This window comes from Nostoc sp. FACHB-190 (assembly GCF_014696905.1).
Taxonomy (GTDB): domain Bacteria; phylum Cyanobacteriota; class Cyanobacteriia; order Cyanobacteriales; family Nostocaceae; genus Nostoc_B.
The window spans coordinates 173,014-230,684 of sequence record NZ_JACJQW010000008.1; the positions used below are offsets into that span (position 1 = coordinate 173,014).

Here is a 57,671-nt window from a genome sequence, read left to right on the forward strand (position 1 = left end):
TTCAAATAAAAATAGCCGTAGTTAGGTCGGGGTAAAGTATTAGTTGCTGTTTTGAAATTATAAGTTGTAGGTAGGGGAATATAAGGCTGTGGTACTAAGTCTTTAATTGCACCAAAACCTGTGGAAATCACAAGAGTTTTTTCGTCTACCCAATTATAAGCCAGTAAGCTTTGAGAAGATGCCCCGCCAACATCCCAACTCGTGATAGTTTGTCCTTGGATATCTTGAGTATTAACTACAACTTCTCCGTTTGAAAAAGATTTGATCAATTCATCTAATTTCTTGAGAGTGGTTTCAGCCGCATCTCGATTATTTGTTTCTAAGGCGATACCGATACCTAAATTCAAGTTAGGAATTGAGCCTAATAAACCTCCCTTAGAAGGAAACAAAAAGAAAGCATAATCACCGTCCATCCAATTGAGGATGTCTTTTTCTAAATCGAGTTTGGTATTATTCAGGACAAAACTACGGAATTGGTCGAGATACTCTTTGAGTTTTGGTTCTGTACTTAAAGCTTTTGCTATTAGTAACCATTTTTGATTGAGATTGCGACCAGTGGCAGCAGAGTAAGTAGCACCTGGTAATCTTGAGACTATCGCATCTGGTTGTTCAGTTTGAAATTCATCTTTTTCTGATTTTGGAGTTTGGCGATAGGCTGTAGCTTGAAAACGTAATCCTTCTGGTTCTACTGTTACAAAACCATTGACACTTCCATATTCCTTTAATTCATCAAGGTTAATGGATTCACTACCAAAAATTGGAAAAGGCAGACTTGGATCTTTGGCAATGTCGTTAATTAAAGGCACAAAAGTTGCCAAATTTTCATGAATGGTAAACAAAGATTTAGCATACTGGGGATGCTTAATTGTTTCCTGAAATTGGGGATTTTGAGCAAGATTATTCTCTCCTTGAGAAGTATCAATAATTTGCTCAATGGCTTTAGCCGTAAATCCAGTTACAACGTATCCTGGTAAAGCAGCGATCGCTAGTCCTTTGGGTCTTCTTTTTAACCAATCTGGATTACCCAAAATCGGTGGAATCGCCGCTAAGTTTGATTTTGTCAAAGAATTAGTCGGTTTTTGGGGTATTTTTATCGGCTTTGCCGATAATTTGGGAATTTTTTTTAAATTTGGTTCTGGTGATGCTGCTGGTTCTGGTGCTTTTGGTAATTCTGGTAATGGGGCTGTTGATTCCGTCTCTGGATTTGGTTCTGGTGCTTTTGGTGACTCTGGTAATGGGGGTATTGATTCCGTCTCTGGATTTGATTCTGGTAATTTTGGCGGTTCGGCTGGTTCTGGAACCTGGAGTTCTATAATAGTTACACCTTTATACTCACTTACCTTGACTCGTTTTGGGTCACTATTTTTCAGTAAGTCTAATAAAGGCTGGATGCGGGACTCATCTTTCAGAGGAGCCAACATAATAAAGTTATTCTCTAGAGTTGCGGTTGTACCTTCAACCTTGGGTAGAAACGCAGCCGCTACTTGTTCGCCCAACAAAGACTCAATTTCTCGCACATAGTCGAGTTTAAAAGAAGGTGGCAAATATTGAGCCAAGGCGGAATATGCTCTGTCAAATAAATAAAAACGATTTAGGTCTGCCCAAGCATCTACCTTCGTGTTAATTAAACTGACTAATGGTGTGTCTGCGGGTAAGATATTAGCGATCGCTGGGACATTCAGGGTAGTAGATGCCTCAGCCTCGCTTTTCTCAGCCACAGGAGAAGCCACTGCTAAAACTGATAATAGCGATACTGTAATAATCGGTGATACCATTGCGAATTTTAGATTTTCTATTTTAGAATTGCAACCTAGCAACTAAATGTATAAGGCATAAAATGCGATTGTGCAGGTTTCTTTTTTATATTTTTATTACTTGTAAATAAATAGATTTGGCCAAAATTTAAAATTAAGTATTAAAAAATAATCTGTTTTAACAATTAGTGGTGAAGAGTTATCAGCTATTGAGGCTGCAAGGGTTCAGGGGATAGGCTTCATCTATAAGTTCCGACAAGTATAGTGAGCTTCCCAAACTGCTCAACTGCCGCATCAGGTGAAAGACAAGCGCACAGAAGAGGAATTGCCACAAGCAGGAAGACTCCTCCCTAATTTTCCCTGTACTCTGCGCCTTTTCTGATTGTTGATCTACCGAGATGGATGTACGAGCTTGCCCATAGCCGATTACAATGAAAACGCGATCGCACTTTCTCAAGGAGTATGCAGCAGTGCAGCCGGATTTACTGGGCTTAGAAATTAGTAAGGGAGAATTGAGGCGTTTGACTGGGTTTGACCCAGAAGATGTTTTCCGGCCTTCGGTCATGAAAGATAAAGAAAAGCGATTTGGCTTTTTAATCAACGAATTGCTGGTGGCTTTAGCACTCACACCAATTATTGTGGGTTTTATTTATGCGTTTATTATTTTGCCAACTATTGGTTCTTCCATCACATTAGGCATTATTTTATTAATTTTAGTACCGTTGGCTGTACTTGTTGGGCGATCGCTCTGGCGCAAGTTCACTTGTCCGCAAGCACTCACCATACTTTTAGATGAAGTCGATCAATATCACGCTGTAATTAACGCCATAGATATTCACGACCAATTAGCCACTTCAAATAACGCCCTCAACGACAGAGAACAAGTAATTTCAGCCTTACAATTAATTCGGGAAGATTTAGTCCGCGCCTTAAAAACCGAGCGAGTTTTACGGGACAATAAAAAACTCCTGGCGAATAATCAAGAATTATTTGTGAATAATTTAGCCAATCTGCAAGCTTTACAAGTCAGTACTCAAGCTGGCGAATATGCTCAACTACTCAATCAATCATTGCAGATTGCTCTTGATGTACAAGCCGAAATTAGAAAGTTGCAAAAGCCTTAATTCAAGATTGCATTGCCGCAATTTTGCTCAGATTTCTACTGGAGGATGCCAGCCTGCGGAAACCCAAGCTTGTCTGACAACAACAGCATAGGGATTATTCAATTGCAGAGCTAAAACAGTCGCGCGACCACAGGTAGTTAAACCTACAATCTGACTACCATCGTCTGTCCAAGTAAAATGATCTGACCACTTTTGTTGACGAGGGTTGAATAGTTTGACTTTAGAGTTAGTTATGGGATCTTTGGCATAGGCAGGACTTACGCAAAATCATGAAAAAACGAACCGCAAAGGGCGCAAAGGACACGAAGTTAAGAGGATTTGATAGGGTTCTTGCGTAAGTCCTAATAGGTTTGAATACCTTTGTAGGAATTACATAACCGACAGGCAAGCCAGAGATTTTCTTCATCATCAGTACCACCTGCTGCTTTGGGTACAATGTGTTCAATTTCGAGAATGCCTAGAACATACTTTTGAAGACTGCGGCAGTAACCGCACTGATTGTTGGCTTGTGTTCTGATTCTTACACGGACTGCTTCTGGAATTTGGCTCACTGACTTAAAGGCTCAATTAATCCACGTTTGACAGCTTCATGTAGAGCAGTTGCTTTCCGTAAGAGTCCTTCTTGATAAATTTGCATCAAGTTTTGTAACTCTGGACGCTCATTATCGGTAATAGTCCCTGCTTGTTGACGCTCAAGTAATTCACTCAATCTGCTATCCTGTTCGGGTTCCATTTGCAATTCGGTCAAAGCCAGAACTTGTTCATTGGCAAGAACTGAGACAGGTTCTAAATTATTAACTTCTGCTCTCACAGATGGAATGGACAGTTGAATTGTATCTGCCAAAATACTAGCAACATCCCGATTTGCCAATTTCGCAAAACGTTCAGCATGTTGGTAAATCTCATCTGGTAAGGTGATAGTGATTTGAGTACTCATAACGCAAATAAGAATATTCCTCTGGATTTTTCCCTGCGATCGCTGTTTTTCTAATTAAGTTACAAGAAGTAAGTAAGCATTTCAATAATAAAAGTAAATTATAAGCTTTTACTTGTTAGGACGTACCACACTAATCAATTTACCTAATAAAGGTTCGTTAGCTAATATTGCTGTATGAATTCGTGCAGCTAAACTACTGCGTTCTGAATCGTCTGTGCAAATAATAATACCAGCATGACTGGTAAATGAACGATGCAAGCGTTTGAAGTCCCGACGGTTGAGGGTTAAAACAACTCGCTCGTTATTGCTGGCAAATGTTAGAACTTCATCATCGGGAATTTTAAAATTAGCTTTGCCAGCTTCTTGAACAGTTAGCACATCATGTTTTAAATCACGCAAGTACTCAACAACTTCTAAGGGAAATTGTTCATCTGCATACAAACAAGCCATTAATCTTCTTCATTCTCCTGAATGGCTGTTTCAATTTCCTCTGGGTAGACTGTGGCATAAACCCAAGCATTAGTTAAGTCAGTTGCCGATAAAGTTGGATAATCTCTCAACAATTGAGCTTCACTAATCCCTAATCTTCTAGCATTGATTAATACCCACACAGGAATACGTGTATCAGAAATACAAGCATCTCCACCACATACGCCAGGAGTTTTTTCAATACCTCGCCAAGAGTTACCTAAACTTTGAGCAAGCATTTGAATTGCTTGTGCTTTCTCGTTTGGTGTCAAGGCAAGTAATTCTGGCTCTAGTTTTTGCAGCGTCATATCATTATTGCCAAGTCAGCAGGAAGAAAGACTACATCTAATATTTTAACTAGAACAGGAATACACCATTTTTGCGAGATAATAAAAAATCGCTGGCAAATCATTGAGTGAATCTGCCAACCTAAACACTCACTATTCAAGCTGGTATATATATTTAACTGCTAAATTATTGCAGATTATTCTCTCAAGTCTGAAATATCCCACACAACAGTTGTGCTGCTGACTCTCATGAGTAACAAACCCAAAATAATTGTTTTAGATGATGATCCTACTGGTTCGCAAACAGTCCACAGTTGCTTGCTGCTGATGCGCTGGGATGTGGATACTTTACGCATCGGTTTGCGTGATGAATCACCGATTTTTTTTGTGCTGACTAACACCCGCGCCTTACCTCCAGAGTCAGCCGCAGCTGTAACTAGAGAAGTTTGTCAAAATTTAAAACAAGCAATAGCGGCTGAAGGAGTTAACGATTTTTTGGTTGTTAGCCGTTCCGATTCTACTTTACGCGGTCATTATCCCATTGAGACGGATGCGATCGCCGATGAACTCGGTTCTTTTGATGCTCATTTTCTCGTACCAGCATTTTTTGTTGGCGAAGCCTCTCGAAGAGAAGGTGGACGCATCACCTGTGACAGTATCCATTACTTAATTATTGATGGTGTCCCAACTCCAGTACATGAAACTGAGTTTGCCCGCGATTCTGTATTTGGTTATCATCACAGTTACTTACCCAAATATGTTGAAGAAAAGACTCAAGGGCGCATCAGCGCGGAGTCTGTCACCCGCTTTTTACTGGCTGATATTCGTGCTGGTAGCTTAGAACGCTTGCTGCAACTCACTGGTAATCAGTGCGCTGTCGTTGATGGTGAAACTCAAGCTGACCTGGATATGTTCGCCAAAGATTTATTAGCCGCCGCCAGCCAAGGTAAACGCTTTTTATTTCGTAGCGCCGCCAGTATTTTAACAGCTTTGGCTGCCTTACCTCCCCAACCGATTGCGTCCGAAAACATGGCTAAATACGTGCGCCAAGGTAAACCGGGTGCAGTCATTGTCGGTTCCCATGTCAAAAAAACAACTCAACAGTTAGAAGCTTTATTGCAAACAGCAGGAACAGTGGGAATTGAAGTTGAGGTACAAAGATTACTCGATCATCAAGAAAATTCTGCTACTACTTTGCTGACTGAGACATTAGCAAATATTCAGACTGTACATAACGCTGGCAAAACACCTGTTGTTTATACTAGTCGTCAAGAACTCACCTTTAATGATGTTAAAACGCGGCTAGATTTTGGGATTCAAGTTTCTAGTTTATTGATGGATATTGTGCGGGGCTTACCTGCTGATATTGGCTTTTTAATTAGCAAAGGTGGAATTACCTCTAATGATGTTTTGAGTACTGGCTTGGCTTTAACAACCGCCAGATTACTCGGACAAATTCTCGCTGGTTGTTCAATGGTAACTACACCTGCTAACCATCCCCAATTTCCCAATTTACCAGTTGTACTATTTCCTGGTAATGTTGGCGATGCTAATGCCTTGGCAACAGTTTATCAACGGTTAACTAAAGAATTATGAAGTGTGAAGTCTGAAGTCTGAAATTTCATCCTGGTCTATGAGTTTGTTCTGCAAACGTTATTTGTCATTGGATATTGATAAAATCACCTTTTTTCTAGTGAACTCTTGACTGAAAACGGCTTACGACTTATTCCTTGATGAGTGAATTAATTTTATACTTCATACTTCATACTTCAGTTGATTTTTGACTCTTGACTAATGACAATCTGCAAAAAACAGTGCAATATGTATGCCTAATAGCTGTCCGTATGTCTAGTTAAGAATAATAAATCAGGGTTGATACAAAATGTTTGTTCTGAAATACTTCAGAAACATGAGTTCAGTGAAAAACTCAAAAGTTCTGAGCCGCAGCTGTTGGTGCATCCTCCGGGAGATCACAGAAGCGTTGACAGTACTCAGTCCTCATAACTTTCTTGGGTGAGAATGTTGTTCCGTCGAGTAACTAATTTAAGATAAGTAATTACCCGGAGTTTCCGTTGTGTTTATGGCTGGTGCTGCATGACTTCTGATTTTGCTATCCCCAATCCAGAGTCAAATTCTGCGCTTCCTGATGCAGAATCCATCACTCATCTATCTGAAATAGATGTAAATTCCACGGTTTCTCAGATTGAACCGAATTCTACCGTTTTTGAGCCAGATCCCCATTCTGTGATTCCAGATACGGAATTATCATCTGTTCTCCTTTATTTAAAATCAAATTCTCCGCCTTTAGTGTTAAATCCAGAATCTGTCCCCGAAGAATCAGAGTCAAATGCTCCACTTTTGGATGTAGAGTTAAATCCTGCACCAGAAGAATTGGAATTAAATTTGGCTAAGGACTTAGAAGCGAATGCTGAAGTCCCCTATACAGATGCGAGTTCTACTCTTTGGGATGTGACAGAAACCGAAGTAGACAATCGACTCAAAAATCATATCCAAGTCCAGTTCAAACATGAAGACGGCAAACTGTTAGTGATTTTACCGACCGAATCCCAGTTACCTGCTTCGGAACTGGCTTGGTCTGATATTTGGCAACAGTTAAAGGTGCGATTAAATGCAGGCGATCGCTTAAGGATACCAAATACACCAGTGCATTTGATCGCCCATGACCGCTTGTTAGATAGCAGACAACTACAAGATTTAGCCGACAGCTTTAGTGAAGTCCAACTCCAACTCAAGTATGTCGCCACGAGTCGTAGACAAACTGCGATCGCTGCTGTCACATCAGGGTATTCTGTAGAACAACTACAGCCCCAAACTTCCCTCAGTTCCGAACCCCAAGCCACACCCACCACCCACGCCGACGCACTCTATCTCGAAATGACCGTGCGTTCAGGAGTGGAAATTCGCCATCCCGGCACAGTAATTTTGCTAGGAGATGTCAATCCAGGTGGTATCGTAGTTGCAGAAGGAGATATTTTAGTCTGGGGGCGTTTACGTGGAATTGCTCATGCTGGTGCTGGGGGGAACCGTGAGTGCCTAATTATGGCTTTGCAAATGGAACCAACTCAATTGCGAATCGCCGATGCTGTAGCTAGAGCGCCAGAGAAGCTACCAGCACAATTTTCTCCCGAAGTGGCACATATCACGCCGCAAGGAATTCGCATCGCTAGGGCTACGGATTTTTCTAGAAATCAATTAGCTAGGATAAATCCAGTACCATAAATATCTATTATAATTCCTGAACCCTCATCGCTCGCAACTCTGAACATGACTCGCATTATTGTGATTACCTCCGGCAAAGGAGGGGTGGGTAAAACTACAGTGTCAGCAAACCTCGGTATGGCCCTGGCTAAAATGGGTCGTCAAATTGCCTTGGTTGATGCAGATTTTGGTTTAAGAAATTTGGACTTGCTGTTAGGGCTAGAAAACCGCATTGTCTACACAGCCGTAGAAGTTCTCTCTAGAGAATGTCGGTTAGAACAAGCTTTAGTCAAAGACAAACGCCAAACTAACCTCGTACTTCTACCAGCAGCCCAAAATCGTTCCAAAGATGCAGTTACCCCCGAACAAATGAAGTTATTGGTGAATGCACTAGCCCAAAAATATCAGTATGTCATTATTGATAGTCCGGCGGGAATTGAAAACGGATTTAAAAATGCGATCGCCCCAGCCAAAGAAGCCCTAATTGTAACTACACCGGAAATCTCCGCAGTTCGAGATGCTGACCGGGTAGTTGGGTTACTAGAAGCACAAGGTGTTAAGCGTGTACACTTAATAATAAACCGCATCAGACCAGCAATGGTACGGGCAAATGATATGATGTCTGTCCAAGATGTTCAGGAACTGCTTGCAATTCCCTTGATTGGCGTGATCCCTGACGATGAGCGTGTAATTGTCTCTACCAATCGCGGCGAACCCTTGGTATTAGGGGATACTCCCTCTTTAGCTGCTATAGCTGTAGAAAATATTGCTCGGAGATTGGAAGGAGAAACAGTCGAATTCTTGGATCTCGACGCACCCCCAGATAACATCTTCGCCCGATTGCGTAAGTTGTTATGGACAAAGATTGTTTAATGTTTCAGTCTCCTGATATCTATTAGCAATGATCATTGAACTTATCGAACGACTTTTTTCTCGACCTCCTGAAAACAGTCGCAATCAAGTTAAACGTCGCCTACAAGTAGTCATAGCCCACGACCGCGCTGATCTAGATGCTCAGACGTTAGAAAAAATGCGTCAAGAAATTCTAGATATTGTCTGTCGTTATGTGGAAATTGAAACTGATGGCTTGGAATTTACGCTCGAAAGTAACCAAAGAACCACAGCTTTGATTGCCAATTTACCAATTCGGCGGGTGAAAGACTCTATGCCTCTTTTGGAAAGTGGTGATAAATCACAATAGTTACTCAGAAAGTGCTGAGTAAAAACATACAAACCCTCTAGACCCTAGTCTCCAGCCTCTTTTTTATACTTGGCGGTCAAACTTTTACACGGCAACTGCTATGTAAAAATTCCTGAGAAAATGCCTCTCAACCCATAATATATACAGGCTAGGCTCCCAACGATATAAACAAACCAAGTGAGAAAAAAGCCAATAGCTCGCCCTGGAGAGGGGCCGTAAGTTTTGATTAAACCCCATGCGTGGGCAATCCGAGCTACAGTTATGCTGCATCCCAACAGCCATAACAACCATGTTTGTACTTGCATTAGTTCTAAAGCCAGTACAAACAGTAACGCATGAGGTACATACTCTGCAAAATTTCCATGAGCGCGAACCTTGCGTTGCAACAACCCATCATCTTGACTGTGAGTGGGGAAGAGTTTTTGAGTGCTTTGTTCAACCAAAGTAGCCCAAGCACCAGGATTAACGGAAGGATCAGGTTGTTGTGCAATGTCTTTTTGAGATTCGCCATGCCAAACTCTAGTTTTTGTGCGTTCAAAAGCCACAATATAAGACAGAAAAAAAGCAATCAGACCATTCAGCCCAATAAAAAGAGTAGAGATAGGAATAGAAGTCTCGATCATTTTTCGGAAGTTATAGATTCTGTGTCCAGAATTAGAGATATTTAATCAAACTGTTGTATTTTGGGCAAACTAAACTAGCCAAATACATCAGATATGTAATGAAATCACTGTTATTTCCGCAACTAATCTCTTTGAGTTTGCTAGTTTTTACTACTTTAATTACGAATTGTCAAGTCTCTCAAGCATCTCAAGTCTCTACTCTCCAAGCATCAGGTGTGAAAGAAAGTAAAATTATTGGAGGTGCAATTGATTGCGACAATGATGGGCGACAAAATGACTCACGCATTGATGATGATGGTGATGGTATCCCTGATAGATGTGAGATTGATACTTCTGCAACCGCAAAACAGGCAATTAATCAAGACACTCCAAAACAACTGTTTGAGAAGCTAATGCAGTCCCTCACAGAGATGACTGAAGGTTGCGATGAAACGACAAAAGTAAAAGCAGGTGTGGTTTATAGAATTTGTACTATCAATAATGAACCTGTGACAGCTTCAGAAGCACTTTTAGAAGTCGGAGACGGGGTAGGCTTCTGGTTTAGAAATAACAAAGTTATAGCCATCAGGTATTTCCACTCTGGAGAAACTTTGTTTTTCGATGATGAACAATTAATTGCTAAGTTTTCTGACGACGAAGAACTACAAAGCGAATTTTCTGATGAAGAACGTCGGGAAGCTGAGAATTTAGCCCAGTCTGGCTACCAAAATATTTTTCAAGTTTTTACTGAGTAATTTCCCTAATTTCTCATACCATTTTGGATTTTAGATTTTGCGAAAAGTTGCGTGGGCGGGTTCCCCGACTTGAGCAAACTTTTCAAGACAGATTTTGGATTGGGTAAGGGTTGATCGGTAAGCTTTTGAGCCATCAATCTGTCGCAATCATTTTTTAATTTGGTATCAGTAAAATCCGATTTTGAAATTTTTCTAGGAGGCGTTGCTGATTTTAGAGACACAAAAACATCTGAAAGTTTAACTTGTGGATGTTTTTCATCTCACTTTCAGCAACGCTGACTATTTTGTCAAGTATTAGACAGTAATAGACGCGATCGCTCGCGCCACTATTTAGCCTTATACTGCTTCTGTATTCTTTTCTCCAGTCCGAATCCGCACTACTTGTTCAACAGGAGAGATGAAGATTTTACCATCACCAATTTCGCCAGTGCGGGCAGCAGAAATAATTTTGTCTACCACCATATCAACTTGGTTATCTTCAACCACAATTTCTACTTTCAGTTTTTGCAGAAACTCAACAGTGTATTCTGAACCACGATAGCGTTCGGTTTGTCCTTTTTGCCGTCCAAAACCTCGCACTTCGGAAACTGTCATCCCCACGATACCCGCATTAACCAAAGCAATCTTCACTTCGTCAAGCTTAAATGGGCGAATAATTGCTTCTACTTTTTTCATGTATTTGACTCCTTAATCTTAAATAGGTTCGTTTATCTATCTAAGCAGATCAATCGTCTGACATTCTTACCAATAACCCGATTACCAAAACATAATGTAATAATTGCAACTTTTTTTAAAGTGTCTGGTTTTTGTCTATGCAGTTTTAGCAATTCAGATTGAAGTCCAAAATAGGGAGATATACAAGGAGCGAGGTGAAACTTGCTTGATTTACCTTAAAGATAGAAAAATTCTATATTTAAGTAGATTTGTTAACAATTCATGGCCAAATTAGTTACTTTGATGGGCAAATAAGGGTCTTACAATTAAATACCCAGCACCAAAAGCTGTCAGCATAACTAACACAATAGTAATCACTAATCCCCAACCATTAATTTCCCTCTTTTCCGGTTCCCTAGAAGGATAATAACTGACAGGCTGTTCCTCAATAAAGATGGTTTCCGGCTGGGGAGAACCTATTTCGACCACAGGTAAAGGAAAAGGACGGCGTTTGGACTTTGGCGGGGCGGCTGGACGCGGACGCGCTGACTGTGAACGTGGGCGTGCTTCTTTTTTTGGCTGTTTGGGGAAATTTTTCACTTCACCACTAGCACGACTGGGCGAGTTACTATCCTTACTTTCGGGGACACGGAAATCAACTAGTTTTTGCAATTGGGAAACAGACTGCAAGACTTTGGCAATTTCTTGGCGGAGAAATTTATTTTCTTGCACCAGTTGTTGATTTTTCGCGTTGAGTGCATCTAACTGGGCTTGGGTTGCTTCTAACTCTGCTGCCAATTCCCGATATACGTACAATGGCACAGAGGAGGGATGATTTGGAGAAGCGGGCCGTTTTGCAGAGTGGCTATGAACAGCTGCTGTGGTTGTTCGCATCGGTGAATTGGTATCAAAAGTTAAGGTAATGGAATTTTACAGAAATGCTAGGGGAAATGGCTAGATATGAAACTATGCCCAAGAATAATAGATAAATGCCGAGATAGCAAAGATTTTTTTCGGTCGAGTCAATACCTAAAAATCGCCATAACAAGCAACTAACAACTTACAATATTCCACTAAATACAGGTCAATTTCGTAACAAAGGAAAAAAGTGTCCTACAGGCCCTTGACCTTTGCCTATACTGAGTGAGTAAGCAAGAGCAGTTGTAACATAGTCTTTTGCTTGTTTGACAGATGTTAACAAATCCTTGCCCATTGCCAAATTAGCAGCGATCGCAGCTGATAGAGTACAACCAGTACCGTGGGTATTTTGCGTGTCTATTTGCTGTGTTGTCAAGAGTTCCAAACAGTTACCATCAAACCAGATATCCACCCCACGGGCATTGCCCTGCATCCCGCCACCTTTCACTAAAACACTTTGCGCTTTGAAGTTACGGTGAATAGTTTGGGCAGCCGCCCTCATATCATCTAGAGTATTGATCGGGAAACCACTTAAAATCTGCGCCTCATAGCGGTTAGGGGTAATAATTACCGCCTGGGGAATTAACTGCTGACATAAAGTTTTAATTGCATCATCATCAATTAACTGCGCCCCTGTGCGAGATACCATCACCGGGTCAACCACTAAATTATTAATTTCTAAAGCCTCTACTTGCTTGGCCACAGCCGCAATAATTTCTTGATTTAGCAACATTCCCGTTTTCGCAGCTATAACGCCAATATCCTCTGCTATCGCTTGCATTTGGGCAACAACAGCCTCCGGTGGCATTGCATCCACTCGCCTCACCCCCAAGGTATTTTGCGCCGTCACGCAGGTTACAGCACTAGTACCGTGGACACAGTGAAAGGCAAAGGTGCGTAAATCAGCTTGTATCCCTGCACCACCGCCACTATCAGAACCAGCAATAGTTAAAGCTACAGGTATTTTTGATGTCTTTTCGGCATTCATAAGGTTAGGGAGTGGGGAGTAGGGAGTGGTGAGTAGGGAGTTGGGGTGTGAGGGGGGCGAGGTGGACAAGGGAGACAAGGTAGAAGGAATGACTAATGACCAATGACTAATAACCATTGACAACTTCTAGAGTCACTTCATTTCATACTTCACACTTCAGACTTCATACTTCACTTAACCTTCAATAAAGGATTTGGTTGTGGGTTTTGGGGTCTGGTTTGCGGCACAACTGTAAGATACGGTTGCAGTTTTTCAGAGTCAACCCAGCCAGAGTAATATTTTACGCTGGTAGACTTGGGAGAAATATCAAGTAACTCTAAATCACCGCGCATTGCATTCCAATTCCTTGCTAATTCTGGGTTTGGGTTGAGTTGTCCAGAACCGATACCTTGAGGGCCGCCGCCAACTAAATTGAGGGAAACTTCATCTAAGCTACGAATAAAGCGTTGTCCATTCCAGTGCCATTCAAAACCAGGCCATTCAATAGGTGTTTTTCCTGCGGGTAAGGAACGCCCAAACTCATACTTACTTGCACCTTCATTGAGTTTTGCTGTGAAGCCTTGAGGATATGTCACCTCGTAACGTCCTTTGTTCGTTTGGAAATTTACAGGACTCCACCACAAAACTTCTACAGTCTGATTAGCTGATAAAGAAGCAGCAGACTTTTGATTAGTTGAGGCACTGTAAATTGGTAATGTTTCTGGCACTTTAGCCATTGCAGTAAAGCGCCAACAAGACCAACTCTCTGGGTTATCAGCAGCTTGCCATTTCACTTGGCAAACACCGTTAGCACTACTCACCCACAGACTGTTATTTTCTACTCTGATTTTGTCAGGAATTGCCCCAACTAAAGGACTGTTATGTGTGGTGTATGTACTTAAAGAACCATCAGGACGATAAGCAACTAATCCCTTGGCGGGAATGTAGAGATTTCCTTCACCACTCACATTAGTACCCATCCAAAAAGTTGGACTATTAACATCACCAGTAATGGCTAAATCTGTGATTTGTGTAAATGCCAGGGCTTCTGGTTGAATTAAGCTAAATTTATCAGTTTTTGGGTCATAACTAACAATGGTGGCAATACCGTTGTTACCTTCACCTTGCTCAAAGGCAATTGACCACCAAATCTGATCGCCATAAATTAAACTAGATGTAATTCTAGGCACACCTAACAAATTTCCTTCAGCCGAAAATCCGGCTTTTACTGCTGCATTTTGCAAATCTTTAAGGGTGTATAAAGTTTGCCGTTGAGGAGTTTTATTATTAGGTGTAATTAATTCAAAAACAATTTTATCTTTGGTTGGATCTTTGACTTCTGGGCGGGAGAGATTATTATCAGAATTTAAAGAATAATTTGGCTCTTGAATCACCCGATACTGATAAGTTTTACCCTGCAAGTTAATATTTTTGAACTTGGGATTTACTATCTCTTGGGCAAAAGCAGTATAGTTTGTAGGTGGTTGTAAGTCTTTGGGTAAAGTTCCTTTTTGGACTGTCCAAGTATTATTAGCTCGACAGAAAACAAAATCTTGCTTTAAAGTTTGAAATCTAATCGTGTCATCATTCGCTATGATATTGCGAATATGCCAATCAAACCTGTCATAAAAGCCTTCGTTTGGCTTTTGTCCTGGTAAAGCCACAACCTCAGCTTGGGGACAGTTTTCTACTTTTGCTTTCACGGTATTTGTAGCTTGAGAGATGCCGTCAATACTAGAACTACAAGCACCAAGAAGTAATAAGACACCCAAAACAGCAATATTTTTTTGCATAACCAATTCTCATCTCTTGACCAAGATGAATGATTTTTTATTTCTGTTTTTAACTACAATTTCTCTAGACAAGATTTCCCAAAATTTTGCAAAAAAATTAATTCATTTGGTTAAGATATTTGCTGGAAAAATGCTCAGGAAATTAGATCCCCGACTTATATAATAAATCGGGGATCTGATTTTGCTTTGCTTCTCAATATACCTTGCAATTTCCTAGAACTGATGACGGCGGGAAGATTAACTTTGTTCCCCGCGTAAATTTTGTAATGCTCCCTGCAAATATTTAGCCCATTGGATAGCCAAGGGAATTTCTGTAAATGGGACAAGTACAGATTTAGCGGGTTCAGCAATCACAAATTCTATTTTAATGTCTCGACCTTTGGCGGGTGGTGCTTCTATATTAACGATTGTATCGTTGACCAAAAGATTGATTTTTTTGACATCAAGTAAAGAAAAAGTTTCTACATTGATTGGGCCTTTGGTTGTGGGTTTACCCCATGTAAGATTGTTGTCTTTTTGACCTAATACGGCATAAATATCATATTTGGCTCGTTCAAATTGTGCTGCCCAAGTTCGGTAAGCTTCGACCTTTTGATATTCTTTAGATCCTTGCCAAGCTAACCAAAAAAACGCTATCAACAAAGGCAACCATAAAAGACCACGTTCCATCGTTTAACAAATCCTGAGTCGTAAGTGAAGGTTTAACTAACTAAAGTGACAATTACACCAATCAGGGATGTAAATAAGTTATGTTAGTGAGCAAACTGGCAAAAGCGTTAACGAGTTAATATGAGAAGGCTATTATTATTGTGCCTGTTTATTATTGGGCTGGGTGCTGCTGTTTTTGGATTTTTAAATTTTCAGGGACTAGCTGCAAAAGGTGATTTTGAAACGATTGTGCTTGATTTTCGGGAAGATATTGCTAAAGATGAAATAGACCGAGACTTGCAAGCGATCGCTCAACAATACAACGTCACACCCCAATTAGATAATAAATTTTCTGCACAAGACAATGTGTATATTATCAAAGGCGATCGCCAAAGGCTGCAACAACTGAAAAAATCTCAGTTTGCCAAAGCCACAGAATTTATTGAACCAAATTACATCTATAGAATTCCCCCAGAACCTCAAACCACCGTTCTTGGAGAACTCACCCCGCCCCAAAATAAAGAAGTCAAACCTTCCTTAATCGGCCCCAACGACCCATATTACAGCAAGCAGTGGAACCTCCACAAAATCGGCATTGAAGGCGCGTGGACGGAAACCAAAGGTAGCGGCATCACCGTTGCAGTCATTGATACTGGTGTTACGCAAGTACGCGACTTAAAAGAGACCAAATTTGTCAAAGGCTACGATTTTGTCAATGACCGAGAACAAGCCACCGATGACTATGGTCATGGTACACACGTTGCAGGTACAGTCGCCCAAGCTACCAATAATCAATATGGTGTCGCGGGTGTTGCTTACGAAGCCACTCTTATGCCACTCAAAGTTTTAAATGAAAATGGTGGTGGTACAGTTGCTGATATTGCCGAAGCCATTAAATTTGCCGCCGATAAAGGTGCAGATGTCATTAATATGAGCTTGGGTGGTGGCGGTGAAAGCCAGTTAATGAAAGATGCTATTGATTATGCCTACAGAAAAGGTGTAGTCATCATTGCGGCGGCTGGTAATGAAAGTGCCAATGGTGCAAGCTATCCCGCCCGTTACCCCCATGTGATTGGTGTTTCCGCCTTCGGCCCAGAAGGTGAAAAAGCAGACTACTCTAACTATGGTGCTGGCGTAGATATTTCCGCCCCTGGTGGTAGTGACACTGGCAAGATTTTGCAAGAAACCATCAACGAAAATGGCGAAAGTGAATTTTTGGGACTCAAAGGTACAAGTATGGCTGCGCCTCACGTTGCAGGTGTAGCGGCTTTAATCAAAGCCAAAGGTATCGAAAACCCCGATGACATTTTAAAAGTTCTCAAACAGTCAGCCAGAGTTATTCAAGATGATGGGTTGAACTATTACGGTGCTGGACAACTCAACGCCGAAGCCGCAGTTAAACTAGCAGCCCAAGGACAACTCAGTTTCCCCGATTTCTTCCGGTGGTTGCGCGATAACGGTTATATTAACCCCGGCTTTTGGATAGATGGCGGTGCAGTGGCACTGTTGCCAAAGATTTTAATGGTAGTCGGTTCCTATTTACTGGCTTGGTTTTTACGGGTTTATTTCCCCTTTACCTGGAGTTGGGCTTTATTTAGTGGCTTAACTTTTGGCAGTTCTGGGTTATTTTTCCTCAAAGGTATCTATATATTTGATTTACCCCAGTGGCCTTTCCGCCTGTTAGGCAGTTCTCTACCTGAGTTGGGTAACACACTACAAGGTACAGATGCTTTTAATCCTGTATTTGCCAGTGTCTTAATTCCGCTTGTTTTAGTTGTATTCCTGCTAGGACATCCTAGTTGGAAATGGTTTGCCGTTGGTTCTACTTTAGGTGTGGCTGCTTGCTTGACAGTCAGTGCCATTTATGACCCAGCCGTTTGGGGTTTGGGTAGCGGTAACTTAGCAAGAACATTCCTCATTGTTAATGCTTTACTCTGTTACGGACTAGCCCGTTTGGCAGTTAACAACGAAAGACAAGTGGCATAAAATATCAGGGAATAGTGAGTGGGGAGTAGTGAGTAGTGAAAAATCCCCACTCCCTACTCCCTACTCCCTACTCCCTACTCCCTACTCCCCCATCTTATGAGCATCACAATTACAGGCACTATTGAACGTCGAGATATTGGTATGGGCGCTTGGGCGCTAGTCTCAGGTGACGGCGTGACTTATGAAATTCTCAAAGGCGCTGATAAAAGCTTGCTCAAAACTGGTCAGCAAGCTAAAGTCACAGGACAGGTGCGTGAAGATATCATGACAGCAGCAATGATTGGCCCAGTCTTAGAAGTAAAATCTTTTGAAATCCTTAATTCTCACTAGCAGTAGGATTTAAAACTGCTTGCAGACGAGTTCTAAACTCCCCTTTGGGGTGTCCGCCTTTGACTTCACCAATAATCTGAAATTCTCCCTCTGGCGCATCACAAATAATATAAGTAGGCCAGCCCATTTCTGATTTATCGGGATACTGGGTGAGCAAAATTTTCCGATATTTGCGATAAGTGGCTGTATCTTGCATTTTCACATCAATAAACTGCAAACCCAATTCTTCGGCTACTTTTTGGTCATAAAAAGCCATTTTATGGCAAATGCCGCAGTCTTCAGACGAAAATTTAATTAAAGATAAACTCATATAATTTTGCGCCTCCCTGAAAATAGGCAATACATCGTATCATACTTATTCAAAGTAAGCATCTTACTAAAGGATGAGCGCCCAGGATAGCGCAATTAATGAAAATTAAAGTCCGAAATTGAGAGTTTTATCCAAAAAAAATAATTTTCAGGAAATACTCATAGTGTGGAAAAGCTGTTGACTAGGCGACGGAATTTAGCCAAAACCTAAGCTATGACTTTGTTCCAGATGGAGCAATGAACTCAAAAAAATTAATTTTTTAGCAATCTGTAATCTGGTTTTGACAAATCAGTAGAAATCTGACTATAAACTATGATAGGATGTACAAACTTACGATTCTCATCCAGGGTAGCTTCTGCAAAGCAACTGAGCGATCGCAAAAATATTTCCACAATCCATCTCCTACTTGTGAATAGTAGAAGGTAAATAAGTGAGTTTTATCTTAATAAACACTAAAAGTGTTTGATAAACTCTATCGGTGGCATGATAACTGCGAAGATTCAGATGGAAGTTAAGTCAATAAATGCTGACACTGATAGTCAAAAAACACTATTTGCACTAGTATATTGTCTGAAACTTACGCTAGAATATACGCCTAAGCAACTACCAACAAAAGACAATAATTGTCTCAACAATCGCCAAGTAAGTGTTAGTTAATCCAGGGAGTTAGATATCAGGGTACATCTACCAATTAATTGTTCCAAGGTCTAGCAAAGTCTTCCGGAACAATTACCATAAAGGTTTTTGGGTGCTTCAAAAGTAAAAATATAGTTGTATCTACCAAGCAGGAAAGTTAGTTATCTTAGTACAACTACCAATAATCTGTTTCCAGGATTTAGAAGTATGTTCCGGATAAAAATTCCAAAAATCAGTATGCTGCTAAAACAGCATAAAAAAATCTACCAGTTATGGCCAGTGCATAGGGGAGTTAGTTATTAGGGCGCGTCGATTGATAATATATTTATTCGAGAATTTATCAATATCTTCCGAATAAATATGCAATAATCATGGTTGCTATTTACCAAATATCAAAAAATCTCCCAGTAATGTCAGATAACTAGGAGATTTATTTATCAGGGTGCATTTATAAAAATTATTTAGTTCGAGATTTAATTAACATCTTCCGCAGAAAGCATATATAATTACTTTACTTCTGCTGAGATGTTGCTAGTAAAAAAATCCTCCTAGCCAGTGTCAGCCAGCTAGGGAAGTAAGTTATCAGGTGCATCTACCAATTAATTGTTCTGTTTTTAAATCGCATCTCCCGGAACAATTTTCGATAACAAGCATCATCTACCAAAAAAAATCCCCCAGCCAGTGTCAGCCAACTAGGGGAGAAGTTATCAGGGTGCATCTACCAATTAATTGTTCTGTTCTCAAACTGCATCTCCCGGAACAATTTTGCACAACAAGCATCATCTACCAAAAAAAATCCCCCAGCCAGTGTTAGCCAGCTAGGGAGAAAGTTATCAGGGTGCATCTACCAATTAATTGTTCTGTTTTCAAATCGCATCTCCCGGAACAATTTTGCACAACAAGCATCATTTACCAAAAAAAAATCCCCCAGTCAGTGTCAGCCAACTAGGGGAGAAGTTATCAGGGTGCATCTACCAATTAATTGTTCTGTTCTCAAACTGCATCTCCCGGAATAATTTTGCACAACAAGCATCATCTACCAAAAAAAAATCCCCCAGTCAGTGTCAGCCAACTAGGGAGAAAGTTATCAGGGTGCATCTACCAATTAATTGTTCTGTTCTCAAGCTGCATCTCCCGGAATAATTTTTCACAACAAGCATCATCTACCAAAAAAAATCCCCCAGCCAGTGTCAGCCAAATAGGGGAGAGTTTGAAAGCTTGAATGCAAGGGATAGTAAGACTTTTCCTCCTGCCTTCTGCTATATTCGGTTAAATATACTAAAATCTGAGGGCGCAAGTCTTTGCGTCTTTATTCATCTTGCACTCTTATGCTTGATAGCTATGAAAGTCAGATGGGCAATGCGGAAAATACAATAGAAATAAATTCCTTAAAATGAACCAGGTAGACTATCTCCGCATTAGTTTAATCGATCGCTGTAATTTTCGCTGTCAATACTGTATGCCGGAGGGTGCAGAACTAGAATATGCCCTCAAGCAACAACTACTCTCTGACGCGGAACTACTGACTTTGATTCAAGAGGTGTTTATCCCTGTCGGTTTTACGCAATTTCGTTTAACTGGGGGCGAACCTCTACTGCGTCCTGGTGTAGTAGATTTAGTTAAAGCGATCGCATCATTCAGGGAAACTAAAGACTTATCCATGACAACTAATGGGTTTTTACTTGCACCCATCGCCAAAAATCTTTATGAAGCTGGCTTACGCCGAATAAATATTAGTTTAGATTCCCTTGATCCTGATATCTTTGATCAAATTATCGGCAATCATGGACGTTCTCGCTGGCAACAAGTCTGGGATGGTATTCAAGCCGCCTACAAAGTGGGGTTCAACCCTCTGAAGCTGAATGTAGTGGTGATCCCCGGTGTTAATGACCACGAAATTCTCGATTTAGCTGCCCTCACCATTGACAAACAGTGGCACGTCCGATTTATTGAATTTATGCCGATTGGTAATTGGCAATTATTTGGCGATCGCGGTTGGGTATCTTCTGCGGATTTACGCCAACGCATTCGCAAACAATGGGGATTGACAGAATCACAAGTCCGTGGTAGCGGGCCTGCGGATGTTTTTCAAATTCCGGGAGCGAAAGGCACGCTAGGATTTATTAGTCAGATGTCAGAATGTTTTTGCGATCGTTGTAACCGGATGCGACTCAGCGCCGATGGTTGGTTACGTCCCTGCTTATTAAATGAAACTGGTCAATTAGATTTAAAAACTGCCCTGCGTTCTGGTGTCAGCATCCACGAGTTACGAGAACAGGTGAGACACTTATTAGCCATCAAGCCAGAAATTAACTTTAAAGGCCGCGACTCTGGTACTACAGGCACATACAGCCGTACTATGTCGCAAATTGGCGGATAAAACTTTGTTGAGTAATGAGTTCTGAGATTTGAGGCTGTTTAATTACTCAGCACTCAGCACTCAGCACTCAGCACTTCCTTATGCTTGTCGTGAATAGTATTCCACAACCAGCAGTTCGTTAACTTGTAAAGCCACCCACTCGCGTTCGATGACACCGTTAACTTTGCCAACTAACTTGTTCTTATCAAATTCCAAGTGGCTGGGAAGGTTAGCCAAACCGGGATATTGCAAGTTAGTTTCTACCAACTTCCGTGATTGTGCTGTATCACGAACCGCAATTACTTCACCAGGACGGCACTGATAGCTGGGAATATTAACTACACGACCATTGATTGTGACATGACCGTGATTTACCAGCTGACGCGCTGCTGGAATTGTGGGAGCCATACCCAAGCGGAAAACGGTATTATCTAAGCGCATTTCTAGCAGTTGCAATAACACCTGTCCGGTAGAACCAGTAACACGTCTGGCTTTACGGACATAGCGTAGCAGTTGCTTTTCTGTTAGACCGTAGTTACAACGGAGTTTTTGCTTTTCTTCGAGACGGACAGCATATTCAGAACGCTTTTTGCGGTTCTGTCCATGTTGACCGGGCGGATAGGCGCGTCTTGCGCTTTTACGAGTTAATCCTGGTAATTCGCCTAAGCGACGTACAATTCTGAGGCGTGGCCCTCTGTATCGGGACATGAGTTTCCTTAATTTAATCCTGTTTAAACTTTACCCAGACATACTATTATAAATATCTGTAAATGAAAAATGCCAAAAATCCGAAATTTAATCATCAAAAATTTATAAATATCCGAATTTATAGCGGTCGAAGCATAATCTCAGCTTATGTTTGCGGCTGAAGCTCTAAAAAATACTAAGAACTCAGCACTCAGCAATTTGCCATGACAACAGAATTGAGAATGTCAAGCAGAGTTGGCTTACATTTGAGTTAGCATAACTGAGGGTTTTGGAACAATGGCAATGGAAACACAAAAAGCGAGTAAAGCGAGAAAGCCTCAAGATCAGTCTATTTCTGGGATACTCAACACCAAAAGTATGCGCTGGACTACACCTGTTTTGGCTATAGCAGGACTGTTGATCTCTAGTCTTCCCAGCCCAGCACTGATCATATTTTCCGATGACCATGAAAGTTACCGTGCATGTGCGGCGCAACTTTTAAAAGCAGGTGTCACCCAAGCAGCCGCAGCCCAAGGTTGTGCGACAGCCATACGTCCCAGAGATTTATCTGCTTGTGTAGCAACCATTAAACAAAGAACAAAAATTAGCCCAACTGATGCGCTGGCTTACTGTTCCAGGGCGCGTCGTCCTAAAGAATTAGCCAGTTGTGTGGTTGGTGTCAGTCTCAATACCAAAGAAGAAATTAACTCAGCCGTTTTAAATTATTGTGGTCGTAGTTTATTACCTATCACTTTTGCTGACTGTGTGGTTGGTTTGCGTCGGGAAATTCCTTTAACACCAATGCAGGCGTTAGATACTTGTATTGACGCTAGTGAAACTGCTAATGGGCTAACTCTTTCTCCTACAACACCCTGAGAGGTGATTCATAGGGTAAAAATAAAAATTATCGTATTGGCGTGGCAAGGCTAAAGTAGTGCATTAGATTGGAAAAATTAACCGCAAATGTGGACGCGCAAACGGCTTGCCGTAGGCTACGCGGATGAAATAAGTTTTTTAATGCAACATTTAAGGCTAGACACGCCAGTAGGATATTAGGACTTACGCATCAAAACGAAAAACCAAGGGTTGTGGCGAGGGTGTAGGGGTTCAGGGGTATACTGATTCAAAATCCTTACACCCCAAACCCTTTCACCTTTACACCCAATCTCCACAGATAATCTTTGTGCGTAAGTCCTGGATATTATGCAGAGGTAATTGATATTAATTTTTAAACTAAATAAATTGAATTTACACAACAGATAACACAGTGCGATCGCTCTCAGTAAGACTTTTGTTAAGATGTCTTTGTCTTAGTTTAAATATTTTTGCTGACTATGACTACGCAAACTGTATCTCCATCACCAGTTTATCAAGGGCAATTTGGGGAATTTACGATTGATCAAAGCGATCGCACTGGTGTAATTATCTATCGTACTGCGTTAATGGTAGCGGCACTCAGCTTTGCTGTGGGGACTGTTTTGGCATTGTTTTACAATAATCCGACTACCATCCAAGCAATTACCCCTTTATATACCTGTTTTAGTTTAGCTCTCGGTGTGAGTTTGTTGACCATTCATATTTACATGGTTTTGCTGCACCGAGTTTTACAAGTTTTTTGGTTAATTGGGAGTATTTCTGCATTTATTTTTGCTCATTTTGACAGTCAACCTTTTGCATTGACTGTCTACACAAACCCATTGACTATTTTAGGTATAGGTTTTACCTTCGCAGCCTTAACAGGCATTTATTTTAAAGAAGCTTTCTGTTTTAATCGTCTGGAAACAAAGGTGTTAACTTTCACAGTTCCCTTGCTGTTATTAGGACATTTAGTCGGGATTTTACCAATTCAAGTAGAACAAATTTTGTTAGGAATTTGGGCAACTTTATTTTTAGTTTTTGCTTTGCGAAAAACTGTACAAGCAATTCCCGCCGATATTGGGGATAAATCTGTATTTGCTTATTTAAAAGCCCAAGGTTCAGCTAAGGTTTAATGTGGTTAATCAAACGTCAAGAAATTTGGACTCTTACAGCGCAGGGATGGGCGTTATTTCTGATTGTTTTGGCGGGTAATCTATTTTTTGTAATTCAGAATATACACTCATTTCTCGCCGTAAATTCTCCCATTAAATCAGCAGATACACTCGTTATTGATGGCTGGATATGTGATTATGCTTTAGAACAAGCAGCCGGAGAATTTAAAAGTGGTTCTTATCGCCAAATTATTACCATTGGCTCAAAAGTAGAACAAGGATTTTATCTGGCGGAATATCAGAATTTTGCCGAAATTGCAGCTTTGACATTAGCTAAATTGGGTGTTCCGCAAGATAAATTGATTATTGTACCTACGCCTAGTGTGACTAAAAATAGAACTAATGCTTCGGCGGTGGCATTATGGCAGTATATATCAGAGAAAAATTTACCAATTGAGTCAATTAATTTGTTGACAATTGATGCTCATGGGCGGAGAAGTTGGTTGATATTTAGTAATATATTTGCTCCCAAAATTCCAGTCGGAATTATCTCGGCTAAAACAAAAAACTATGATCCGCAAAAATGGTGGAGTTCTAGTGAAGGTGTGCGGGTAGTGATTAGTGAAGCGATCGCATACATTTATGCTAAGTTGATAAGCTGGAAGTTGTAAGAAGGGACAAGGGAGACACGGGGGACACGGGAGACACTGAAGCAATCTTTCTACTTCTATCTTGTCTACCCCCTCTACCTTGTCTCCCCCCTCTCAGCACGTACACTTCGACTTCTCCTGACGGAGACGCTGCGCGAACGCTCAGTGTACGTGACTCAGCACTTTAAAACTTTACTTTATATAATTCAAATAATTCGCCTGATTGCTGTGCAACTAGTTTACCCCCGGCGGCTTTGATGATTTTTTCCCACTCGGCTAGAGGTTCTAAAAATACTTCTGCACCTAAATAAGTTTCTAACACCGCCCAGTCTTCCGCTAGAGGTTGTTGGGGGTTGAGAATATCAAAGACAAAATGTCCCCCAGATTTTAAAACTCGTTGAACTTCTCCTAAAACAATATTCCAGTATTCCAGGGGATAATAGCAACTAAAGCCGGTGGCGATCGCTAAATCAAATTGATTTAAGGCATAATTTAAACGATGCGCTCCACCCAACTCTACACCTTTGAATAGTTTGGAGTTTAGCTGAGAACCGCGAGAATTAAGCGTATCTCGTGCGATGTTACTAATTTCTTGGCCATAGAAAAATGCCTGCCAATCACGCCAAGGATAAATCAAAAAACTGACACCACAACCAATATCTAAACAATGTTGATTTTTCTGCGGTTGAGCAATTTCCCAAAACGGAGAAACAGCCCTCCCTGCTAAAATACCTGCTTGCCATTCTTGGTATATTGGCAAAGCTTGTACTTCTGCTGGTAATTCAAAAGTTTGGTTTTGATATTGGCGGTTGAAGCGATAAGCTACTTGATTAGTTCTTTCTTGCCATTTATCTGAGTGGGGACTGCTGTTGAATGGAAAACTGGGAGACGGTTTTTTAGACATAAGGCTTCACGGCTGTTGAGTGTGAGTTCCAGTAGTCTGCCAAGATAACTTTGCGTGGTGGCAAGCTTCGGAGCAGGGAGCAGGGAGCAGAGGGGAAAGATTCTCTCCCTTGCACCCTGCCCCCTGCACCCCTGCTAAGTCTACACGGCAATGTTCGGTTGGTGAACTACTAGGTTGGGGTTGGTAAAGATTTATGCGATCGCCCAAGACACAACCTAAAGTCCATATTGTACAATCGCAACAAATATCATCTGGAGAACAGCTTGCCTAAATCAATCCACTCCACTCAACCACCACTAAAATTTATTCCCCAAAATTTTAACCCGCTAATACTCCAGATGATGCGGTGGTGCTTGCCATTTATCTTGCGGTTTCGGACTCGACCTTGGTTAACGGCTGGTGTGGTTAAAATCGAAGCGGAGAATGCAGAGATATTAGCCGAACTTTATCAACAATTCCAAGCCGGCAAAATCCGCTTTTTGATAGCATTTCGTCACCCAGAAGTCGAAGATCCCTTATGTATGTTGTATCTGCTGTCACGCTTGGTTCCCAAAGCAGCACGTCAGCATCATATTAACTTACAAGAACCGATTCATAGTCACTTTATTTATGAACGAGGAATGACTTTATGGGCGGGAAACTGGCTGGGTTGGTTATTTTCTCGTGTGGGTGGTGTTCCTGTGCGGCGGGGGAAACGAGTTGACAGGCTGGCTATTCAAACAGCACGAGATTTATTTGCGAATGGGAAAATACCGATCGCTGTTGCACCTGAAGGTGGTACAAATGGTCATAGTGGCATCGTTAGTCCGTTAGAACCGGGTGTAGCGCAATTAGGCTTTTGGTGTGTGGAAGACTTGCAAAAAAGCGATCGCCCTGAAACAGTATTTATAGTACCAGTTGCTATTCAATATCGTTACGTCCAGCCACCTTGGGCAAAAATAAATTGGTTATTAAGTAAATTAGAAGCAGATAGCGGTTTAACAGTCCAGTCAATTTCGCCGTCGCAAATTGACAACCCAGGCGAAATTTATCATCAACGCATTTGTCGTCTGGGTGAACATCTCATCACCGAAATGGAAGAATTTTATCGCCGCTTTTATCATCAAGACTTACCCCAAATTCCAAATCAACCATTTATTACTCGACTGCATCGTTTATTAGATACTGGTTTAAAAATTGCCGAACAATATTTTGATGTTCCCGCCCAGGGAAACTTTATTGATAGGTGTCGGCGTTTAGAAGAAGCTGGTTGGAATTATATTTATCGAGACGACATTCCTGATATTAATAGCCTACCACCCTTGAAACGCGGGCTGGCTGATTGGATTGCCGAAGAAGCGGACTTACGAATGCAGCACATGAGAATAGTCGAAAGTTTTGTCGCCATTACCGAAAACTATCTCAAAGAACAACCGACTAGCGATCGCTTCGCTGAGACTGCATTATTAATGTATGATATGCTGACGCGGATTCAAAACTCCACATTACCCGGAAGACCGCGTTTAGGTTTGCGCCAAGTAAAAATTACCGTCGGTGAACCAATTTCTGTTACCGAACGCTGGGAAAAGTCCCAAAACAACCGTCAAGCAGCCAGACAAGCAGCCAGTAATTTAACCAAAGACTTGCAAACAGCATTAGAAAATTTGATTAACTAGTACAACAAGGAAAAAGGAAAAAGGCAAAAGTTAAAAGTAAGAACTGAATTTCCTCAAATGCGCGAATGAGTAGGTGTAAAAAATTAGGGTTTCACCAAAATGGCTGTATTCCTTTCAGCATCAGGTTTTGCCGAAAAAATAAATTAAAATCATCCGCGCACCTTATACAGTATAGGTTTCAGAGATTCAGTGTCAATCAATTGACATTATTGGGTGTTATAATCAACCCATCCGCGAAACTGAACCTTGAAAACTTCATAGCACAAGACTTTCTGCCTCCCGCTATTGCAATTCAAACTAATCCCTATTAGGGATTGAAACAATGAAGCTCGAAAACTTGATTGGACAGAAGCGATTGCAATTCAAACTAATCCCTATTAGGGATTGAAACACTTTGATAACCTTTTTACTTACTAATGTAGGACATTGCAATTCAAACTAATCCCTATTAGGGATTGAAACATATCTTCTAAGATTATAACACAATGATACCACTAATATTGCAATTCAAACTAATCCCTATTAGGGATTGAAACAGAAACAAATGAGATATTTAAACTTACATTAAGTGAGATTGCAATTCAAACTAATCCCTATTAGGGATTGAAACTTGAACTCTGACTGATTTGCATCATTGCTTTTACATTGCAATTCAAACTAATCCCTATTAGGGATTGAAACGGGATGATGGCATATACTATCGTGGCATTTTCGACATTGCAATTCAAACTAATCCCTATTAGGGATTGAAACGTACCTTGGGTGTCATTTCCTAATGCGGCTGTTAAATTGCAATTCAAACTAATCCCTATTAGGGATTGAAACTCCTTGACGATACCAAGTATGGGGTCTTTGATGTCAAATTGCAATTCAAACTAATCCCTATTAGGGATTGAAACTTCAATTTGAGCTTTTGCTTTGAGGTTTTTCAAGTGAAATTGCAATTCAAACTAATCCCTATTAGGGATTGAAACATGAATGCCTGACGCATATCAGGAATCATGTTGGATTGCAATTCAAACTAATCCCTATTAGGGATTGAAACTTTATTCACAGTTATAGCAATTTGAAAGAAGAATGCGACAGATATAAATCAGAAAAGTCTTACTGGAGCTAAATTTATTAATTGCAAATTGCAAATTGCGAATTGGTATTACTTCTATACATTGCATTGTTGATGTACAGATAATAAAGTGCATTCCCAAACTAAACGCGGTTGGGCGTAAACTAAAAGTGCCTTGCGTGCCTGTTCTAGCTGATTAATAACTCCTGGTTGATGCCACTTTTGCCAATAAGAATGTTGTAGGTAATCAATTAACCATAGTTGTGATTCTGTATCTAAATCTTTGTCAATTGTTTTAGCTAGTTCTAAAGCATGGCGGGCAGATTTTGGGGCGGCGGTGAGGTGTGAGAGTAATTCAGAGGGGATAACTTGTAATTGTTCATAACAGGCGATCGCATTTCCCGGACTGCCAGCCGCTATACTCAACACAGCCGGATGTTGCAAAATTTCTTGATGATTTGTTTGCTGCAATACTTGACTTAACGCTGCACTGTCCAAGCAATAAAAAGGAATCTTTTGACAGCGCGAAACCAACGTTGGCAAAACCGACTCAGGCGTAGGTGTAATTAAAATAATCGTTGCTTGTCCTGGTTCTTCTAAAGTTTTTAATAACGCATTCGCGGCTGGTTCCGCCATTGTTTGCGCTTCTTCTAACACCACCACATTTCTTGGTGCTTCTAAAGCCGGACGACTGAGAAACTGTGTAATTTCCCGAATTTGTTCTAATCGAATTAAAGGCGGTGCTTTGCGCTTAAGTTTTTTTTCTGCTGCTTCGGCGGCTGTTAATCTTTGCCCTTGATATTGATATGTTGGCTGTACCCACAACAAATCAGGATGATTCCCTTGACGCACCCGATTCTGCACCGATGCAACCAAATGTGTGTTAACAGTACTAGAAAATAATAACTCGACAAAACACCGAGCTGCTAAACTTCTGCCTACACCCTCTGTTCCCGCAAACAAATAAGCTGGTGCAACTCGATTTTGTCTCACAGCCTCAGTCAATAATTCTATGGCTTGCTGTTGTCCAACAAGTTGTGCAAATGGATTGTTAGTCATGAGTTTTAAGCCCCTCTTCCCGTCAGCTACGGTGTACACACCAGTCGAAAATACCCAGTATGAAACGCATCTCGCCTAGAACTAAAGTTCCAGGCTTATAGCCAAAGTCCACTTAAGTGGACTGTCAGATATTTTTATTCGAGTCCTCTTGAGAGGACTTGCGCTATGAGACTCGGAATTTATTCCGAGGCGGGACAGATGCACCACACTAAAGTTCCAGGCTTATAGCCAAAGTCCACTTAAGTGGACTGGCAGAAATTTGAGTCTTCTTCAGAGGACTTGCGCTATGAGACTCGGAATTTATTCCAAGGCGGGACAGATGCACCGAACGAAAGTTGTGTGTACACCATAGCTCTGCATCAAAGAGAGGTTAATCAAACTCACTTTCAATGACGGTAAAATTCCCCATTAATTCACTCCGCACTTGCAGGCGAATGTCTTTCTAAAGCTAGTTGTACTAATCTATCTACCAATTCGGGAAAAGCTACGCCGCTATGAGACCAAAGTTGAGGATACATACTAGTAGCAGTAAAACCCGGTAAGGTATTAATTTCGTTGATTAAGATTTCCCCGGTTGCTTCTACATAGAAAAAATCTACCCTGGCTAACCCTGCTGCATCAACCGCCGCAAAAGCTTGTAAAGCCATATCTTGAATTTTACGGCTGATATCATCTGGCAGTCGTGCGGGAATGACTAAATCGGCTCTACCTTCGGTGTATTTAGTTTCGTAATCGTAAAAGTCGCTATCAAAGGTAATTTCACCAATAACTGAGGCTTGGGGTTGGTCGTTGCCTAATACAGCACATTCTACTTCTCTGGCGACTACTCCAGCTTCTACAATGATGCGGCGATCGTAACTGGCGGCTTGGTCGAGTGCAGTTTCTAATTCTGAGCGCGATCGCACTTTGGCAATACCTACCGATGAACCCAAGTTAGCAGGTTTGACAAAACAAGGATAGCCCAATGTGGCTTCTATTTCATCGCAAAGTTTCGGGAAAATACAAGGATTTGACCAAATTTGCGCTCTGGTTAAGGCTTTATATTTAACTTGCGGTAATCCGGCTTGCTCAAATGCCATTTTCATCGCAATCTTATCCATCCCCAGTGCTGAACCTAGCACCCCAGAACCCACAAAGGGAACTTGCATCAATGTCAATAAACCTTGAATTGTGCCGTCTTCCCCGTTGGGGCCGTGAAGAATGGGAAACCACACATCCACTTCTGCAACTTGGGAAGGAGATTGCCAACGTTCCAGGGTTTGAGTTTGAGAATTGGTGAGTTGGCTTTGTTCTGAGTTTGGGGAATTTGCCGATTCTAGTAAAGGCTTACCAGAACCTAATACTTGTTGTGGCGCATCCCCAGCTAACCAACGTCCATCTTTTTGAATGTAGAAAGGCAAGATTTCGTACTTATTAGCATTTTGTTCTGCACTTAAAGCTTTAGCGATCGCTCTTGCTGAACTAATCGACACTTCATGTTCGCCAGAACGTCCGCCAAATAACAATCCCACCCTGAGCTTAGTCATTTTCTGTACCTCTACACTCCTATCGCAGATAGCGTATCATACCCTGTCGAAGTTGCTTCCCTATTTCCTGTTACCCGTCCCCTTTAAAAATATTCTGCAATTAAAGATGAGCTAAAATCACTCCATATTTAGGTATGTTTGTCTTACAACCATAAACTGGTCAGACTTTTATAAATACTGTTAAGATTTTTGAATGTTACAAAAGCGACATACCTTGGAAAAAAAACTCGGTTGGTCTTTGGATGAGCGAGATCCACAGTTCATCAAATCAATGATGCCTTTATTAGGCTTTCTCTACCGTTACTATTTTCGGGTGCAAACAAGCGGTTGGCATCACATCTCACCACAGCAAAAAGTCCTGTTTGTCGGTTCTCATAACGGCGGACTCTCAGCCCCCGATATGTTGATGATGATGTACGACTGGTTTGAGCGTTTTGGTGTGGAACAACCAATATATGGTTTAATGCACCCCAGAGTTTGGGAGGTGACACCACCAATGGCGCAACTGGCTGCCAAAATGGGAGCTATAATAGCTCATCCTAAAATGGCATACTCAGCTTTGCGTTCTGGTGCAAGTGTGTTGGTTTATCCCGGTGGCGCAGAGGATGTGTTTCGACCCCATTATTTAAGAAATAAAATTTATTTTGCAGGCAGACAAGGATTTATTAAACTGGCGCTACGGGAAAATGTACCGATTGTACCAGTGATTTCGGTGGGAGCGCATGACACCTTGATTGTCTTGGCAGATATATATAAAATTCTCAACCAATTTCATGAATGGGGAATGCCTTGGTTATTGAATATTGATCCGGTGGTGTTTCCCATTTACTTGGGTTGGCCTTGGGGATTAGCAATTGGCCCACTACCAAATATTCCATTCCCCGTATCGATTCATACACAAGTTTGTCCGCCGATTATCTTTGAACGCTATGGTCGGGAAGCCGCAAGCGATCGCAATTACGTTGATGAATGCTACGAATTGGTTGTGAGTAAAATGCAGTATCAATTAGATCAGCTTGTCTTGCTCACCGAAAAATCTTGATTGCCTGTAGCACAAATAAATTTCTAACTAAAATTAATGCCCCATTTCTTGAGCAGTATTGGGATCAATTTCTGAATGCTCCCAATTACAAGAGGTAGTAATGGTGCAGAAACAGTTAGCAAGAACTGACGAAAAGTCTGAACATCAAAAGGCCAAACTGGAAATTTGTCAGTTAAGGCGTAAAAAGCTCGTAGGTTTCTAATTTTTTCCGTACCCTGTTTCAGAGTTTCGGCATTACCCGTCAGACTAGAATGAATCTGGGCATAATCAGCTTGAAACTGCCGCGCAATTTCATGCAGTAGTTCTTCTTTTGCTTTATTCATACCCCTGTGAGCAGCTACTAAAGGGCCGAAGAAACAGACAATAGATAATAAAATATCTAGTGGAATAATTAAGTGAACAAACCATAAATTTTGTCCAGTGCCTCGCGTGAGAAACTGGTATTCAATAAAGCCAACCATCAGACCTAAAACGGCAGCTAAATACGCAGTTTTAATTGCATAATCACTCAGAGAACGAAGCCCACCACAACGGTCAGGATGTAGAGGATTAACGTTAAATTGCTTTCTAGCTAATGCTCTTTTTAAAATACTATGTAGTATCCAGATATTCGTAATCAGGTTAATCACTAAAATACTACCTAAGTAAACCAAGCATAAGGTAGAGATACTAACAATTATAATTGGTAGAGGATGTGAGCTTGTCCAACTATTTTGTAATTTGAAGCGTGTACCAAAAACAAAAAGACTAAAAATAATACCACTAATAAGAGCTAAAAAGATACGCCATTTAGATTTATAAGCATTGAATGAAATTTGATTGATAGCTTGAATTTCTGATTCGTCAATTTCTAAAACATCAGATTCTTCTAATTCTTGAATTACAAAATCTATAGCCTGAAAACTCCATAAATAATATCCCAGAACAACTGGATTAATTAATAATAACCATATCCAAGGCAATATATCTTGCAGTAGTCCTACTTGCCCCTTTGGCAACCACAATGTATTACTGATCCAAGCAGTAATTAAATAAATGCTACTACCAATCAAAATACCTAATAGCCCAAATGCCAAGGGAGAAAGTTGAAATTTTTCTAGTAATAAATATGCAATTGGCTCAAAACGATAAAGATTGCGTTTTTGCAATGATTTGATAATTGTCATTTTTGGTTAAAAATTTTAGACGTAGTTAAGCAGAGAGTGTAGTATAAAAATATTTTTTATAGTTTATATATACTGACTTACTGCTTATATGTCTATCTTTATTCGTTATTTGTACGTAAATCTTAATTATCGTTTCATAACTTGCAACCACGCAAAAATTTGCGCGGCTGTGAGTGTGGAATTCACACCTGCTAGTATAGACAGAATGCGATCGCCTCGACAAACTTCCAACTCTTTCCCTGGTGCAAAAACCAGCACAGAATAATCATCGGGATCAAGCATCCAGCCAAGCTGACAACCATGCTTGAGACAGTGCAGAATATTGTCAATCACACGGGTGACTTTCTGCTCAGGCGAAAGAATTTCAATTGTCCAATCAGGCGCTTGTGTAAAATTATCCTCTGGTTCTCCTAGTTCATTCACAGGAATGCGATTCCACGCAATGACAGCAATATCTGGTACAACAGAGCGTCCCGCAAAAGTACATCGCAGTTCTGGTAGTGCAGTGTAATCATCACTATGACTATCAACTTCAATTAACAACCGTTTTTGTAAGATAGAGTGTCGCGTTTTTGGCATTGGCTTTTGTATGACAACTCCATCCACGTACTCCCACGCCGGAGAATCATCAATTTCAGGTAGTTTGAGGAATTCTGCGAGCGTCATAACTTTGGAGGGTGAAGCAGTCATTACTTAATCAGGTGTGGAGTTTGTTTTTAGTATATTATTTCCATCAATTGCGGCGTTTAGTATGACGTTCGTAATCTTCAAAACGCAATTTAGCGATCGCACCCCGCGAAATAGTTCTTGCTACAATACCTTCGGCTCTACCCTTTATAACAGCTCTTCTCGACTGCCTAAAACAAAGTTACCATCAGGTAGCAAAATTATCCGCGAGTTTGTGCCATCGACTTTTTCTGTCAAAATTACTTCACCATCAAAAATGACGGTTTCTTCCAACAATGCGCCTTTGTCTCCCAGTGTGTGATAAGTCGGAATGCTGGGATATTTAGTCATAGAGTTGAGTTTATCGAGGTCACAACTCCGTAATGAAAAATCGTCACTCATATAATGCTTGTATTATACAAAATACAATTGTAATACGTCTGTTGGGCGATCGCACTTCATCTCAACAATAGGATAAGCGATAATTTCTCGGAGTTTGCCCCGTCCATTTTTTAAAAGCACGGTTAAAGGCACTCGGTTCGGAAAAACCTAGTAAAAATGCCACATCCTGAATTGGTGTAGCGGGATTTTTTAAATGTCGTAGGGCTAATTCTTTGCGAGTATTATCTAAAAGTTCTTGATAAGATGTGCCTTCAGTTTGTAATTCTCGCTGCAACTGACGAACACTAACAGCTAAACTCCGTGCTACAGTTTCTAGAGTCGGGAGATTGGCTTTGAGTTGTTGTAAAATCTCCTGTACAACTCTTCGCGTGTAATTATCTTCTTGGTTCATCGCATCGAGCATTGTTTGGGCGTGTTGTTCAAACATCGAAAGTAAGTTAGAGTTAGCTGATAATACTGCCCAATTCAAGCAATTAGCATCAAAGATAATGCGATTTGTTGGCATAGAAAAGTGTAAGCCTGTTTGAAATATGCGTTCATATTCCGCAGTCTCAGCAGGATGTGGATATTGAAACCAAACTGTATGCAGGTAAAGTTGTTTTCCTGTTAAGAATTTTGTGGCAGTTAACAGTGATGTAAAAGTACTTTCAATGGCATATTGCGGCTGTTCTAACAAGTAATTTTTTAAATCTTGTACAATGTCGCAGTCACAAAATACCAAACCATCAGCAACCGTAAAATGAATATATGCTCCCTGGCTGAATAGACGTGTGTAGCGAGAAAATTTTTCTAAAGCTTCTCCAAAGGTCTGACAGTTGACGAGTACATAACCCAGAATCCCAAAAGTTGCCAAATTAAAGGCTTCACCTAGATGTAAAGCAAAGTTTTCATCACCAGTACGCTTGATAACCTCTCGCCATAAAGCACTGTGCAAGCTTCCTGTAATTTGCTGGTCTGGCATTTTCAGCAAAATCGGGTCAATTCCTACATCTTTACACAAGCTATCTGCATCAATTCCATATTTCGCGGCGGCAAACTGCACAATACCTCGCGTCAGGTAAACAGAAAAAGTTGCTTCCTTCATGGGTGTAGGAGGTTACAGGGAACAGGTGGCAGGTGACAGAGTTGAAAGTTTTGTAGTGTCGTGCTGTTGGTACAGATAACAAAAATGGCGCGATTGGTCAATTTCTTGGCGGGACTTGTCAATTCAGAATTGGGGAGAAAATTTATTGTTGAAGTGTAGTCAAACCTCACCACACAAGGAGTTCTACACATGAATACATCAATCTTAACTACACAACAACAGCCAGAAGTAATTGTAAATCCTGTGACTGGCGATCGCATGACTATCTTAGAAGCGGGTGCAGGGTATAGCAAAATTCGCTTTGATTTACCGCCAAAAGCTAAAGGTAGTCCACTGCACTACCACACCAAAATGAGCGAAACTTTTACTGTTCTCCAGGGTTGTCTAGAAATGGAGTTTGGACACAAGGGAAATCGCCGGACGCTGTATGCTGGAGAAAGTCTGCACGTTCCCGCAGGTGTGCATCACAGTTTCCATAACCCTTCTGATGATTGGGTAGCCTTTACCAGTGAAAATAAACCTGCGGCTGGATTTGAGCAGTTTATCCGGTCAATGTATGGTTTAGCAATTGATGGCAAAGTGAACCACGAAGGAATGCCGACTAATTTACTGTACTTTGCCTTATTGCTGAAAAAAGCTGATATAGTTCTCGTCGGTATTCCGCGAGTGGTGCAAACACTTTTGGTTGGTGTGTTGGTACGCCTTGGTGATTTGATCAGCGTCGAGCGATCGCTTGTGAAATACTGGCATAAATGAAGCGTGGATTAATGGTAGAGGAATTACTGATACAAATCACTTCCTCTCGCCGAGCGACTTGTACTGAGCGTAGTCGAGGTAATACCAATTTGAAAAATGATTGCGACAAATGGGTTACTGAAAAGCTCACCAGTAAGCAATTTCCCAATCCAAAATCCAAAATCTAAAATCCAAAATGGTATAAGTTGAGGCGCTGCTTGCATACATATATAATATTTGACGTGAAATGGTATCCAATGTAGAGCTTCTGTCAGTTCAAGCTAACTTTTTGCTTGTTGATGTTGTAGTAAAGCCTGATTAATATGATGCAGTAAATCTTCCATTGAGATGGAACGAGGTAAGATTTCTGTAGCGATCGCTCTGAGAGATTGATCTACATGATCTCGGTTGCTATGTTTGTTCTGCTTGATTTCTGCGGGAAAATTCCCTGGCTCACGCTGAGAACGTTGATCAAGTACTAAAATCGGTGGTAAATTTACCGTCACAAATTTTAATGCTTTCAATGCTTTTAAGACATCCTGGTGAATTGGCGCTTCTCCCAAGCAAATGAGCAATAAGTCAACGCTATTGTGGCGAATTTGTTGGTTAACTTCTGCCCAACAGCGCCCAATAGCTGCTTTTAAACCTGCTGTTTGCAGATACTGAATCAAAGCTTGAAACCATTCTGAGCCTCTTTCGCTCGTCACATGATTAGTAGCAGCATTTTTCAAGGTGCGATCGTGTCTCACCTGTTTCCGCCTGATCTGGGGTAAATCATGGAGTGTGGTCAAATCCACGACTAAAATACTTGGTGGACAGCAAATACCAGAGGCAATTTGTAATACTGACAACAACGGATCAAGTTTGTCTAAGCGACTGTGATTGTTTTTGCCAAAGGGTGTTAAGCAGGGAAATACAGACAGTCCAGGTATCTGGGAAGCTGCCAAGCTAGTAGCCACATCACAAGTCACCAACGGCAGAGCGATTAAACGCGGGTGCTGTGTTAATTGTTGTAAATAACTTTGGGCTAAGGAACCTTCTATATCTAATAAGATGACATCAAATTGCCACACCCTAGCCAAGAGTTCTGCTTGATCTAAGTTATCCACTTCTATGACCCGATGCTCACGCAATGAGGGGTGGGGGTTAATCGATGTTAATTCGGGATCAACCAATCTCAAAATTCGTAATGGTTGATTATTGGTAGTTGTGGGAGTTCTCCCAACCTCGGAAGTGGGAATTGAGGGTTTAGCACACAACTTGTCTAGCAGGGGTGCTAAAGCTTGATTTTCTATGGGTAAGCTTAAAAAACCTTCTGCTTGATTGGCAAATGCTTGCTCTTTTTCTGCACCGGTGGCGGTAATAATGATGGGGATGTGTCTTGTGGCTAAGTCAGATTTGACCAATGTCAGCACATCCCACCCGGAAAGTAATGGTAATAAAGGATTTAAAAATATCGCTTGGGGTTGTAAGCGTCGGGCTTTTTCGACGGCTTCTGTGCCGGAACGGGCGATAATGACTCGATAACCCAAACCTTTGAGTTTTTCTGCCAAATCTTCTATATATCGAGCCACAGCTTCAACTATCAGCACTAATCTTTGAGAGCAACCAGGGAGATGTTGATTACTGTTACTTGGGGAAGTCACCGCCAGGGGAACTTTTTGGGTACCCAGATTTTGCTGGGTTCTATCTTCTTGATTGCTAATTTCTGGATCAGTAAAACCTGTGGTTGGGGGACTAGGGGGTAATAAGAGTGTAAATTGACTGCCTTTGCCTTCTTGAGACAAAAAGCTGACATCACCGCCATGTAAGCGGGCTAAAGCTCTGGTTAATACCAGTCCCAAACCAGTTCCTTCAAATTGTCTGGTCAGGGGATTTTCCAGTTGTTGAAATTTCTGAAAAATTAAATGTTGCTGGTGTTCGGGGATACCTATGCCTGTATCCCAAATTGTAAAAGCAATCCAGCCTTCCCAACGACTGACGCGCAGACCAATTTCGCCGGATATTTCGGTGAATTTAAAAGCGTTAGACAACAAATGTACTAACATCTGGCGCAGGCGCAATTCATCCGCCACCATCTGTTCTAAGCCTTGTTCAATGGCTAAGGTAAATTTCGGTACTGAGGGGCTGATATGGGCTGGGTTACTGGGGACAGTTTTGCTGCTTTGAGTGTGGATGGCGGTGACTTCGGCGAGGGCGCGATCGCACACAGCCTGTACATTCACTGGTGCGAGGGTTAACTCCATCTGCCCAGTTTCCATCCGGGTCAAGTCTAAAATGTCGTTGACCACACTCATTAAATGACGACCGCTTTGATGAATTAGTCCGGCGTAACGGGCTTGTCGTTCGTTTAATTCTCCTAATTGTTGGTCTACCAGTAACCGTGATAATCCTAAAACTGCCGTTAGGGGTGTTTTCAGTTCATGACTAATACAAGCTAAAAATTCATCTTTTAACCGATTCAATTGAATCAAGTCGGCATTTTTAGCGGCGAGTTCTTTACATAATTGTTGCTGTTCGGTGACATCAGTCCCTAAAACCAACCACAAATGATGATGATTTTCGGCGGCTGCTTCTTCTAAAACTCGTAAATCTGGGCTATCTAAGGGGATTTTGGCAAATTGCCAGATGCGTTCTTGACCGTTTTGTTCTTCGACCACACAGGTGCAAGTCCCCATTTGGCTATCTAAAAAGCAGCGATTAAAAGCAGGTGAAGTTGTTGGTGATTGTGGGAGAAAATTGTTATGGGGTAAAGCTTCATGCTTCAATGCCCAAGTATGTTCTACGGAATTAAATTTGAATTGAGATAATGTGCCATCTTCACTATAGGGAACTTTCACCGCCGTTTGACTGACATATTCTGGTTGTTTGGCTGAAGCTGGCGACAGGATATGTGCGACTTGTCGCCGCACATCTTCGGGATCTTTTAAACCTCCCAACTGTTGCCACCAAGCTGGGTTTTGGGTGACGATTTCACCCGTACTGGTTTGCAGCATCAATGGCCAAGGCAGTTGTTCGAGTAACTTGATCAGGGGTTTGTGGCGCAATGGCTGAAATGAATGAGTTTTGCGCGATCGCCAGTGAGTTTTGACTTTAGAACTGTTGGTGTCTGGGGTTTCTCTGGATACCTGACCAACTGAACTCAAGAAATTAGCGGCTGTTTTGCCTGCTTTTTCCTGGGCTAATAATCTTAATAAACGACTGCTATCTAACAAACCTAAAAATTTGCCTTCACCATCAACTAATGTGCAGTTCACATTGTGGCTAGATGGGGCGGAATAGTATCGCAAAAACTGTACAAATTGCTCAACGCGATCGCTGGCTGCGAATATTTGTAATGGCTCAAAAATGCTGTGCTTCCACAGGGTTAAGGGCTGTTGCAGTAAATCCAAATATTGTTCTTCTGGGGATTCGAGCAGCAGTTTTTGGCTTAACTGGACGGAGTTTAACAACCCTATTGGTTCTTGCAGTTGATTAACTACTACTAAGCGATCGCACTGTTCTTGCTCAAAAACTTCTAAAGCCGCTACTAACGTACTTGTTTCACCACATTTAGGTACGGTTGCTAGAAAGTTATAAAGCGGGTACTGTAGCATTGACATAAGGCTTTGGGGTTAATTCTTCCTCTAGCAGCGTTGAGCTTGAGCATTGGCGATCGGATAAATCATGTTCGCGCTGACAATAACATCCTCATCAACAAACTCATTTCCCCAATTCTTGTTTGAGCCTTAAGACCATTGCCGTGGTAAATTTAATTGTTCCAGCCCTGCCTTGCTGGTTGACTTTGCCTTTGCCACTTTATAACTTTGGGGAAATAACCTAAAAGTGTTTTACTGGTGTTGTCACGTTTGATCAAGAGTGACAGCTAAAACAATTATGGCTCTCAAGACTCGCTTTAGAACCTTGAGGAATTATAATGATTTAGAATGCAAGCCTACTTTAAGTTAGTTTAAGTATCCTATCAAGGGGTGAAATCAAAAAATCTACATTCTGATGGATATACATAATATGCGAATCTCAATCAACTAATGTACCCTCTATAACGAACACCTCATCTTCCTGCTTACTTGTTTTCTGTAGTCGTTGAGCCACTATAGAAATTGGTTTATCTAGAGCGGTAATTAAGAATTGACTAACAACTTAACTAAATTATTAGTCAGATTCTCTCAAGTTTCTCTCAAACTTTGTTCAACTTAACCAACTCTGGTTGGAGTGATTCAGCAAGATGTTTAAATATATAAATGCTACTACCTATACTATTTTTCCAACCAAATGTTAAAAAAATTTTAGATAACCTAGTTCAACTAGGTACAAAACCACCATTTAACCCAAGCCGTGAGTACTCTTTTGGGCATAGTTCCGCTCAATTTAGCACATCTGCTCTTGTGTCTGCCACCACAGCTAGACTTTACTCCTTACTAAATTGGTTGCCAGCGAATCTTAATCAAAATTTTATAGACAAATATTTTTACGTGTTTGCGTGCCAGCAGCAAAAACCACAACAGGTTTTTCAGCAAATGACTCAAGTGGATCAGCAGGTATTATTACAACAAATTAAATCTGATTATCGCCAGATTCTTATAGATTACTTTACTACAGACAAAACCTTGAAAGAAAAAATCGATAAATTCATCAATACAGTATTTTGTGCTAATATTCCTGTGCCTCAAATCATCGAAATTCACATGGAACTCATTGACGAGTTTTCTAAACAGCTAAAATTAGAAGGAAGGAGTGATGAAACATTACTAGATTACCGTTTGACTCTCATAGATATCTTGGCTCACCTATGTGAAGCTTATAGATGTGCAATTTCTAAATAGGTCATTAAACATATCAGCAACAGTCATCAACACCAAAAACTATGTATTTCCCTAAAATCACTAAACTTAGATTTTAGTTTTTATGTTTAAGTTCATCTTTTTATGAATAAAGCCAGAAAAACTTATGTTCTCAAACTTTATGTCGCTGGGAACACCCCTAACTCAGTCCGGGCATTAAAAACACTAAAGAACATATTAGAGCAAGAATTCCAAGGTGTTTATGCACTCAAAGTCATTGATGTAATGAAAAATCCCCAACTAGCTGAAGAAGATAAAATCTTAGCGACACCAACATTATCAAAAATTTTGCCGCCTCCAGTGCGGAAAATTATTGGTGATCTTTCAGACAGAGAAAGAGTGTTAATTGGATTAGATTTATTGTATGAAGAACTAAGTGAAGAAGACTGGGAAGAATCCCAAAACCTTTAATCTAATTTTTTTTGCAGACAAATTAGTACCTTTAGTAAGAGAAAAACTGGGTTAAAAGCCCTATTTATGATCAGGCAATGAGTGAAAACGAGCAAAAAGAGCAGAACCCGACACCAATTGGTGGTGTAGAAAAAATCCGCACAATGATCGAGGGGTTTGACGATATTAGTCATGGTGGTTTACCAGTCGGTAGAACTACCTTGGTTAGTGGCACCTCTGGTACAGGTAAAACCTTATTATCCCTTCAGTTTTTATATAACGGCATTACTTATTTTGATGAGCCTGGTGTATTTGTCACCTTTGAAGAATCGCCTAGCGACATTATCAAAAATGCTCATATTTTTGGTTGGAACTTACAACGCTTAATGGATGAAGGTAAGTTATTCATTCTCGATGCTTCACCAGATCCTGAAGGTCAAGATATTGTCGGTAATTTTGACCTTTCGGCATTAATTGAGCGACTACAATATGCTATTCGGAAATATAAAGCCAAACGTGTGTCTATTGATTCGATTACCGCCGTATTTCAACAATACGAAGCAGTGGGAGTCGTCAGACGCGAAATTTTCCGCTTGGTAGCTCGGCTGAAACAGTTGAATGTTACTACCATCATTACCACAGAACGAAGTGAAGAATATGGCCCTGTGGCTTCTTTTGGAGTTGAGGAATTTGTTTCGGATAACGTGGTAATTGTGCGGAATGTACTAGAAGGAGAACGTCGGCGACGGACGACGGAAATTCTCAAGTTACGGGGTACAACCCACATGAAAGGTGAGTATCCTTTTACCATTACTAATGCTGGAGTCAACATCTTTCCTCTGGGCGCAATGCGCTTAACTCAAAGGTCTTCTAATGTCCGCGTTTCCTCTGGTGTCAAAACACTGGATGAAATGTGTGGTGGTGGTTTCTTTAAAGATTCGATTATTTTAGCCACCGGAGCAACCGGTACTGGGAAAACATTACTTGTAAGTAAATTTTTACAAGATGGTTGTGTGAATGGTGAACGTGCCATTTTATTTGCTTACGAAGAATCACGCGCTCAACTTTCACGGAATGCTTCTTCTTGGGGAATTGATTTTGAAGAATTAGAACATCAGGGGTTACTCAAAATCATTTGTACTTATCCCGAATCAACTGGTTTAGAAGATCACTTGCAAATTATTAAGTCAGAAATTGCTAACTTTAAACCAGCAAGAATAGCCATTGATTCACTTTCAGCTTTAGCCAGAGGTGTAAGTAATAACGCTTTTCGTCAGTTTGTGATTGGTGTAACTGGTTATGCCAAACAAGAAGAAATCACTGGCTTTTTTACCAATACAACTGACCAATTTATGGGTTCTCATTCTATTACTGACTCACATATTTCTACAATTACTGACACAATTTTGATGTTGCAGTACGTAGAAATTCGTGGGGAAATGTCGCGGGCAATTAACGTGTTTAAAATGCGAGGTTCCTGGCACGATAAGGGAATTCGTGAGTATAATATTACGGCTGACGGCCCAGAAATTAAAGATTCTTTCAGGAATTATGAACGGATTGTGAGTGGTGCGCCTACCCGCGTTAGCATCGACGAAAAGGCAGAACTTTCTCGCATAGTCAGAAGTTTTGAAGACAAAAGGAGTACCGATTCCTAAATTTGGTATCGTGCTATATCCCTTCTTCAATTTAGTATCGTGCTATATTCTGTGGTGAAGAAAAGGTTTCTGCCGCTAGATTGATTTTCGTGTGAGGGGATGCGGTGAAAGGACAGCAATTATTTCATAACAGACAGCAATTATTTCATACTTTCTTACCTGGCGTAACAATGGCGGTATTAACAGCCCAACCCGCCTTGGCTAACACAGTAAAAGTAAGTAACGTACAACAAAAACCTGCGCCTAGTGTTGTGACTTTAACTGAAAGTCATAACATAGTAGCAGATAACACTCAACTGCCTAAAACTGCAAACCAGATGTTTCCAGATGCAGGCTCTAATTCTGAGTCTACTGCCTTGAATGTGCCTACTTTAAATAGTCAAAGTCACCCAGGCACATCGACAGAAAATACTGGTATGACACTGGCACAAATACCTCAGAAACATCCAGTTGGTTTTGCCAATTCGACACCGACTTTGAATTTTTCTCCAAAGTCAGAGCCGCGTAATGCACGCAGAATTCAAAAACCCAAAAAATCAGCGACTGCGGCGAGAGAGAAGTTTAATCATACATCTGTCAATTCTGCTACTTTCCCAGTTTCTGCTATTCAAAAAAAACCTGTTTTCTTATCTTCGATTCAACAGTCCGCAGCATCACAGCCAAATTTAAAAACTCAGTTGCCCATAGCCCAACCAACGGTGTTTAAGGGTGCAGGGGCGGCGCAATTGTTAGCAGCACGCAGTTGCTCACAAGAAATCGGGATATCGACGGCGCTATCTTTGTACTCTAGAGGTTGTGAGCAGCAAAAATTAACTGGAGAGCTAACGGCACAAAACAATACAGTTGCACCAGAACCGACGGAAGCAGCGCCAGACGCGACAACTGTGCCGAGTACTAGTGATTCTGGTGCTACGCCAGTGGAGACAGCACCAACAGCTACTCCAACGCCTGTTGTAGAACCTGCTAATGCTCCCCAGCCCAGTAATACTAGTCCAACGCCTGTTGTAGAACCTGCCAATGCTCCCCAGCCCAGTAATGCTAGTCCAGCTGCTACTGATGCTGTCCAAGTTCCAGAAAACTTGATTCCGACGGCGAATCCTCTGCAATTTCCGACAAAAGCCGAGGAAGTGACTGTTCAAGGTAATCAACCAATTTCTTTAGAACAGGCTTTGGCGGTAGCGCGACGGAATAATCGAGAACTACAGATATCGGTATTGCAGTTAGAACGCAGTCGAGGAGCTTTACGGGAAGCCCAAGCCGCTTTGTATCCGACATTGGATTTGAATGCGGATATTACTCGCAGTCAGTCGGCTTCTAGTCAGCTACAAGATACGTTAAACGGTCGAGCTGGGTTAAGTTCTAACAGTGATGAACCTAGCACTGGTTTCAATGGTCAGGCGCAGTTGACGTATAACATTTATACTTCGGGAAGACGGCAAGCGGCGATTAAAGAAGCTGAGGAACAGGTACGTTTCAATGAATTGGATGTGGAACGTCAGTCTGAGGAAATTCGCCTGAATGTGACTACCCAGTATTACGACTTGCAAGAAGCCGATGAGCAAGTACGGATTAACCAGTCAGCCGTAGAAAATGCCCAAGCAAGTTTGCGTGATGCGGAAGCCTTAGAGCGTGCGGGTGTTGGGACTCGCTTTGATGTTTTGCGATCGCAAGTTAACTTAGCCAATGCTCAACAAGACTTAACTAATGCAATTTCCAATCAGCTAATAGCCCGACGACAGTTAGTCACTACCCTGAGTTTGCCACAAGATATTACTATTAGTGCAGCAGATACAGTGCAGTTAGCTGGTTTGTGGAATCGGTCATTAGAAGAAAGTATTGTTTTGGCGTTTCAAAACCGTCCAGAACTACAACAGCAGTTGGCACAACGGAAAATTAGCGAACAACAGCGCCGACAAGCCTTAGCAGCGAATTTACCACAATTGAGTTTTATTGCTAACTACAACTTGTTGGATCAGTTTGACGATAGTGTCAGCATTACTGATGGTTATTCTGTTGGGGTGAGAGCAAGTTGGAACTTGTTTGATGGTGGTGCAGCACGGGCTAGAGCATCTCAAGCCAAAACCAATATTGCGATCGCAGAAACCAACTTTGCCGAGCAGCGTAACCAAATCCGCTTCCAAGTAGAACAGGCTTTTTCTACCCAACGGTCTAATTTAGACAACGTGCAAACAGCCAACACAGCCCTAGAACAAGCCAGAGAAGCTCTACGTCTGGCGCGGTTACGCTTCCAAGCTGGGGTAGGTACGCAAACGGATGTGATTAACTCCGAAACTGACTTAACAAGAGCAGAAGGTAATCGAGTCACCGCTATCTTAAATTACAACCGGGCTTTAGCTCGATTACAGCGTGCAGTTACTATTAGGTCATTTCGTTAATTAGTCAATGGTCAATGGTCAATAGTGATAGCAGGTTACAGGTGATAAAGTTAAAAGTCTTTGACTGTCATAAGTTTGATTGTTCACTGATGTCTTCACCACCTGGACTACCGCTATATCGCTGGAGTTGAAATTTTTAACTCTGGACTATTGACTCTAGACTATTGACTATGGACTATTGACTACAGACTACTCATGACTCAAGTGACATCTCAAGAAATTGCCTTATTTCGTTCTCAGTTAGCAGATGATCCTGTAGCTATGGAAGCACTGGATTTGATTGAAGACTGTGAAGGAGATTTAGAAGATGCAGCTATGACACTCGCTATCAAAGCCGGACAAGAACCAGAACAAGCAAATTCTGAATGGTTGGATGCTTTGGCGAAAAAGTGGCGGGCGGTAATTTGTGAATCAGAATTTAGAGAAGAATTGTTAAATAGCTCGATTTTAGGGATGATGGCACATCTCAAAACAATGCCTACCTTCCCTAAAATTTTGGCGACACCAGTTTTAATCTACGTCCTCAAGCAAGGTGTGAACAATTTTTGTGAACCACTGGATGGGATTAAGTTGGAAGTGGGGAGTGGGGAGTAGCACCTCGACTTCTCCTGTCGGAGACGCTGCGCGAACGCTCGGCGACCAAGGCAGAAGGCAGACAGGGAGCAGGGGGAGAAATTTTACTCAGCACTCAGCACTTCAGACTCAGCACTCCAGACTCAGCACTCAGCACTTTTTTCCTGATACCCTGTTAATTAAGGCGAACTTCTTTCAGGAAACTGTTGTTAGATCAATGAATTACCTTGTTGCTGTATTACCAGACCGTATCCAAGCTGAAGCTGCTTATTTAGCACTAGAAAAAGACAGCATCAATAGCACAATCTTAGGTAGGGGATATAAAACTGCTGACGAGTTTGGTTTGATTGATCCCAAAGAGCAAGCTAAGAAGCAAGCAAAACTGATGACATTTTGGTTAGTACCGTTTGGTTTTTTTGCTGGTTTTACCTTCAGTTTCATTACTGGGTTAAATACCTTTGCTTGGGCTGGTGAAATTGGTAATCACGTTGTTGGGGGATTACTGGGGGCTGGTAGTGGCGCTATGGGTGCTGTGTTTGTTGGTGGTGGAGTAGGTTTGATTACAGGTAGTGGAGATGCGCTACCTTATCGCAACCGCTTGGATGCTGGTAAGTATTTAATCGTGGTTCAGGGTTCGGAAACTCTGACTCGCCAAGCCACCAGAATACTACGTCAGTTTGAGCCAGAAAATATTCAAGGTTACGCTGACGCTAAATAAGGCGAAACAGGGGTGGAAGGGTGCAGGGGTGTAGGTGTGAGAAACGGGTGTAAGCTTAACCAAAGACCATTGACAATTGACTTTTAATAATGTTGCCACGAGAAGAACTTTTAAAGGGTGTAGAAAATCGAGATACTGTTGCGCGTGTGATTGATCAGGCGGAACAGGCGATCAAAACTTGGGAAGTGGTGTTGACGGATTTTTTGTCTCCGCCAGAATTAGCAGAAATTCAACGGGTTTTTAATCGATTAACTGAAGTGCAGTTATTGGCTTGGGGTGGATATCCCCAAGCTGAACGCCAACGAATTGCGATCGCTCGTGGAGAAATTCCCTTAGATCAATCACAAGTGGCTATTGTGGCTTTAGAAATTGCGGGTAATTTTTTATTCGATACCGCTAGTCACCGTGATTTTTTAGGTGCAATGTTGGGAACCGGAATTGTGCGGGAGAAGACAGGAGACATTATTGTTTTAGGCGAGCGAGGAGCGCAGGTAATCGTTGTGCCGGAAATGGCAGAATTTTTAGAGATGAATCTGCAACAAGTACGCTCAGTTCCCGTAAAAACCCAACCAATTGACATTAGCGAGTTAAAAATTCGGGAACCCAAGAAAAAAGAATTAACAACTGTAGAAGCTTCTTTAAGATTAGATGCGATCGCCAGTGCTGGTTTTGGCATGTCTCGCAGCAAAATGGTAGATTTAATCGATGGTGGCGATGTGCGCGTTAACTGGAAGGAAATTACCCAAGCTAGTTTTCAAGTCAAATCTGGTGATTTAGTTGCTATTCGCGGTAAAGGGCGTTTAGAAGTGGGCGACGTGGCGATTACTAAAAAAGACCGTTACCGTGTTCAACTGACACGATATATGTAACATAATAAACGGGTTTGAGTTTGTCTTATTGTTAGCAACCTCTGGTTTGTTCGGTAATGATTACTTGCAAAAGCCGCTTTTACATCCAAGTACCACAACATTTGACTACGGATGAACAACAGAATGCAATTGAGCAGGCATTGATTACTTGGAAACGCGATCGCATTTTACGGAATATGATAATTTGGGTTGCGATCGCCCAACGCAACAATCTGGGTTACAGTATTACTTACGGAAATATTATGCTTCCAGTGACAAAAATATACTGTCAGGTTATCTATGCTGCGTTTATCATATCAAGCTTTAATTACACCTTTAATATTCTGTTTTAGCTTATTAGGAATTAGCGCCCTGCAATTCCCTCGATTACAATTACTATTAACTAACAAACAAGATATTTCGTTAGAGGTTTTACAAAAAGATATCAAAGCTGAACATCTCCGGTTAAATTTATTAAAAGAGATACCTAGTTTTGGTTATGACAACTTGATAGCTAATTGGGTTTATCTCAATTTCTTACAGTACTTTGGTGATGATGAAGTACGCGAAAAAACAGGTTACAGTCTTAGCCCAAAATATTTTGATATTATTATTAAACATGACCCAAGATTTTTAGGAGCTTATGTCGGGCTTTCTACTAGCACTTCTTTGTATGCTGCTATGCCAGAACGCTCGATTAAATTAATGGAAGAGGGTTTACGTAGTATGACTCCCCAAGTTCCAGAAAAATCTTACTATATATGGCGTTATAAAGGTATTGATGAATTATTATTTTTAGGAAATTATCAGGCCTCACAAAATTCTTTCATTATGGCAGCTAATTGGGCAAATAACTATTCCGATCCAGAAAGTAAATATATAACTCAAAATTCTTATCAAACTGCTTTATTTTTGAGCCAAAATCCTGATAGCAGGTACGCCAGAATTACTACCTGGGCAATGATATTAAATAATGGAGTAGATGAAAAAACTCGTAAAAGAGTCATAAGCGAAATTGAGGCGTTGGGAGGAAAGGTAATTAGCACTCCAGAGGGTAACAAAATTTCTTTCCCTCCCAAAGATTGAAAAAAAGTGTCTGAATCAATTATTCAGGATTCAGAAGAGTGCTGTTAATAGGCTATTTATAAAGTAAATATTAAGTAGGGTGTGTTACGGCTATACAAGGATATTGGAACTTATACCATTTTGGATTTTAGATTTTAGATTTTGGATTGGGTAAGGGTTGATTGGTAAGCTTTTGAGCCATCCATTTGTCGCAATCATTTTTTAATTTGGTATTAGAAAAGTGAGAATGAGCCGTAACGCACCATCTTTATTGGTGCGTTCAGCATTACTATAAAGCACCCTAGAATTTAAGGTTTACTTAATAAATCATCTCTAACAATGTTAGCTATTCGTTAGCACTAGGGGGAGTAGCTGGTGCAGTCTGTTGACGCTGTTCACGTTTTTTGCGGTCAGCTAAGAGCATATCTGCCATTACTGCTAGTGCTTGCGACATTTTCTCTAGATTAGCGCGATATAACTCCAAATCTTTGTTGAGTTTGTCTTCCGATAAATGTAATCCAGCCGCAATTGTTTTGATAGCGTCATTGCGTTGCTTGTCATCTTTAACCAAGTCTGGGTCTGATTGTTCTAGTAAGGAAAATAGACCAATGGCAAACAAGCGATTGTACTTAAATTGAGAATTGTTAGCGATCGCTTGCAATTGTGATTGTAAATCAGGATCACGGTCTGAATGATTAGCCTGACTCAACCAAGCAATTAAATCATTGACTGCGAAACCTTTCGCCAAAGCTTGCAACCTTTCAGCATCCTGTCTATATCGCTGTGAGTCTTGCTCTACAGCTTGACAGATAGCCTGAAAAATTGATTCTTTGTCCCTTTCTGGTTGATAGCCTTGCATAAAGCGGTCAAAGGTTGTGACAACGCCCAAGGCATAAATTGGATTGTAACTAAAATCAACATTTACTGATAGCAGGTGCATTTCCACCATCAACTCTTCTACTACCCGACGATAGATTGTGTTGATAGGGCGGGTATGTAAGGAGTAGAAAGTTCTCTTGGTATCAGAGACAGTACGGACGTTATTCACAAAAAAAATATTAAGAATGTTAAGGGCGAAGTTATTTTATTGTCTCCCTTAAAGGCTACTTTGCCAAGTTCGGCTTTCTCATCAGAATCTTTGGTTAATTTGGTAGCATAAGGGAAATCAAAGTGATTAACGCAGAATTTACACCAAATTCTTTCAGATTGGCGAATTAATAACTCAGTTTGAGCCAGAGGGAGAATTGCTTATTTCGCGGTATACCCTCAGTGATGGCTTTGAGTTTCCTACTGAATTTATTCTGCTTCCCGAATTATTTTTGATCCAAATATTTTGAATTGTGCATCTCAACTTATGAGCCTTTCACCGCTTCTCATGACTCTGGGTAATTATATAGCTGGAGAATTTGACAATCGAGAACAAGCTTTAGCCGAACCTGCTTGGTATGTCCATTTACGGATGTGGCAAAGACCTGTAAACTTATTCACTCAAGACAGCATTACCTTGTTTGCCGAACAAGCGAATATTGTCAACTTAGACCGCCCTTATCGCCAGCGAATTATGCGGTTAATGGCAGGGAAAAATTGGGATGCACCTTTGCAAGTCCAGTACTATATGCTTAAAGATCCAAGTGCCTTAAGTGGCGCAGGTCGTAATCCTGCTTTACTCAAGACACTCACAATCGAACAATTAGATTTATTACCAGGGTGTGTGTTGACACTGACCCAGGAAGAATTAACTCCCAAAAACTATAAGTTTGTCGCTACGCAACCAACCGAGACTCGTTGCTGTTTTAATTATCAAGGCAACAATGTACAAGTTTCCTTGGGGTTTGCAGCTACAGCAGCAGAATTTTACAGCTACGACAAAGGCATTGACTCGGAAACTGGCAAAGCAACTTGGGGAGCGATTTTAGGGCCTTATCGCTACACTAAACGGGAACAGTATTCTCTTGATGGTGCTGAGTGCTGAGTAAAAAGCCTAACTGTTAGCCTTGAGCAGTTTTCTCACAGGTTGTTAGTGCCGTTATTCATACTCAGCACTTAATTAACTGGCAATACTCCGAGGAACACCTTCTAAGGCTTCCTCTTCTGTTTCAAAAATTTCAAATACTGTGTCCATCATCGTAACTTCAAACACGAGTTTGGCTTCTGGGTGTACGTTGCAAATGCGGAAACTGCCTTTGACTTTATCCGCATCGCGCATCCCAGCTACCAAAGAGGTGAGGCCAGAACTATCAATAAAATTTACTTGCCCAAGATTCACCACGACATGGCGACTCAACTTAGAAATACATTCCTGCAACTTTAAGCGAAACTGCCAAGCTGTGGTGATATCCAGACGACCAGCTGGTGCTAAAACTATGACGGTGTTACCGTCCTGGGTGGTATAGGTTGTTTGATCTATTTTTATCACTAAAAATCCCCGTGGCACTCATTTTCAAATTGACTATTGCTGGATTGAGCCTGAGATTGGTGAGTCAAACAACTTACTTTTTTGGTAATTCTGACTTTCGGAGGCACGAAAGCTTGACAGAAACTTGGTAAATTAGTTGACTCACCGCTTAAGAGGACTATCCAGTGCTGACACTTGAGATAAACAAGTTATAGCTAAAATAGTCACCTATTTACTAGGTGCTTACCTTTAGTAGTGTAACTCACTAAAAAAGTGCTGAGTACTAATGAAAGTGCTGAGTTGAAAGCTCTGAGTGCCAAGTAACGAATATGCAAAATTTTATATTCCTATACAACGCACCCAATACTGAACTTTCTCGGCAGATAAATTTCACTTGGGGGGATTATATTGTATGTGATCTTAGGGGGTTGCTGTCCAATTGATCCAATCTTGCGGCTTGAGGAAAGTATTATACAATTCGGCTTCGGGGGAATTGGGTTCTGGCTGATAACCATATTCCCAGCGTACTAAGGGCGGTAAGGACATAAGAATGGATTCGGTGCGGCCGTTGGTTTGGAGTCCAAAAATGGTGCCACGGTCGTAAACCAAGTTAAATTCCACGTAGCGGCCGCGTCGGTAGAGTTGGAAGTTGCGCTCGCGATCGCCATATTCTATTTCATGTCGCCGTTCTACAATTGGTACGTAAGCTGGTAAAAAAGCTCGCCCACTGCTATTGATAAAAGCAAATAAATCTTCCCAAGTCCGTTGCCCTACTACTCCTACTTGGTCGCTGTAATTTGCTGCTGGGCCTTGGGGGTTGGGGCCGCGATATAAAGTACCTTGACCATCTTGATAATCAAAGAACAAACCGCCAACACCCCGTGTCTCGTTGCGATGTTTGAGATAAAAATACTCATCACACCACAGCTTAAATACTGGGTAATATTCGGCGTGGTGTTCGTCACAAGCCTGTTTCACAGTTTTGTGGAAATGGGCTGCATCTTCGGCGAAGGGGTAATAAGGTGTTAAGTCAGCACCACCACCAAACCACCAAACGGGGCCAGCTTCAAAATAACGGTAGTTTAAGTGAACTGTGGGGACATAAGGGTTGCGTGGATGTAACACCAAAGAAGTACCTGTAGCATAAAATTGGTGTCCTTCCGCTTCTGGACGTTGGGCTAAAATCGAGGGCGGCAGGTGAGAACCCCAAACTTCAGAAAAATTTACACCTGCTTGTTCAAAAATTCTGCCCTCACGCAGTACACGCGATCGCCCACCACCACCCTCTGGACGTTCCCAAGCATCTTCTTGAAACTTACCCACACCATCTAACTCGGTCAACGCTTGGGTAATTTCGTCTTGCAGCTGTTTCATAAACTGACTCACCCTCGCCTTAGCATCCGTTGGCGGCAAGAACTTGGATGAGGCTGCTTTTACTGTTGGGGTGTGCGAATTAGTCAACATAGAGATTCCCGAACCTTAATTACAATTGCCAAAAACCCAGAAATTTTCCGTTAAAAATTGGTAGACAATAAGAACTGTTTTTTTAGCTCGACTTACTCAAACTACTTTTTTCTTAGTTGTCACACTTTTAAACGATTGATGTGTATGACTAGAGTTATTTTCCCTCAAATGCGTATAGGCTTGTATATTGACTCAGTTTTTTTTGTACTTCTTGATGGGAACATTCTGGTGTTAGCTCAACTTCAGGCAAGTTAGTATATGCCGTACTGATGATGGTGATGCCCTGCAAGCCTCGGTTTCCAGCCTTAGCAACCTTGTTATCATCTGTGACTAATTGGTACTTGCTATGCCGCAACCAATATTGAGAAATGTTAAGTCAGGGCAATTATGATTGCTCACCAGACCAGAGTTACCAGCAAGTCTGTAGCGAGGAGGATAAGGCAAATGCGAGGTTGGTTATCAAAATTCATCCACCGCAAACGTCGGCGCTTTTGTGCGTCTTTAGTCAGGACGTATCGAGAGATTAGTGACGCTTCTGTAGATGAACTGTGGCAAAAAGTAGTTGACTTAACCGATGTATCCTGGCATCCCCTACTCAAAAGTACGAATGTCCCCTACGGATTAGTCCCCAAACCCGGATTAATTTACCAAGCAGTCACTCGCGTTTCGCCCTTTCCTATCCGCATCTTTGTAGAACGGGTCAATCCCAGAGAACTGTTGAGTGTGAGAGTGCTGGCAATTCCTGGCGTGGAAGAGAGAATTACTTATCAAGTGGAATCTACGGTGTGTGGAACTTGTTTGTCTTATTCTGTCACCCTCAAAGGCTGGCTCTCTCCCCTGATTTGGTCATTTTCTCGCCCCTATGCCGATCGGGTGGCACGTTCTTTAGTTGAAGCCGTAGAAAATGCCGCAGTGCAAGCGGTATCTAGTAAGAAAAAACCTTTGAATGATGGTTGTTTTGATTTTTAGAAATGAGGGAGTGGGGAGTGGTGAGTTGGGAGTAGGGGTTGGAGGTTAGAAGCCAAAGCCGAAATTTGGTACGGCGAAAATTATTTTTTCATCTTTGACTCCTACTCCCCACTCCCTATTCCCCACTCCCCAACAAAGTTAAGATTCTATTAGGTAAGAATAAAAATTTCTTAAATTTTTTACGGCGGTAATGCTGAAAACACTATGTACGATGTCCTTGATTCCCGTTCTGTCTTAGAAGTATTGCGGCCTGTGCAAGACCCAGAACTCCGTAAGAGTCTGGTAGAACTGAATATGATTCGCAACGTTAACATTGACGGTGGCAAGGTGAGCTTTACTTTGGTTTTGACCACACCAGCCTGTCCTTTGCGTGAATTTATTGTCGAAGATTGTGAAAAAGCTGTTAAAAAACTCCCAGGCGTGACGGAAGTCAAGGTAGAAGTCACAGCCGAAACACCCCAGCAAAAAAATGTCCCCGATCGCAATGGGGTTCCTGGGATCAAAAATATTTTGGCAGTTTCCAGTGGTAAAGGTGGTGTCGGTAAAAGCACAGTGGCGGTGAATGTCGCCGTCGCCCTTGCCCAAACAGGGGCGAAAGTTGGTTTGCTGGATGCTGATATTTACGGCCCCAACGATCCCACCATGTTGGGGCTAGGAGATGCTCAAATTACCGTCCGTTCCACAGACAAAGGTGAAGTGTTAGAACCCGCCTTTAATCACGGAGTCAAATTAGTCTCAATGGGCTTTTTGATTGACAAAGACCAGCCGGTGATTTGGCGGGGGCCGATGCTGAATGGTGTGATTCGCCAGTTTCTTTATCAAGTGGAATGGGGCGAACTAGATTATTTAATTGTGGATATGCCACCGGGAACGGGTGATGCTCAGTTAACTTTAGCCCAAGCTGTACCAATGGCGGGATCTGTAATTGTGACTACACCACAAACCGTCGCTTTATTAGATGCTCGGAAAGGATTACGGATGTTTCAGCAAATGAACGTCCCTGTTTTGGGAATAGTAGAAAACATGAGTTACTTTATTCCCCCGGATATGCCAGATAAACAGTACGATATTTTCGGTTCTGGTGGTGGTGAAAAAACTGCTACAGAATTGGGAGTGCCTTTATTGGGCTGCGTCCCCTTGGAAATTTCTACTAGAGTTGGTGGTGACAGTGGTGTGCCGATTGTGGTGTCTCAACCAGATTCGGCTTCGGCTAAAGCCTTAAAAGCGATCGCCCTGACTATCGCCGGTAAAGTATCAGTTGCTGCGCTGACGGCATAAATTTTTAATTTTGTCTGATTCCTGGGCAATTGCCTAGGAATACAGATTATGAATTGAGAATTTAGAAGTTAAAATTCAGAAGTCAGAATTTCTCATTGTTTTAAGTATGCGGAATATAGTGAAAAAGTATTTTGGTTTGTGAAATAAATTCACAGGTTGGTAAACTCCTCCTGAATTTTACTTACTGTCTCCTAAATTCTTTTACTCAGTAAATTTAACTCTCCAAATTAAATTCTAAAATCACAACAATGTTGTTAAAACGTTCGCTTCCCAAAGTTCGCTGGAAGTCTTGGGTTAAACCTTGGCAACAAGTAGATTGGTTATTATTTTTTTTACCTGTTGCAGCCAGTATGTTTGGCGGTCTGATGATTCTTAGTACAGAACTCAAACAGCCTGTTACAGATTGGTGGTGGCATTGGTTGGTAGCGGGAATTGGCTCTTTTATCGCGTTGTTTTTAGCCCGCATCCGCTACGAAAATCTACTCCAGTGGCATTGGATTACTTATGGTCTGACTAACTTGAGTTTGATTGCGGTGATGGTGGCTGGTACGAGTGCGAAAGGCGCACAACGCTGGATTAGCGTCGCGGGTTTTAATGTCCAACCATCGGAATTTGCCAAAATTGGCATTATTATTACCCTCGCCGCCTTATTACACAAGCGGACAGCTTCTTCCCTAGATAACGTCTTTCGCGCCTTGGCGATTACTGCCGTTCCTTGGGCATTAATATTTTTACAACCAGATTTGGCGACTTCCTTGATATTTGGAGCGATCGTTTTAGGGATGCTGTACTGGGCTAATGCCAATCCTGGCTGGCTGATCTTGTTCATTTCTCCAGTCATTTCCGCAATTTTGTTTAGTATTTACTGGCCTTTATCGGAGCCAATTATCTTATTTAAAGAATTAGCTTTAGGGCCTTTAGGGGTAGTTTGGTCATTTGCAATGGCAATTGTAGGCTGGCAAACACTTCCTTGGCGAAGATTTGGTCTGGGTGCGCTTGGCTCTTGGATTTTGAATATTTGCGGTGGTGAACTCGGTGTTTTTGCTTGGAATCATGTTTTAAAAGAGTATCAAAAAGACCGCCTCACCGTATTTATTAATCCCGATCATGATCCTTTGGGCGCAGGCTATCACCTGATTCAATCACGGATTGCCATTGGTGCGGGTGAAATTTGGGGATGGGGCTTGTTTAAAGGGCCGATGACTCAACTTAATTTCGTCCCGGAACAGCATACAGACTTTATTTTCTCTGCCGTCGGTGAAGAATTTGGGTTTGTGGGTTGTTTAGTAGTACTGTTTGTCTTTTGCTTGATTTGCTTCCGGTTGCTGCACGTAGCCCAAACCGCCAAAGATAACTTTGGTTCCTTATTGGCAATTGGTGTGTTGTCGATGATTGTATTTCAGCTGATTGTCAATGTCGGGATGACTGTTGGTTTAGCACCTGTCGCTGGGATTCCCCTACCGTGGATGAGTTATGGACGTTCTGCAATGCTGACTAATTTCATCGCTTTAGGAATAGTAGAATCGGTGGCAAATTTCCGACAAAAGCAGAAGTATTATTTATGAGTCATTGGTCATGAGTCAATAGTTGGAATGCAAAGGACAAATGACCAATGACAAAGGACAAGTATTAAGCTATTAACAGTAAACCAGCGAGGGTAAACATCATGATTCTGCCTGGAGCAACTGTTCGTGTTAAAAATCCCGCAGATACCTACTATCGCTATGAAGGACTCGTACAACGGGTAAGTGATGGCAAGGTAGCTGTATTGTTTGAAGGTGGCAATTGGGATAAACTGATTACCTTTCGCCTGTCAGAGTTGGAACCTGTAGACACCACAGCAGGACGTAAAAAAGCAAAATAAGCTTTTAGTCAATAGTCAACAAGCCTTGGACTATTGACTTTTTACTCAGCACTCAGCACTCAGCACTATCATGCGTCTTCCTTTACCACAATTTGCGACAAGCGATCGCCACCCCAGCCACATTGCGGAGGTGATTGAGACTAATACTACTGAATTTCTGGCACAATGCTTGGAACCAGAGGATTTGAGCTTTCCGGCTATGCCAGCTTTTGGTAGTTGGGTTTGTGCTGTAGATGAAGAGTCTGGAAATCAAGTTTATGCTGTGGTGTCTTATGCCACAACTATGCCGATAGATTCTGTGCATCGGGCTGTGGCGATGGGTTTGTCATTGCAGGAATTACGAGAAGAACAACCCCAGATATTTGCTATGCTCAAAACGGAATTTCGGGCGGCGATTGTTGGTTTTTCACCGCCTACCCAAAATTCCGCAGCAACTCCCCAGATATATCAGTATTTACCACCGCGCCCACCGCAAATTCACCAAGCGGTTTATCGCTGCGAAGCGGAAGCAATTATTAAATTTACAGAAGAATTAGATTTTTTACGGACATTATTGTCTGTAAATGGTGCGCCAGTTGAGTCTTTAACCGCCGCAGCTATTCGAGATGTTTATCAGTTACGTAAAGCTGACAGAGAATGGCTGGTGAAAGCGGGACGAATGCTGAGTGTATTGTTAAAAGATGATTATGACCGCTTACGGTTTATTTTGAGTCAAATACACCCATAGGTAGTTATTTTATGAAAAATTACTTAAGTAATCTCAAATAAACTGTTTTGTCATTTATCAGGGTGGCTTTTATAATGATTTGTTTTGATTGTGCGATCGCCTAACAAGCGATCGTTGTTTTACCGTCGCTACTTGAAGTCCTACCTATGGAACCAGTCTTATCAGTTCTGGCGCTAGAACCTAACTTCCATCTGGGTCAGGAACCAATCGTTCCTTTGGCAATTTTACTATTGGTGATTTTAGCTGTACCCATTTTGTTTGAGCGCCTCAGAATACCAGGGTTAGTTGGTTTAGTTGGTTCTGGAGTTGTACTTGGCCCGTCAGGTTGGAATTTAGTTCACACTGATGACTCCATCATTCACCTACTATCTGACATTGGCTTAATCTATTTGATGTTTTTGGTAGGTTTAGAACAAGACTTGCGCCAATTACAGCATAGTCAAAAACAAGCTTGGAAATTTGCTGGGTTCACTTTGATTATCCCTTTACTGATGGGAATCTTAGTCGGGAAGATATGCGGCTGGGGGTCGAATACATCTCTATTCATCGGCTGTTTATTTAGTTCTTATACCCTTTTGGCACATCCCATTCTCAGCAGCTTGGGAGTGGTTAATAATCAAGCCGTTAGCACCTCAATTAAAGCAACGATATTAACTGATATTGGTGCTGTTTTGATATTATCAATTTTCTTATCTAGCCAACCCACAGAGACATTCAGTTTATCTTACATCCTCACATATTTAGGTCGGTTAATTATTTATACAACAATTGTTTGGGTGGGTTGTGATTGGGCTAGACAAGAATTTTTCCGTCGTTCTGGAGACGATGAAGGTAATAAATTTTTATTTGTCTTGCTATCAGTATTTATTGCCCTCATCAGTTGTCAATTACTGGGAATTGCAAAAATTGTTGGAGCCTTTTTAGCAGG

Annotated in this window: 55 protein-coding genes and 1 CRISPR repeat array (2 of these 56 only partly in view); of the genes, 31 read left to right on the top strand and 24 right to left on the bottom strand. The window is 41.4% G+C overall.

What is annotated here, in order from left to right; all coding sequences use genetic code 11:
* Positions 1–1,775 carry the 5' portion of a DUF3352 domain-containing protein gene (locus H6G28_RS12215; protein WP_190671016.1) on the bottom strand. The gene continues 202 nt to the left of window position 1, outside the view, so 1,775 of the gene's 1,977 nt are visible here — the first part of the coding sequence; it begins with the start codon at positions 1,773–1,775; its stop codon lies beyond the left edge, outside the window.
* Positions 1,776–2,224: 449 nt separating this feature from the next.
* Here H6G28_RS12215 and H6G28_RS12220 point away from each other — a divergent pair, with 449 nt between their 5' ends.
* Positions 2,225–2,878 carry a hypothetical protein gene (locus H6G28_RS12220; RefSeq protein WP_190591992.1) on the top strand — a complete coding sequence of 218 codons (654 nt, stop codon included), beginning with the start codon at positions 2,225–2,227 and terminating at the stop codon, positions 2,876–2,878.
* Positions 2,879–3,219: 341 nt separating this feature from the next.
* Here the strand turns inward: H6G28_RS12220 and H6G28_RS37635 are convergent, their stop codons facing one another.
* The 4 genes from H6G28_RS37635 to H6G28_RS12240 all read right to left on the bottom strand — a co-directional run bounded on the left by H6G28_RS37635 (position 3,220) and on the right by H6G28_RS12240 (position 4,591).
* Positions 3,220–3,429, bottom strand: a complete 210-nt coding sequence (locus tag H6G28_RS37635) for an HNH endonuclease (RefSeq protein WP_313933932.1) — start codon at positions 3,427–3,429, stop codon at positions 3,220–3,222.
* Positions 3,426–3,815 (bottom strand): hypothetical protein, encoded by a 390-nt coding sequence (locus tag H6G28_RS12230; RefSeq protein WP_190671018.1) that lies wholly within the window; start codon positions 3,813–3,815, stop codon positions 3,426–3,428. The genes H6G28_RS37635 and H6G28_RS12230 overlap by 4 nt, the downstream gene beginning before the upstream one ends.
* A gap of 108 nt (positions 3,816–3,923) precedes the next feature.
* Entirely contained in the window at positions 3,924–4,265 is a 342-nt protein-coding gene (locus tag H6G28_RS12235; protein WP_190671019.1) for a DUF5615 family PIN-like protein, read from the bottom strand.
* Entirely contained in the window at positions 4,265–4,591 is a 327-nt protein-coding gene (locus tag H6G28_RS12240) for a DUF433 domain-containing protein (protein ID WP_190591890.1), read from the bottom strand. Before H6G28_RS12240 ends, H6G28_RS12235 begins: the two co-directional genes overlap by 1 nt.
* A 228-nt stretch (positions 4,592–4,819) precedes the next feature.
* On the opposite strand from H6G28_RS12240, the gene H6G28_RS12245 reads away from it, so the two are divergent.
* The 4 genes from H6G28_RS12245 to minE all read left to right on the top strand — a co-directional run bounded on the left by H6G28_RS12245 (position 4,820) and on the right by minE (position 8,990).
* Positions 4,820–6,166: a four-carbon acid sugar kinase family protein gene (locus H6G28_RS12245; protein ID WP_190591891.1), complete on the top strand. Its 1,347-nt coding sequence runs from the start codon at positions 4,820–4,822 to the stop codon at positions 6,164–6,166.
* Positions 6,167–6,664: 498 nt separating this feature from the next.
* On the top strand, positions 6,665–7,810 hold the full coding sequence (minC, locus tag H6G28_RS12250) for a septum site-determining protein MinC (RefSeq protein ID WP_190591892.1): 1,146 nt from the start codon (positions 6,665–6,667) through the stop codon (positions 7,808–7,810).
* A 45-nt stretch (positions 7,811–7,855) separates the two neighbouring features.
* Positions 7,856–8,662: a septum site-determining protein MinD gene (gene minD / locus H6G28_RS12255; RefSeq protein WP_190591893.1), complete on the top strand. Its 807-nt coding sequence runs from the start codon at positions 7,856–7,858 to the stop codon at positions 8,660–8,662.
* Between the two features lie 28 nt (positions 8,663–8,690).
* Positions 8,691–8,990: a cell division topological specificity factor MinE gene (minE, locus tag H6G28_RS12260; protein ID WP_190671022.1), complete on the top strand. Its 300-nt coding sequence runs from the start codon at positions 8,691–8,693 to the stop codon at positions 8,988–8,990.
* A 98-nt stretch (positions 8,991–9,088) separates the two neighbouring features.
* Here the strand turns inward: minE and H6G28_RS12265 are convergent, their stop codons facing one another.
* A complete protein-coding gene (locus H6G28_RS12265) occupies positions 9,089–9,613 on the bottom strand; it encodes an MAPEG family protein (RefSeq protein WP_190671024.1) in 525 nt (174 codons plus the stop codon).
* A gap of 98 nt (positions 9,614–9,711) precedes the next feature.
* On the opposite strand from H6G28_RS12265, the gene H6G28_RS12270 reads away from it, so the two are divergent.
* Complete coding sequence (locus H6G28_RS12270) at positions 9,712–10,347, top strand: hypothetical protein (RefSeq protein WP_190671025.1); 636 nt, start codon at positions 9,712–9,714, stop codon at positions 10,345–10,347.
* A 336-nt stretch (positions 10,348–10,683) separates the two neighbouring features.
* Here H6G28_RS12270 and H6G28_RS12275 read toward each other — a convergent pair whose 3' ends face one another.
* The 5 genes from H6G28_RS12275 to H6G28_RS12295 form a co-directional block, all read right to left on the bottom strand.
* Entirely contained in the window at positions 10,684–11,022 is a 339-nt protein-coding gene (locus H6G28_RS12275) for a P-II family nitrogen regulator (RefSeq protein WP_015111218.1), read from the bottom strand.
* 270 nt (positions 11,023–11,292) lie between these two features.
* Positions 11,293–11,823, bottom strand: coding sequence for a hypothetical protein (locus tag H6G28_RS12280; RefSeq protein WP_313949908.1), 531 nt, complete (start codon positions 11,821–11,823; stop codon positions 11,293–11,295).
* Positions 11,824–12,085: 262 nt separating this feature from the next.
* A complete protein-coding gene (thiD, locus tag H6G28_RS12285) occupies positions 12,086–12,907 on the bottom strand; it encodes a bifunctional hydroxymethylpyrimidine kinase/phosphomethylpyrimidine kinase (protein WP_190671081.1) in 822 nt (273 codons plus the stop codon).
* A 170-nt stretch (positions 12,908–13,077) separates the two neighbouring features.
* The gene (locus tag H6G28_RS12290) at positions 13,078–14,679 is read right to left on the bottom strand and encodes a hypothetical protein (RefSeq protein WP_190671029.1); all 1,602 of its coding nucleotides are present in this window, start codon (positions 14,677–14,679) and stop codon (positions 13,078–13,080) included.
* Between the two features lie 237 nt (positions 14,680–14,916).
* The gene (locus H6G28_RS12295; RefSeq protein WP_190671030.1) at positions 14,917–15,348 is read right to left on the bottom strand and encodes a hypothetical protein; all 432 of its coding nucleotides are present in this window, start codon (positions 15,346–15,348) and stop codon (positions 14,917–14,919) included.
* A 120-nt stretch (positions 15,349–15,468) separates the two neighbouring features.
* Here H6G28_RS12295 and H6G28_RS12300 point away from each other — a divergent pair, with 120 nt between their 5' ends.
* Both H6G28_RS12300 and H6G28_RS12305 read left to right on the top strand, forming a co-directional pair.
* On the top strand, positions 15,469–17,313 hold the full coding sequence (locus tag H6G28_RS12300) for a S8 family peptidase (RefSeq protein ID WP_190671032.1): 1,845 nt from the start codon (positions 15,469–15,471) through the stop codon (positions 17,311–17,313).
* 96 nt (positions 17,314–17,409) lie between these two features.
* Positions 17,410–17,643: a hypothetical protein gene (locus tag H6G28_RS12305; protein WP_190671034.1), complete on the top strand. Its 234-nt coding sequence runs from the start codon at positions 17,410–17,412 to the stop codon at positions 17,641–17,643.
* Here H6G28_RS12305 and H6G28_RS12310 read toward each other — a convergent pair.
* On the bottom strand, positions 17,630–17,953 hold the full coding sequence (locus H6G28_RS12310) for a TlpA family protein disulfide reductase (RefSeq protein WP_190671035.1): 324 nt from the start codon (positions 17,951–17,953) through the stop codon (positions 17,630–17,632). The genes H6G28_RS12305 and H6G28_RS12310 overlap by 14 nt on opposite strands.
* 2,029 nt (positions 17,954–19,982) lie before the next feature.
* Between H6G28_RS12310 and moaA the strand changes: the two genes are divergently transcribed.
* Positions 19,983–20,969 carry a GTP 3',8-cyclase MoaA gene (gene moaA, locus H6G28_RS12315; protein WP_190591904.1) on the top strand — a complete coding sequence of 329 codons (987 nt, stop codon included), beginning with the start codon at positions 19,983–19,985 and terminating at the stop codon, positions 20,967–20,969.
* Between the two features lie 78 nt (positions 20,970–21,047).
* Here moaA and rpsD read toward each other — a convergent pair whose 3' ends face one another.
* Positions 21,048–21,656, bottom strand: a complete 609-nt coding sequence (gene rpsD / locus H6G28_RS12320; protein ID WP_190591905.1) for a 30S ribosomal protein S4 — start codon at positions 21,654–21,656, stop codon at positions 21,048–21,050.
* Positions 21,657–21,938: 282 nt separating this feature from the next.
* On the opposite strand from rpsD, the gene H6G28_RS12325 reads away from it, so the two are divergent.
* From H6G28_RS12325 to H6G28_RS12335, 3 genes are all read left to right on the top strand, one after another.
* Positions 21,939–22,511: a hypothetical protein gene (locus H6G28_RS12325; protein WP_313933934.1), complete on the top strand. Its 573-nt coding sequence runs from the start codon at positions 21,939–21,941 to the stop codon at positions 22,509–22,511.
* A gap of 458 nt (positions 22,512–22,969) precedes the next feature.
* Positions 22,970–23,626 (top strand): DUF2301 domain-containing membrane protein, encoded by a 657-nt coding sequence (locus H6G28_RS12330; protein ID WP_190591907.1) that lies wholly within the window; start codon positions 22,970–22,972, stop codon positions 23,624–23,626.
* Complete coding sequence (locus H6G28_RS12335; protein ID WP_190591908.1) at positions 23,626–24,276, top strand: ElyC/SanA/YdcF family protein; 651 nt, start codon at positions 23,626–23,628, stop codon at positions 24,274–24,276. Before H6G28_RS12330 ends, H6G28_RS12335 begins: the two co-directional genes overlap by 1 nt.
* Positions 24,277–24,439: 163 nt before the next feature.
* Here H6G28_RS12335 and H6G28_RS12340 read toward each other — a convergent pair whose 3' ends face one another.
* Positions 24,440–25,159: a class I SAM-dependent methyltransferase gene (locus tag H6G28_RS12340; RefSeq protein ID WP_190671037.1), complete on the bottom strand. Its 720-nt coding sequence runs from the start codon at positions 25,157–25,159 to the stop codon at positions 24,440–24,442.
* Positions 25,160–25,422: 263 nt separating this feature from the next.
* Here H6G28_RS12340 and H6G28_RS12345 point away from each other — a divergent pair, with 263 nt between their 5' ends.
* Positions 25,423–26,814: a lysophospholipid acyltransferase family protein gene (locus H6G28_RS12345; RefSeq protein WP_190671039.1), complete on the top strand. Its 1,392-nt coding sequence runs from the start codon at positions 25,423–25,425 to the stop codon at positions 26,812–26,814.
* A 284-nt stretch (positions 26,815–27,098) separates the two neighbouring features.
* A CRISPR array of direct repeats spans positions 27,099–27,859; the repeat unit is 37 nt; unit sequence ATTGCAATTCAAACTAATCCCTATTAGGGATTGAAAC.
* A gap of 114 nt (positions 27,860–27,973) precedes the next feature.
* Here H6G28_RS12345 and holB read toward each other — a convergent pair.
* Positions 27,974–28,936, bottom strand: coding sequence for a DNA polymerase III subunit delta' (gene holB, locus H6G28_RS12350; RefSeq protein WP_190671041.1), 963 nt, complete (start codon positions 28,934–28,936; stop codon positions 27,974–27,976).
* 413 nt (positions 28,937–29,349) lie between these two features.
* The gene (locus tag H6G28_RS12355; RefSeq protein WP_190671044.1) at positions 29,350–30,462 is read right to left on the bottom strand and encodes a D-alanine--D-alanine ligase family protein; all 1,113 of its coding nucleotides are present in this window, start codon (positions 30,460–30,462) and stop codon (positions 29,350–29,352) included.
* Between the two features lie 193 nt (positions 30,463–30,655).
* Here H6G28_RS12355 and H6G28_RS12360 point away from each other — a divergent pair, with 193 nt between their 5' ends.
* A complete protein-coding gene (locus tag H6G28_RS12360) occupies positions 30,656–31,504 on the top strand; it encodes a lysophospholipid acyltransferase family protein (protein ID WP_190671046.1) in 849 nt (282 codons plus the stop codon).
* A gap of 23 nt (positions 31,505–31,527) precedes the next feature.
* On the opposite strand, the gene H6G28_RS12365 is transcribed toward H6G28_RS12360, so the two are convergent.
* From H6G28_RS12365 to H6G28_RS12380, 4 genes are all read right to left on the bottom strand, one after another.
* Entirely contained in the window at positions 31,528–32,670 is a 1,143-nt protein-coding gene (locus tag H6G28_RS12365; RefSeq protein WP_190671047.1) for a hypothetical protein, read from the bottom strand.
* Between the two features lie 126 nt (positions 32,671–32,796).
* Entirely contained in the window at positions 32,797–33,336 is a 540-nt protein-coding gene (locus H6G28_RS12370) for a Uma2 family endonuclease (protein ID WP_313949909.1), read from the bottom strand.
* 168 nt (positions 33,337–33,504) lie between these two features.
* Positions 33,505–33,738 carry an RNA ligase family protein gene (locus tag H6G28_RS12375; protein WP_199332833.1) on the bottom strand — a complete coding sequence of 78 codons (234 nt, stop codon included), beginning with the start codon at positions 33,736–33,738 and terminating at the stop codon, positions 33,505–33,507.
* 61 nt (positions 33,739–33,799) lie between these two features.
* Complete coding sequence (locus H6G28_RS12380; protein ID WP_190671051.1) at positions 33,800–34,822, bottom strand: AraC family transcriptional regulator; 1,023 nt, start codon at positions 34,820–34,822, stop codon at positions 33,800–33,802.
* A 189-nt stretch (positions 34,823–35,011) separates the two neighbouring features.
* Here H6G28_RS12380 and H6G28_RS12385 point away from each other — a divergent pair, with 189 nt between their 5' ends.
* Entirely contained in the window at positions 35,012–35,578 is a 567-nt protein-coding gene (locus H6G28_RS12385) for a cupin domain-containing protein (RefSeq protein WP_242054547.1), read from the top strand.
* Between the two features lie 260 nt (positions 35,579–35,838).
* Here H6G28_RS12385 and H6G28_RS12390 read toward each other — a convergent pair whose 3' ends face one another.
* The gene (locus H6G28_RS12390; RefSeq protein WP_190671053.1) at positions 35,839–39,159 is read right to left on the bottom strand and encodes an ATP-binding response regulator; all 3,321 of its coding nucleotides are present in this window, start codon (positions 39,157–39,159) and stop codon (positions 35,839–35,841) included.
* Positions 39,160–39,798: 639 nt separating this feature from the next.
* Here H6G28_RS12390 and H6G28_RS12395 point away from each other — a divergent pair.
* The 9 genes from H6G28_RS12395 to H6G28_RS12435 all read left to right on the top strand — a co-directional run bounded on the left by H6G28_RS12395 (position 39,799) and on the right by H6G28_RS12435 (position 48,067).
* Positions 39,799–40,380 carry a KaiA family protein gene (locus H6G28_RS12395; RefSeq protein WP_190671055.1) on the top strand — a complete coding sequence of 194 codons (582 nt, stop codon included), beginning with the start codon at positions 39,799–39,801 and terminating at the stop codon, positions 40,378–40,380.
* Positions 40,381–40,482: 102 nt separating this feature from the next.
* Entirely contained in the window at positions 40,483–40,809 is a 327-nt protein-coding gene (gene kaiB / locus H6G28_RS12400) for a circadian clock protein KaiB (protein ID WP_062294773.1), read from the top strand.
* A gap of 77 nt (positions 40,810–40,886) precedes the next feature.
* Positions 40,887–42,446 carry a circadian clock protein KaiC gene (gene kaiC, locus H6G28_RS12405; RefSeq protein WP_190591918.1) on the top strand — a complete coding sequence of 520 codons (1,560 nt, stop codon included), beginning with the start codon at positions 40,887–40,889 and terminating at the stop codon, positions 42,444–42,446.
* Between the two features lie 104 nt (positions 42,447–42,550).
* Positions 42,551–44,842, top strand: a complete 2,292-nt coding sequence (locus H6G28_RS12410) for a TolC family protein (RefSeq protein ID WP_397329476.1) — start codon at positions 42,551–42,553, stop codon at positions 44,840–44,842.
* Positions 44,843–45,037: 195 nt separating this feature from the next.
* Positions 45,038–45,436, top strand: coding sequence for a hypothetical protein (locus H6G28_RS12415; protein WP_190591919.1), 399 nt, complete (start codon positions 45,038–45,040; stop codon positions 45,434–45,436).
* Positions 45,437–45,632: 196 nt separating this feature from the next.
* Complete coding sequence (locus H6G28_RS12420; RefSeq protein ID WP_190591920.1) at positions 45,633–46,133, top strand: hypothetical protein; 501 nt, start codon at positions 45,633–45,635, stop codon at positions 46,131–46,133.
* 89 nt (positions 46,134–46,222) lie between these two features.
* Entirely contained in the window at positions 46,223–47,002 is a 780-nt protein-coding gene (locus H6G28_RS12425) for a photosystem II electron transport protein, Sll1252 family (RefSeq protein WP_190591921.1), read from the top strand.
* A 56-nt stretch (positions 47,003–47,058) separates the two neighbouring features.
* Positions 47,059–47,334 (top strand): hypothetical protein, encoded by a 276-nt coding sequence (locus H6G28_RS36820; protein WP_242048511.1) that lies wholly within the window; start codon positions 47,059–47,061, stop codon positions 47,332–47,334.
* Complete coding sequence (locus H6G28_RS12435; RefSeq protein WP_190671056.1) at positions 47,282–48,067, top strand: hypothetical protein; 786 nt, start codon at positions 47,282–47,284, stop codon at positions 48,065–48,067. The genes H6G28_RS36820 and H6G28_RS12435 overlap by 53 nt, the downstream gene beginning before the upstream one ends.
* A 325-nt stretch (positions 48,068–48,392) precedes the next feature.
* Here H6G28_RS12435 and psb29 read toward each other — a convergent pair whose 3' ends face one another.
* Complete coding sequence (gene psb29 / locus H6G28_RS12440) at positions 48,393–49,094, bottom strand: photosystem II biogenesis protein Psp29 (protein WP_190671058.1); 702 nt, start codon at positions 49,092–49,094, stop codon at positions 48,393–48,395.
* Positions 49,095–49,400: 306 nt separating this feature from the next.
* Here psb29 and H6G28_RS12445 point away from each other — a divergent pair, with 306 nt between their 5' ends.
* Positions 49,401–50,018, top strand: coding sequence for a chromophore lyase CpcT/CpeT (locus H6G28_RS12445; RefSeq protein WP_190671060.1), 618 nt, complete (start codon positions 49,401–49,403; stop codon positions 50,016–50,018).
* Between the two features lie 75 nt (positions 50,019–50,093).
* Here the strand turns inward: H6G28_RS12445 and H6G28_RS12450 are convergent, their stop codons facing one another.
* Together H6G28_RS12450 and hemF are read right to left on the bottom strand one after the other, a co-directional pair.
* On the bottom strand, positions 50,094–50,462 hold the full coding sequence (locus H6G28_RS12450) for an STAS domain-containing protein (RefSeq protein WP_190591925.1): 369 nt from the start codon (positions 50,460–50,462) through the stop codon (positions 50,094–50,096).
* Positions 50,463–50,861: 399 nt separating this feature from the next.
* Entirely contained in the window at positions 50,862–51,905 is a 1,044-nt protein-coding gene (gene hemF, locus H6G28_RS12455; protein ID WP_190591926.1) for an oxygen-dependent coproporphyrinogen oxidase, read from the bottom strand.
* Positions 51,906–52,349: 444 nt separating this feature from the next.
* On the opposite strand from hemF, the gene H6G28_RS12460 reads away from it, so the two are divergent.
* The 6 genes from H6G28_RS12460 to H6G28_RS12485 all read left to right on the top strand — a co-directional run.
* A complete protein-coding gene (locus H6G28_RS12460; protein WP_190591928.1) occupies positions 52,350–52,874 on the top strand; it encodes an SRPBCC family protein in 525 nt (174 codons plus the stop codon).
* Between the two features lie 204 nt (positions 52,875–53,078).
* Positions 53,079–54,152, top strand: coding sequence for an Mrp/NBP35 family ATP-binding protein (locus H6G28_RS12465; RefSeq protein WP_190591929.1), 1,074 nt, complete (start codon positions 53,079–53,081; stop codon positions 54,150–54,152).
* A gap of 248 nt (positions 54,153–54,400) precedes the next feature.
* Positions 54,401–55,717, top strand: a complete 1,317-nt coding sequence (rodA, locus tag H6G28_RS12470; protein ID WP_190671063.1) for a rod shape-determining protein RodA — start codon at positions 54,401–54,403, stop codon at positions 55,715–55,717.
* Between the two features lie 101 nt (positions 55,718–55,818).
* Positions 55,819–56,016, top strand: coding sequence for an NAD(P)H dehydrogenase subunit NdhS (locus H6G28_RS12475; protein ID WP_190591931.1), 198 nt, complete (start codon positions 55,819–55,821; stop codon positions 56,014–56,016).
* Between the two features lie 70 nt (positions 56,017–56,086).
* Positions 56,087–56,743: an HAS-barrel domain-containing protein gene (locus tag H6G28_RS12480; protein ID WP_190671066.1), complete on the top strand. Its 657-nt coding sequence runs from the start codon at positions 56,087–56,089 to the stop codon at positions 56,741–56,743.
* A 146-nt stretch (positions 56,744–56,889) separates the two neighbouring features.
* Positions 56,890–57,671, top strand: the 5' end (the start) of a protein-coding gene (locus H6G28_RS12485; protein ID WP_190671068.1) for a cation:proton antiporter domain-containing protein. Its footprint extends 1,351 nt past the window's final position; 782 of the gene's 2,133 nt are visible here — the first part of the coding sequence; it begins with the start codon at positions 56,890–56,892; the stop codon falls past the right edge of the window.

Excerpts from the sequence above, each read along its gene's own strand:
- H6G28_RS12230 (WP_190671018.1), bottom strand. The coding sequence starts at position 3,815 with ATGAGTACTCAAATCACTATCACCTTACCAGATGAGATTTACCAACAT.
- H6G28_RS12235 (WP_190671019.1), bottom strand. The coding sequence starts at position 4,265 with ATGGCTTGTTTGTATGCAGATGAACAATTTCCCTTAGAAGTTGTTGAG.
- H6G28_RS12240 (WP_190591890.1), bottom strand. The coding sequence starts at position 4,591 with ATGACGCTGCAAAAACTAGAGCCAGAATTACTTGCCTTGACACCAAAC.
- H6G28_RS12245 (WP_190591891.1), top strand. The coding sequence starts at position 4,820 with ATGAGTAACAAACCCAAAATAATTGTTTTAGATGATGATCCTACTGGT.
- minC (WP_190591892.1), top strand. The coding sequence starts at position 6,665 with ATGACTTCTGATTTTGCTATCCCCAATCCAGAGTCAAATTCTGCGCTT.
- minD (WP_190591893.1), top strand. The coding sequence starts at position 7,856 with ATGACTCGCATTATTGTGATTACCTCCGGCAAAGGAGGGGTGGGTAAA.
- minE (WP_190671022.1), top strand. The coding sequence starts at position 8,691 with ATGATCATTGAACTTATCGAACGACTTTTTTCTCGACCTCCTGAAAAC.
- H6G28_RS12265 (WP_190671024.1), bottom strand. The coding sequence starts at position 9,613 with ATGATCGAGACTTCTATTCCTATCTCTACTCTTTTTATTGGGCTGAAT.
- H6G28_RS12270 (WP_190671025.1), top strand. The coding sequence starts at position 9,712 with ATGAAATCACTGTTATTTCCGCAACTAATCTCTTTGAGTTTGCTAGTT.
- H6G28_RS12275 (WP_015111218.1), bottom strand. The coding sequence starts at position 11,022 with ATGAAAAAAGTAGAAGCAATTATTCGCCCATTTAAGCTTGACGAAGTG.
- thiD (WP_190671081.1), bottom strand. The coding sequence starts at position 12,907 with ATGAATGCCGAAAAGACATCAAAAATACCTGTAGCTTTAACTATTGCT.
- H6G28_RS12290 (WP_190671029.1), bottom strand. The coding sequence starts at position 14,679 with ATGCAAAAAAATATTGCTGTTTTGGGTGTCTTATTACTTCTTGGTGCT.
- H6G28_RS12295 (WP_190671030.1), bottom strand. The coding sequence starts at position 15,348 with ATGGAACGTGGTCTTTTATGGTTGCCTTTGTTGATAGCGTTTTTTTGG.
- H6G28_RS12300 (WP_190671032.1), top strand. The coding sequence starts at position 15,469 with ATGAGAAGGCTATTATTATTGTGCCTGTTTATTATTGGGCTGGGTGCT.
- H6G28_RS12305 (WP_190671034.1), top strand. The coding sequence starts at position 17,410 with ATGAGCATCACAATTACAGGCACTATTGAACGTCGAGATATTGGTATG.
- H6G28_RS12310 (WP_190671035.1), bottom strand. The coding sequence starts at position 17,953 with ATGAGTTTATCTTTAATTAAATTTTCGTCTGAAGACTGCGGCATTTGC.
- moaA (WP_190591904.1), top strand. The coding sequence starts at position 19,983 with ATGAACCAGGTAGACTATCTCCGCATTAGTTTAATCGATCGCTGTAAT.
- rpsD (WP_190591905.1), bottom strand. The coding sequence starts at position 21,656 with ATGTCCCGATACAGAGGGCCACGCCTCAGAATTGTACGTCGCTTAGGC.
- H6G28_RS12325 (WP_313933934.1), top strand. The coding sequence starts at position 21,939 with ATGGAAACACAAAAAGCGAGTAAAGCGAGAAAGCCTCAAGATCAGTCT.
- H6G28_RS12330 (WP_190591907.1), top strand. The coding sequence starts at position 22,970 with ATGACTACGCAAACTGTATCTCCATCACCAGTTTATCAAGGGCAATTT.
- H6G28_RS12335 (WP_190591908.1), top strand. The coding sequence starts at position 23,626 with ATGTGGTTAATCAAACGTCAAGAAATTTGGACTCTTACAGCGCAGGGA.
- H6G28_RS12340 (WP_190671037.1), bottom strand. The coding sequence starts at position 25,159 with ATGTCTAAAAAACCGTCTCCCAGTTTTCCATTCAACAGCAGTCCCCAC.
- holB (WP_190671041.1), bottom strand. The coding sequence starts at position 28,936 with ATGACTAACAATCCATTTGCACAACTTGTTGGACAACAGCAAGCCATA.
- H6G28_RS12355 (WP_190671044.1), bottom strand. The coding sequence starts at position 30,462 with ATGACTAAGCTCAGGGTGGGATTGTTATTTGGCGGACGTTCTGGCGAA.
- H6G28_RS12360 (WP_190671046.1), top strand. The coding sequence starts at position 30,656 with ATGTTACAAAAGCGACATACCTTGGAAAAAAAACTCGGTTGGTCTTTG.
- H6G28_RS12365 (WP_190671047.1), bottom strand. The coding sequence starts at position 32,670 with ATGACAATTATCAAATCATTGCAAAAACGCAATCTTTATCGTTTTGAG.
- H6G28_RS12370 (WP_313949909.1), bottom strand. The coding sequence starts at position 33,336 with ATGACGCTCGCAGAATTCCTCAAACTACCTGAAATTGATGATTCTCCG.
- H6G28_RS12375 (WP_199332833.1), bottom strand. The coding sequence starts at position 33,738 with ATGAGTGACGATTTTTCATTACGGAGTTGTGACCTCGATAAACTCAAC.
- H6G28_RS12380 (WP_190671051.1), bottom strand. The coding sequence starts at position 34,822 with ATGAAGGAAGCAACTTTTTCTGTTTACCTGACGCGAGGTATTGTGCAG.
- H6G28_RS12385 (WP_242054547.1), top strand. The coding sequence starts at position 35,012 with ATGAATACATCAATCTTAACTACACAACAACAGCCAGAAGTAATTGTA.
- H6G28_RS12390 (WP_190671053.1), bottom strand. The coding sequence starts at position 39,159 with ATGTCAATGCTACAGTACCCGCTTTATAACTTTCTAGCAACCGTACCT.
- H6G28_RS12395 (WP_190671055.1), top strand. The coding sequence starts at position 39,799 with ATGCTACTACCTATACTATTTTTCCAACCAAATGTTAAAAAAATTTTA.
- kaiB (WP_062294773.1), top strand. The coding sequence starts at position 40,483 with ATGAATAAAGCCAGAAAAACTTATGTTCTCAAACTTTATGTCGCTGGG.
- kaiC (WP_190591918.1), top strand. The coding sequence starts at position 40,887 with ATGAGTGAAAACGAGCAAAAAGAGCAGAACCCGACACCAATTGGTGGT.
- H6G28_RS12415 (WP_190591919.1), top strand. The coding sequence starts at position 45,038 with ATGACTCAAGTGACATCTCAAGAAATTGCCTTATTTCGTTCTCAGTTA.
- H6G28_RS12420 (WP_190591920.1), top strand. The coding sequence starts at position 45,633 with ATGAATTACCTTGTTGCTGTATTACCAGACCGTATCCAAGCTGAAGCT.
- H6G28_RS12425 (WP_190591921.1), top strand. The coding sequence starts at position 46,223 with ATGTTGCCACGAGAAGAACTTTTAAAGGGTGTAGAAAATCGAGATACT.
- H6G28_RS36820 (WP_242048511.1), top strand. The coding sequence starts at position 47,059 with ATGATTACTTGCAAAAGCCGCTTTTACATCCAAGTACCACAACATTTG.
- H6G28_RS12435 (WP_190671056.1), top strand. The coding sequence starts at position 47,282 with ATGCTGCGTTTATCATATCAAGCTTTAATTACACCTTTAATATTCTGT.
- H6G28_RS12445 (WP_190671060.1), top strand. The coding sequence starts at position 49,401 with ATGAGCCTTTCACCGCTTCTCATGACTCTGGGTAATTATATAGCTGGA.
- hemF (WP_190591926.1), bottom strand. The coding sequence starts at position 51,905 with ATGTTGACTAATTCGCACACCCCAACAGTAAAAGCAGCCTCATCCAAG.
- H6G28_RS12460 (WP_190591928.1), top strand. The coding sequence starts at position 52,350 with ATGCGAGGTTGGTTATCAAAATTCATCCACCGCAAACGTCGGCGCTTT.
- H6G28_RS12465 (WP_190591929.1), top strand. The coding sequence starts at position 53,079 with ATGTACGATGTCCTTGATTCCCGTTCTGTCTTAGAAGTATTGCGGCCT.
- rodA (WP_190671063.1), top strand. The coding sequence starts at position 54,401 with ATGTTGTTAAAACGTTCGCTTCCCAAAGTTCGCTGGAAGTCTTGGGTT.
- H6G28_RS12475 (WP_190591931.1), top strand. The coding sequence starts at position 55,819 with ATGATTCTGCCTGGAGCAACTGTTCGTGTTAAAAATCCCGCAGATACC.
- H6G28_RS12480 (WP_190671066.1), top strand. The coding sequence starts at position 56,087 with ATGCGTCTTCCTTTACCACAATTTGCGACAAGCGATCGCCACCCCAGC.